At 37.9% G+C, this 57,671-nt stretch carries 57 protein-coding genes (2 of these 57 cut by a window edge); 34 read left to right on the top strand and 23 right to left on the bottom strand.

Annotated features, from left to right (window positions below; translation table 11 throughout):
• From AAFN64_RS11925 to AAFN64_RS11880, 10 genes are all read left to right on the top strand, one after another.
• Nucleotides 1-95, top strand: the end of a protein-coding gene (locus tag AAFN64_RS11925) for a hypothetical protein (protein ID WP_347760603.1). The gene continues 382 nt to the left of window position 1, outside the view; only the last 95 of its 477 coding nucleotides appear in the window; its start codon lies off the left edge, out of view; its stop codon occupies nt 93-95.
• Nucleotides 96-279: 184 nt separating this feature from the next.
• Nucleotides 280-735 (top strand): sterol desaturase family protein, encoded by a 456-nt coding sequence (locus AAFN64_RS11920; protein WP_347760602.1) that lies wholly within the window; start codon nt 280-282, stop codon nt 733-735.
• Entirely contained in the window at nt 735-1,421 is a 687-nt protein-coding gene (locus AAFN64_RS11915; RefSeq protein WP_347760601.1) for a lycopene cyclase domain-containing protein, read from the top strand. The genes AAFN64_RS11920 and AAFN64_RS11915 overlap by 1 nt, the downstream gene beginning before the upstream one ends.
• Before the next feature lie 268 nt (nt 1,422-1,689).
• Entirely contained in the window at nt 1,690-1,947 is a 258-nt protein-coding gene (locus tag AAFN64_RS11910; protein WP_347760600.1) for a hypothetical protein, read from the top strand.
• Nucleotides 1,948-2,235, top strand: coding sequence for a hypothetical protein (locus tag AAFN64_RS11905; RefSeq protein ID WP_347760599.1), 288 nt, complete (start codon nt 1,948-1,950; stop codon nt 2,233-2,235).
• A gap of 787 nt (nt 2,236-3,022) precedes the next feature.
• Nucleotides 3,023-3,568, top strand: a complete 546-nt coding sequence (locus AAFN64_RS11900; protein WP_300492224.1) for an AraC family transcriptional regulator — start codon at nt 3,023-3,025, stop codon at nt 3,566-3,568.
• 135 nt (nt 3,569-3,703) lie between these two features.
• Nucleotides 3,704-4,744 (top strand): pesticidal protein Cry7Aa, encoded by a 1,041-nt coding sequence (locus tag AAFN64_RS11895; RefSeq protein ID WP_347760598.1) that lies wholly within the window; start codon nt 3,704-3,706, stop codon nt 4,742-4,744.
• Nucleotides 4,734-5,756, top strand: a complete 1,023-nt coding sequence (locus AAFN64_RS11890; protein WP_347760597.1) for a glycosyltransferase — start codon at nt 4,734-4,736, stop codon at nt 5,754-5,756. Before AAFN64_RS11895 ends, AAFN64_RS11890 begins: the two co-directional genes overlap by 11 nt.
• Nucleotides 5,711-7,210: a hypothetical protein gene (locus tag AAFN64_RS11885; protein WP_347760596.1), complete on the top strand. Its 1,500-nt coding sequence runs from the start codon at nt 5,711-5,713 to the stop codon at nt 7,208-7,210. The genes AAFN64_RS11890 and AAFN64_RS11885 overlap by 46 nt, the downstream gene beginning before the upstream one ends.
• Nucleotides 7,207-7,743 (top strand): hypothetical protein, encoded by a 537-nt coding sequence (locus tag AAFN64_RS11880; RefSeq protein WP_347760595.1) that lies wholly within the window; start codon nt 7,207-7,209, stop codon nt 7,741-7,743. The genes AAFN64_RS11885 and AAFN64_RS11880 overlap by 4 nt, the downstream gene beginning before the upstream one ends.
• Before the next feature lie 289 nt (nt 7,744-8,032).
• On the opposite strand, the gene AAFN64_RS11875 is transcribed toward AAFN64_RS11880, so the two are convergent.
• The 12 genes from AAFN64_RS11875 to AAFN64_RS11820 all read right to left on the bottom strand — a co-directional run bounded on the left by AAFN64_RS11875 (nt 8,033) and on the right by AAFN64_RS11820 (nt 15,106).
• Nucleotides 8,033-8,899 (bottom strand): cupin-like domain-containing protein, encoded by an 867-nt coding sequence (locus tag AAFN64_RS11875; RefSeq protein WP_347760594.1) that lies wholly within the window; start codon nt 8,897-8,899, stop codon nt 8,033-8,035.
• 19 nt (nt 8,900-8,918) lie between these two features.
• Nucleotides 8,919-9,326: a hypothetical protein gene (locus tag AAFN64_RS11870; protein ID WP_300492231.1), complete on the bottom strand. Its 408-nt coding sequence runs from the start codon at nt 9,324-9,326 to the stop codon at nt 8,919-8,921.
• A gap of 588 nt (nt 9,327-9,914) precedes the next feature.
• Nucleotides 9,915-10,073: a lmo0937 family membrane protein gene (locus AAFN64_RS11865; RefSeq protein WP_300492232.1), complete on the bottom strand. Its 159-nt coding sequence runs from the start codon at nt 10,071-10,073 to the stop codon at nt 9,915-9,917.
• A 77-nt stretch (nt 10,074-10,150) separates the two neighbouring features.
• A complete protein-coding gene (locus tag AAFN64_RS11860; protein ID WP_347760593.1) occupies nt 10,151-10,360 on the bottom strand; it encodes a general stress protein CsbD in 210 nt (69 codons plus the stop codon).
• A gap of 94 nt (nt 10,361-10,454) precedes the next feature.
• The gene (locus tag AAFN64_RS11855) at nt 10,455-10,685 is read right to left on the bottom strand and encodes a hypothetical protein (protein ID WP_300492235.1); all 231 of its coding nucleotides are present in this window, start codon (nt 10,683-10,685) and stop codon (nt 10,455-10,457) included.
• Nucleotides 10,678-11,016 carry a cupin domain-containing protein gene (locus AAFN64_RS11850; RefSeq protein ID WP_300492236.1) on the bottom strand — a complete coding sequence of 113 codons (339 nt, stop codon included), beginning with the start codon at nt 11,014-11,016 and terminating at the stop codon, nt 10,678-10,680. Before AAFN64_RS11850 ends, AAFN64_RS11855 begins: the two co-directional genes overlap by 8 nt.
• 68 nt (nt 11,017-11,084) lie before the next feature.
• The gene (locus AAFN64_RS11845) at nt 11,085-11,570 is read right to left on the bottom strand and encodes a hypothetical protein (protein ID WP_300492238.1); all 486 of its coding nucleotides are present in this window, start codon (nt 11,568-11,570) and stop codon (nt 11,085-11,087) included.
• An 84-nt stretch (nt 11,571-11,654) separates the two neighbouring features.
• Nucleotides 11,655-11,840 (bottom strand): general stress protein CsbD, encoded by a 186-nt coding sequence (locus AAFN64_RS11840; RefSeq protein WP_300492239.1) that lies wholly within the window; start codon nt 11,838-11,840, stop codon nt 11,655-11,657.
• A 154-nt stretch (nt 11,841-11,994) separates the two neighbouring features.
• The gene (locus tag AAFN64_RS11835) at nt 11,995-12,549 is read right to left on the bottom strand and encodes a DUF1003 domain-containing protein (protein WP_347760592.1); all 555 of its coding nucleotides are present in this window, start codon (nt 12,547-12,549) and stop codon (nt 11,995-11,997) included.
• A gap of 138 nt (nt 12,550-12,687) precedes the next feature.
• Nucleotides 12,688-13,248 carry an AraC family transcriptional regulator gene (locus AAFN64_RS11830; protein WP_347760607.1) on the bottom strand — a complete coding sequence of 187 codons (561 nt, stop codon included), beginning with the start codon at nt 13,246-13,248 and terminating at the stop codon, nt 12,688-12,690.
• An 805-nt stretch (nt 13,249-14,053) separates the two neighbouring features.
• Complete coding sequence (locus AAFN64_RS11825) at nt 14,054-14,371, bottom strand: hypothetical protein (RefSeq protein WP_347760591.1); 318 nt, start codon at nt 14,369-14,371, stop codon at nt 14,054-14,056.
• Between the two features lie 42 nt (nt 14,372-14,413).
• Nucleotides 14,414-15,106, bottom strand: a complete 693-nt coding sequence (locus AAFN64_RS11820) for a nucleotidyl transferase AbiEii/AbiGii toxin family protein (protein WP_347760590.1) — start codon at nt 15,104-15,106, stop codon at nt 14,414-14,416.
• 665 nt (nt 15,107-15,771) lie between these two features.
• Here AAFN64_RS11820 and AAFN64_RS11815 point away from each other — a divergent pair.
• Together AAFN64_RS11815 and AAFN64_RS11810 are read left to right on the top strand one after the other, a co-directional pair.
• Nucleotides 15,772-16,059: a helix-turn-helix domain-containing protein gene (locus AAFN64_RS11815; protein ID WP_347760589.1), complete on the top strand. Its 288-nt coding sequence runs from the start codon at nt 15,772-15,774 to the stop codon at nt 16,057-16,059.
• 5 nt (nt 16,060-16,064) lie between these two features.
• A complete protein-coding gene (locus AAFN64_RS11810; protein WP_347760588.1) occupies nt 16,065-16,346 on the top strand; it encodes a helix-turn-helix domain-containing protein in 282 nt (93 codons plus the stop codon).
• Between the two features lie 96 nt (nt 16,347-16,442).
• Here AAFN64_RS11810 and AAFN64_RS11805 read toward each other — a convergent pair whose 3' ends face one another.
• Nucleotides 16,443-17,693: a site-specific integrase gene (locus tag AAFN64_RS11805; protein WP_347760587.1), complete on the bottom strand. Its 1,251-nt coding sequence runs from the start codon at nt 17,691-17,693 to the stop codon at nt 16,443-16,445.
• 1,616 nt (nt 17,694-19,309) lie between these two features.
• Here AAFN64_RS11805 and AAFN64_RS11800 point away from each other — a divergent pair.
• The 4 genes from AAFN64_RS11800 to AAFN64_RS11785 all read left to right on the top strand — a co-directional run bounded on the left by AAFN64_RS11800 (nt 19,310) and on the right by AAFN64_RS11785 (nt 26,184).
• Nucleotides 19,310-20,122 (top strand): universal stress protein, encoded by an 813-nt coding sequence (locus AAFN64_RS11800; RefSeq protein ID WP_347760586.1) that lies wholly within the window; start codon nt 19,310-19,312, stop codon nt 20,120-20,122.
• Between the two features lie 82 nt (nt 20,123-20,204).
• A complete protein-coding gene (locus tag AAFN64_RS11795; RefSeq protein ID WP_347760585.1) occupies nt 20,205-20,585 on the top strand; it encodes a hypothetical protein in 381 nt (126 codons plus the stop codon).
• A 79-nt stretch (nt 20,586-20,664) separates the two neighbouring features.
• The gene (locus AAFN64_RS11790; RefSeq protein ID WP_347760584.1) at nt 20,665-25,044 is read left to right on the top strand and encodes a CusA/CzcA family heavy metal efflux RND transporter; all 4,380 of its coding nucleotides are present in this window, start codon (nt 20,665-20,667) and stop codon (nt 25,042-25,044) included.
• 3 nt (nt 25,045-25,047) lie between these two features.
• Nucleotides 25,048-26,184, top strand: coding sequence for an efflux RND transporter periplasmic adaptor subunit (locus AAFN64_RS11785; RefSeq protein WP_347760583.1), 1,137 nt, complete (start codon nt 25,048-25,050; stop codon nt 26,182-26,184).
• A 130-nt stretch (nt 26,185-26,314) separates the two neighbouring features.
• On the opposite strand, the gene AAFN64_RS11780 is transcribed toward AAFN64_RS11785, so the two are convergent.
• Nucleotides 26,315-27,202, bottom strand: coding sequence for a LysR substrate-binding domain-containing protein (locus AAFN64_RS11780; protein ID WP_347760582.1), 888 nt, complete (start codon nt 27,200-27,202; stop codon nt 26,315-26,317).
• A gap of 95 nt (nt 27,203-27,297) precedes the next feature.
• On the opposite strand from AAFN64_RS11780, the gene AAFN64_RS11775 reads away from it, so the two are divergent.
• The 5 genes from AAFN64_RS11775 (at nt 27,298) to AAFN64_RS11755 (ending at nt 31,313) form a co-directional block, all read left to right on the top strand.
• A complete protein-coding gene (locus tag AAFN64_RS11775; RefSeq protein ID WP_300487035.1) occupies nt 27,298-28,542 on the top strand; it encodes an MFS transporter in 1,245 nt (414 codons plus the stop codon).
• Between the two features lie 2 nt (nt 28,543-28,544).
• Complete coding sequence (locus tag AAFN64_RS11770) at nt 28,545-29,273, top strand: MBL fold metallo-hydrolase (protein ID WP_347760581.1); 729 nt, start codon at nt 28,545-28,547, stop codon at nt 29,271-29,273.
• Nucleotides 29,274-29,419: 146 nt separating this feature from the next.
• Complete coding sequence (locus AAFN64_RS11765) at nt 29,420-29,665, top strand: hypothetical protein (RefSeq protein WP_347760580.1); 246 nt, start codon at nt 29,420-29,422, stop codon at nt 29,663-29,665.
• Nucleotides 29,666-29,809: 144 nt separating this feature from the next.
• Nucleotides 29,810-30,310: a hypothetical protein gene (locus AAFN64_RS11760; RefSeq protein WP_347760579.1), complete on the top strand. Its 501-nt coding sequence runs from the start codon at nt 29,810-29,812 to the stop codon at nt 30,308-30,310.
• Between the two features lie 97 nt (nt 30,311-30,407).
• Nucleotides 30,408-31,313: a helix-turn-helix domain-containing protein gene (locus AAFN64_RS11755; RefSeq protein ID WP_347760578.1), complete on the top strand. Its 906-nt coding sequence runs from the start codon at nt 30,408-30,410 to the stop codon at nt 31,311-31,313.
• A gap of 2 nt (nt 31,314-31,315) precedes the next feature.
• Here the strand turns inward: AAFN64_RS11755 and AAFN64_RS11750 are convergent, their stop codons facing one another.
• Nucleotides 31,316-33,058, bottom strand: coding sequence for a pseudouridine synthase (locus AAFN64_RS11750; protein ID WP_347760577.1), 1,743 nt, complete (start codon nt 33,056-33,058; stop codon nt 31,316-31,318).
• A gap of 177 nt (nt 33,059-33,235) precedes the next feature.
• Here AAFN64_RS11750 and AAFN64_RS11745 point away from each other — a divergent pair, with 177 nt between their 5' ends.
• Nucleotides 33,236-34,384, top strand: coding sequence for a patatin-like phospholipase family protein (locus tag AAFN64_RS11745; RefSeq protein WP_347760576.1), 1,149 nt, complete (start codon nt 33,236-33,238; stop codon nt 34,382-34,384).
• A 36-nt stretch (nt 34,385-34,420) separates the two neighbouring features.
• On the opposite strand, the gene AAFN64_RS11740 is transcribed toward AAFN64_RS11745, so the two are convergent.
• From AAFN64_RS11740 to AAFN64_RS11730, 3 genes are all read right to left on the bottom strand, one after another.
• Complete coding sequence (locus tag AAFN64_RS11740) at nt 34,421-35,359, bottom strand: 2-dehydropantoate 2-reductase (protein WP_347760575.1); 939 nt, start codon at nt 35,357-35,359, stop codon at nt 34,421-34,423.
• A 92-nt stretch (nt 35,360-35,451) separates the two neighbouring features.
• Entirely contained in the window at nt 35,452-36,177 is a 726-nt protein-coding gene (locus tag AAFN64_RS11735; protein ID WP_300489877.1) for a LytTR family DNA-binding domain-containing protein, read from the bottom strand.
• Entirely contained in the window at nt 36,155-37,252 is a 1,098-nt protein-coding gene (locus tag AAFN64_RS11730) for a histidine kinase (RefSeq protein ID WP_347760574.1), read from the bottom strand. Before AAFN64_RS11730 ends, AAFN64_RS11735 begins: the two co-directional genes overlap by 23 nt.
• Nucleotides 37,253-37,513: 261 nt before the next feature.
• Here AAFN64_RS11730 and AAFN64_RS11725 point away from each other — a divergent pair, with 261 nt between their 5' ends.
• The 4 genes from AAFN64_RS11725 to AAFN64_RS11710 all read left to right on the top strand — a co-directional run bounded on the left by AAFN64_RS11725 (nt 37,514) and on the right by AAFN64_RS11710 (nt 40,198).
• Entirely contained in the window at nt 37,514-38,521 is a 1,008-nt protein-coding gene (locus AAFN64_RS11725; protein ID WP_347760573.1) for a hypothetical protein, read from the top strand.
• A gap of 12 nt (nt 38,522-38,533) precedes the next feature.
• The gene (locus AAFN64_RS11720) at nt 38,534-38,743 is read left to right on the top strand and encodes a hypothetical protein (RefSeq protein ID WP_347760572.1); all 210 of its coding nucleotides are present in this window, start codon (nt 38,534-38,536) and stop codon (nt 38,741-38,743) included.
• A gap of 93 nt (nt 38,744-38,836) precedes the next feature.
• Nucleotides 38,837-39,445 carry a hypothetical protein gene (locus AAFN64_RS11715; RefSeq protein WP_347760571.1) on the top strand — a complete coding sequence of 203 codons (609 nt, stop codon included), beginning with the start codon at nt 38,837-38,839 and terminating at the stop codon, nt 39,443-39,445.
• Nucleotides 39,446-39,475: 30 nt separating this feature from the next.
• Nucleotides 39,476-40,198 (top strand): DUF3667 domain-containing protein, encoded by a 723-nt coding sequence (locus AAFN64_RS11710; RefSeq protein WP_347760570.1) that lies wholly within the window; start codon nt 39,476-39,478, stop codon nt 40,196-40,198.
• 31 nt (nt 40,199-40,229) lie between these two features.
• Here AAFN64_RS11710 and AAFN64_RS11705 read toward each other — a convergent pair whose 3' ends face one another.
• Complete coding sequence (locus tag AAFN64_RS11705; protein ID WP_347760569.1) at nt 40,230-41,123, bottom strand: hypothetical protein; 894 nt, start codon at nt 41,121-41,123, stop codon at nt 40,230-40,232.
• A 178-nt stretch (nt 41,124-41,301) separates the two neighbouring features.
• On the opposite strand from AAFN64_RS11705, the gene AAFN64_RS11700 reads away from it, so the two are divergent.
• Entirely contained in the window at nt 41,302-42,216 is a 915-nt protein-coding gene (locus AAFN64_RS11700; protein WP_347760568.1) for a bestrophin family ion channel, read from the top strand.
• A gap of 114 nt (nt 42,217-42,330) precedes the next feature.
• Here AAFN64_RS11700 and AAFN64_RS11695 read toward each other — a convergent pair whose 3' ends face one another.
• Entirely contained in the window at nt 42,331-45,612 is a 3,282-nt protein-coding gene (locus AAFN64_RS11695; RefSeq protein ID WP_347760567.1) for an HBL/NHE enterotoxin family protein, read from the bottom strand.
• 505 nt (nt 45,613-46,117) lie between these two features.
• Here AAFN64_RS11695 and AAFN64_RS11690 point away from each other — a divergent pair.
• From AAFN64_RS11690 to AAFN64_RS11665, 6 genes are all read left to right on the top strand, one after another.
• Nucleotides 46,118-47,188 carry a histidine kinase gene (locus tag AAFN64_RS11690; protein ID WP_347760566.1) on the top strand — a complete coding sequence of 357 codons (1,071 nt, stop codon included), beginning with the start codon at nt 46,118-46,120 and terminating at the stop codon, nt 47,186-47,188.
• The gene (locus AAFN64_RS11685; protein WP_347760565.1) at nt 47,185-47,949 is read left to right on the top strand and encodes a LytTR family DNA-binding domain-containing protein; all 765 of its coding nucleotides are present in this window, start codon (nt 47,185-47,187) and stop codon (nt 47,947-47,949) included. The genes AAFN64_RS11690 and AAFN64_RS11685 overlap by 4 nt, the downstream gene beginning before the upstream one ends.
• A 223-nt stretch (nt 47,950-48,172) precedes the next feature.
• A complete protein-coding gene (locus AAFN64_RS11680) occupies nt 48,173-49,327 on the top strand; it encodes an efflux RND transporter periplasmic adaptor subunit (protein WP_347760564.1) in 1,155 nt (384 codons plus the stop codon).
• Nucleotides 49,328-49,330: 3 nt separating this feature from the next.
• Entirely contained in the window at nt 49,331-52,483 is a 3,153-nt protein-coding gene (locus AAFN64_RS11675) for an efflux RND transporter permease subunit (RefSeq protein ID WP_347760563.1), read from the top strand.
• Nucleotides 52,484-52,491: 8 nt separating this feature from the next.
• Nucleotides 52,492-53,910 carry a TolC family protein gene (locus AAFN64_RS11670; protein ID WP_347760562.1) on the top strand — a complete coding sequence of 473 codons (1,419 nt, stop codon included), beginning with the start codon at nt 52,492-52,494 and terminating at the stop codon, nt 53,908-53,910.
• Between the two features lie 310 nt (nt 53,911-54,220).
• A complete protein-coding gene (locus tag AAFN64_RS11665; RefSeq protein WP_347760561.1) occupies nt 54,221-54,733 on the top strand; it encodes a contractile injection system tape measure protein in 513 nt (170 codons plus the stop codon).
• Nucleotides 54,734-54,736: 3 nt separating this feature from the next.
• Here the strand turns inward: AAFN64_RS11665 and AAFN64_RS11660 are convergent, their stop codons facing one another.
• Nucleotides 54,737-55,444: a CPBP family intramembrane glutamic endopeptidase gene (locus AAFN64_RS11660; protein WP_347760560.1), complete on the bottom strand. Its 708-nt coding sequence runs from the start codon at nt 55,442-55,444 to the stop codon at nt 54,737-54,739.
• Between the two features lie 139 nt (nt 55,445-55,583).
• Nucleotides 55,584-56,366 (bottom strand): hypothetical protein, encoded by a 783-nt coding sequence (locus tag AAFN64_RS11655; RefSeq protein ID WP_347760559.1) that lies wholly within the window; start codon nt 56,364-56,366, stop codon nt 55,584-55,586.
• A 414-nt stretch (nt 56,367-56,780) separates the two neighbouring features.
• Between AAFN64_RS11655 and AAFN64_RS11650 the strand changes: the two genes are divergently transcribed.
• Nucleotides 56,781-57,356 carry a hypothetical protein gene (locus tag AAFN64_RS11650; RefSeq protein ID WP_347760558.1) on the top strand — a complete coding sequence of 192 codons (576 nt, stop codon included), beginning with the start codon at nt 56,781-56,783 and terminating at the stop codon, nt 57,354-57,356.
• A gap of 76 nt (nt 57,357-57,432) precedes the next feature.
• On the opposite strand, the gene AAFN64_RS11645 is transcribed toward AAFN64_RS11650, so the two are convergent.
• Nucleotides 57,433-57,671 carry the 3' end of an SDR family NAD(P)-dependent oxidoreductase gene (locus AAFN64_RS11645; protein ID WP_347760557.1) on the bottom strand. It continues 478 nt past the right edge of the window, so the window shows 239 of its 717 coding nt (coding positions 479-717); its start codon lies beyond the right edge, outside the window; its stop codon occupies nt 57,433-57,435.

Genomic DNA, 57,671 nt, shown 5'->3' with positions numbered 1-57,671 from the left:
AAGATTTGCAATTTATTCACGAAAACAAAAACAGCATAACCTCAACATTACTAAAGAATATGATTGCCAAAGTCGTTAAAAAAGAAATACGATGATATACCGATCTAAAAGAAAACAACCATTACATGTATCAAAACCGCTTTTTTCAATGCGGCTACAATTAGTAATTCGTTGAATTTAGGTGTTTTAACATGTTTTATACCTGTAAAAGACGGGAATATATACTTAACCGGTTTCATTTACACAGGAACTATTGTTTAATTAAACTTTCAAACCGATATGAATTTTAGTATCGTTCTTTTAACATTTATACTAATGGAAGTCGCCACCTGGATTATCCATAAATATGTGATGCATGGATTTTTATGGGTTTTACATCGGGATCATCACGATCACACCAATAAAGGACCACTTGAAAAAAATGATTACTTTTTTGTAATCTTTGCATTACCGGCCATTGCCTTATTATATTTGGGTTCTTTAAACAATTTTGATTACCGGTTTTTCATAGGTTTGGGTATTACCCTATATGGGATAGCTTATTTTTGGGTGCACGATATTTTTATTCACCAACGAATAAAAACATTGCAGAAAACACAAAATCCCTATTTTCTGGCTATCCGAAGAGCACATAAACAACATCATAAACATACCGGTAAGCATAATGGAGAATGTTTCGGTTTTTTATGGGTTCCCTTGAGATATTTCAGAATGTATTTTAACGCTAAACAATAATGAAACCATATACCTATTTATTGGTTAATTTACTTACCGTAATTATTTGCTTTATTTTTTCATTTGACAAAAGGATACAGTTCAATAAACAATTTTCTGCCTTTTTAAAGGCCAGTATATTGGTTGCAATACCATTTATAATATGGGATATCTTTTTTGCAAAAATAGGGGTCTGGTGGTTTAATAAAGCTTATACCCTTGGCATTAGCCTTTTTGGTTTACCACTGGAAGAGTGGTTGTTTTTTATATGCATTCCGTTTTCGTGCCTCTTTACATTTTTCTGTCTCGATAAGTTTTTTAACCTTGACTGGGCTATAGCCTGGAACAATATCATCGTATTTATCAGCGTGATTGTATGTGCCGTATTTGCTTTATTGCATGCGGATAAAATTTATACTTTAGTTACGGCAATTATTACAATGCTAACCTTGATCTTTTTACATTTTATAGCCCGGGTAGATTGGATCGGAAAAGCTTCTCTGGTGTTTTTCATATTAATGCTTGGCTTTTTTCCGGTGAATGGCGTATTAACCGGTACAGGACTGGAGGCACCGATTGTGAATTACAATCCGGAAGAATTTTTGAATATACGATTACTTACCATTCCTATTGAAGACGCTGTTTACGGGTATGCTCAATTTCTTCTGAATCTTTATTTTTTTAAGATGTTCCAAAAACGGGATTAGTGTTTTTTGATGTCCTTATGTAAGTTCTGGATACAGGATATTATAACGTATTGCTATTTAGAACGATTTTATATTTTGTCTGGAGTTCCTATAATTTAATTTGGCGAAACATTTTACTGTAGTTTTGTGTTAAGGATAGTTCGATACTACATGTAAATTAATAAAATTTGTTGGTGTACAATTGATTAATCGGCAAATTCCAGAAGATTAATTCTGAAAATTAAGATGCAATGAAATTGCATAAAATATAAAATCGTGTAGTAGTAAAATGTATCATTTCATCAATTTTATTGAGGGAGTCCCGTTAGTACGCCCATTGAAAGTGAAGGTGCTAAGAGAGAATAATGAATACCTATCCATAGTTCAAGACTTGAATTTGTATGCAAAAAGTGATGATTTAAATGAAACTATCGAAGAGTTAAAAGAGGATCTGAAGAATCTGTATCAGGACTTATTTAATGGTGGTTATATCCCTTCAGGTAACGCAGTCAAGCTCAAAAAAGAATTTGAAAAAATATTAAAGTAAATGGGAAAATTCATAATATTTACTGAAAAAGAAGTAAATGTTGCCATTCGCGAAATAATTCCAACGAAGGATATTTATAAGAATGGCAGGCATGATACTGCAAAAATCATTATAGGAAATAAATATTACGGTATGATAACGTTGCCTTCTTTAAGCGATGAAAAATTTGGAGAAAGCAGAACTAAAATAACTATTAAGCAATTGGGATTAACATCTATTCAGTATAATGAATTTGTAAAAGGTATAATGAGTAAGAAGGAATATAATAGAATCTTAAGTTGTAAGTGATTTACATATTATAAATTTTATAAAACAAAAAGAAGGTCATAAGTATTACAAAAAACTAATTGTACCTACCGTACTTATTACCTATGGTACGTTAAGCCTTATATCCAAAGATATAAAAAACATCAATAGCTACCCACAGTTTGAAGTAAATGAGGATAGTCCTAAGCATAGTTTTTTGATAACTATACACAATATGCAACAGCCGCTGCAGTTTATAGCCTAAATCTTTTGGGTGTAAAGGGAAAGCATAATCTTAGAGATAGAATTATAATTTATTTAACATCTCAACTTCTATCAGCCAGTGTCCATAGTAATGCTTTCAAACTACTTGGTGAAAGAAGAGCGACCGGATAAAACAAATAAATTTTCCTTCCCTTCCAGACATACTACAACAGCGTTTTCATCAGCTCATTTTTTGTTCCGCGAATACCAGGAAGAATCTTTTTGATTAAGTATTGCTGGATGTGTATTTGTATTATTTACAGGCGTTTATATGGTTTTAAACGACAAACATTGCGTTGGAGATGTAGTTGCCGGCGCCGGGATAGGAATATTGTCTACAGAAATTGCCTATTGGCTTTTCTAAAAATTGATACACTATTTAAAGGTAAAAATGAAAAAGTATCTACAATAATTTACCCATATTATGAATATAACCATAATGGTCATTGTGTAAAGTGTGAATTTTACAACTTTATAAAATAATTTAGTAACCAATAGTTAGTTATTAATATTAATTTTAAAATATTGATCAAATTAAACTATTTTGAAACTTTACATCCGATATATGGTAAGTAACCGATGTAAGATTGCGGTTAGAGATGAACTCAAAAAGCTCGGACTGCATATTGTTGCGATCAATTTAGGGGAAGTAGATATTCTAGAAAATATTTCTTTAAAAGACAAACAACAACTTAATAATGGCTTATCTGCTCTAGGTCTAGAATTAATTGATGAAAGGAAAGCTATTTTAATAGAAAGCATAAAAGGTGCTATCGTTGAAATGGTGCATTATTCAGATAAAATAATCAAGATAAATTTTTCGAACTATATAAGCCAAAAACTAAATTATAACTATACTTACCTGGCCAACCTTTTCTCTGAAAGTCTGGGAATCACGATTGAACAGTTTATCATTTCCCACAAAATTGAACGTGCGAAAGAACTAATGTTTTATGGAGAACTGAACATAAGTGAAATTGCTTTAAAATTGCATTATAGCAGTCTGGCGCATTTGTCTACACAATTTAAAAAAGTAACGGGCTTTTCACCTTCACATTTTAAAGAAAAAAAAGAAAACAGACGTTGTCCGATTGAAGAAATCGGCCTGTAAATCTAATAGTATTCTTACATTTCTCAATTTGATAGATATGCAATTGAATATAAAATGTATTTCATAAAAAAGAAAAACATTTTACCTAACCGGAAGAGTCTGATCCTAAAAGCATTAATTATTTAAATGTAGAGTATGATAACTGTAAAAAAAAAGGGGATTATACTCGAGAAAACCAATCTGGATTTTGAAAACGGAGGCGTTTTAAATCCCGCGGTCATTAAAGAAGGAAATAGTGTCCATCTTTTTTACCGGGCTGTGAGTAAAGGTAATTTTTCCAGTATCGGTTATTGTGAATTAGACGGTCCTGTTTTGGTAAAGGAAAGACGCACTACAGCCTTTCTTTCATCAGAGTATAGTTATGAATCACAAGGGTTGGAAGATCCCCGACTTGTAAAAATTGAAGACACTTACTTTTTGACATATACGGCTTATAATGGCGTAAATGCATTAGGGGCACTCGCGCTCTCAAGTGACTTAATTCACTTTAAAAAACAAGGAATCATAGTACCTCAAATTACCTATCAGGAATTTATAAGACTAACAGAGCATGGAGCAGAAAGTAAGACCCGATGCCTGGTTTATAATGAACACAACAGGATTTTTCATAGTGATACAGCAGGTGTTTATTTATGGGATAAAAACCTGATTTTTTTTCCGCGGAAAATTAATGACAAATTATGCTTTTTGCATAGAATAAAGCCCGATATCCAAATTATAGTAGAAGTAAACGATTTAAAGGAATTGACATATGAATTTTGGCAGCATTATTTTTTAAACATTGATGAATCGATTGTTCTTTCTCCAAAATACAAACATGAATCAAGTTATATAGGTGGAGGTTGTCCCCCAATTGAGACCGCATTTGGTTGGTTAATCATATATCATGGTGTTCAGGATTCGGAGCATGGCTATATTTATTCTGCTTGCGCAGCTTTACTGGATTTAAAAAATCCAAGAAATGAAATTGCTCGATTACCCTATGCTTTATTTAAGCCTGATCAGGAATGGGAATTGAAAGGTGAAGTAAATAATGTATGTTTTCCAACCGGGACCAGTTTATTTGACGATACATTATACATCTATTATGGTGCTGCCGACGAACGTATCGCCGTTGCATCAATCAGTATTTCTGAATTATTAAAAGAATTAATGAATATTCATAATGAAAAATAAGATACAACGCGATATTATTCGATTAACCTTAGAACAAAAAAAAGCGGCATCAGAAAACAGAACGTCCGAAATTTTAGTTATATCCAGTTATCCTCCCAGAGAATGTGGAATTGCAACCTATTCTCAGGATTTAATTACAGCACTGAATAATAAATTTCAGAGCTCTTTTTTAATTAAAGTGTGTGCCGTTGAGACATCAAAGTACAAACATTCTTACCCAAAAGAAGTGGCCTATGTCCTTGAAAGTGACAATCAGAAATCGTATATCGATTTAGCGGAAAACATTAATAAAAATGATGCCATACAAATGGTGTTAATTCAACATGAATTTGGATTATTCAGGACAAACGAGACTGATTTTATCACATTGCTGACGATCATTACCAAACCGATTATAATTGTATTCCATACAATATTGCCACAACCGGATGAGCTTTTTAAACGATCGGTTCAAAAACTGATTTCATTTGCTAAAGCAGTTATTGTAATGACTCATTCGTCTAAAAAAATATTAATCGATGATTATTCTGTATCTCCTCACAAAATATCAATTATACCGCACGGAATCCATTTAGTAGCCCATACAGACAAAGATGTTCTAAAACGGAAGTATGGATTATCCGGAAAAAAGGTACTGGCTACTTTCGGATTGTTAAGCTCCGGGAAAAGTATAGAAACGACCCTTGATGCGCTACCGGAGATCATCCAAGAAGTTCCCGATGTTGTATTCTTGATAATAGGCAAAACACATCCTTCTGTGGTTAAGCACGAAGGCGAAGTTTATCGGGCAATGCTTAAAGAAAAAATTAAAAAATCAGGCTTACAACAAAATGTAAAATTCATAAATAAATACCTCCCTCTGGATGAGTTATTAGAATACTTACAACTCACCGATATTTACTTATTTACATCTAAAGATCGCAATCAGGCTGTAAGCGGAACGTTTTCATATGCGATAAGCTGTGGTTGTCCGATTATTTCTACTCCAATTCACATGCTCTGGAAGTATTAGAAAATAATACCGGAATTATTATCGATTTTGAAAATCCAAAACAACTGGCTAAACAGGTGATACACTTATTGAACGATGAGCCTTTGCGAATCAATATCAGTTTAAACGGACTGCATAAAATGGCTCCGAATGCATGGGAAAACTCCGCTATCAGTCATGCGGTTTTAATGGATAAACTGATCCATCATAAACTCTCACTGCACTATAAAATTCCGGACATTAACCTGAATCATCTCAAAAAACTTACGACTGAAATAGGAATCATACAGTTCAGTATCATTAACAAACCGGATAGGACTTCGGGATATACATTAGACGACAATGCAAGAGCATTAATTGCCATGTGTCAACATTTTGAATCAACTAAGGATACAGCCGATATCGAATATCTGGTTTGCTATTTTAACTTTATAAAGTATTGTCTGCAACCGGAAGGTAATTTTTTAAATTATGTAGACGATAATAAGAATTTTACGGCACAAAATAAACTTGTAAACCTGGAGGACGCAAACGGTAGAGCCATTTGGGCATTAGGCTATCTTATTTCTATCGGAGATTTACTACCTGAAACATTTGTTGCGGAAGCTCAGGCAACAATGAAAATAGCCTTGAGAAATAGTACTAAAATTCGTTCGCCTCGTGCCATAGGGTTTATTATAAAAGGCATCTATTACAGTAATTTCAAAATGAAGTCGGATGAAAATATAACAAACGTAAGAAGTTTGGCGAACAGTTTGGTTCAGATGTTTGAAACGGAATCGAATCCCGAATGGCTTTGGTTTGAACGTTATCTGACATATGCCAACAGTGTACTGTCTGAAGCCTTGATTTACGCCTGGCTTTTAACCGAAGATCAGCAGTACAAAAAAACGGCAAAAATAACTTTCAATTTTCTGCTTTCTAAAATATTTAAAAAAACGAAAATAAAAGTAATCTCTAATAATGGCTGGATGCATCATAGGGAAGGGATACTACCTGAAAAAAATGGAGGCGAACAACCCATAGATGTTGCGTATACCATTCTGGCATTGCGTTTATTTTATGAAGTATATAAAGAAAAGGACTATTTAAATAAAATGAGCATTGGTTTCAATTGGTTTTTAGGCAAAAATCATTTGCACCGAATCATCTACAATCCGCTAACCGGAGGTTGTTATGATGGATTAGAGGACAACTATGTAAATCTCAATCAAGGAGCAGAATCAACGGTTAGTTATTTAATGGCCCGATTAGCAATGGAAAAATATTTCCCTGAGCTGACTAAGAAAAATAAAACCACAGGAATTCTCCTTAAAAGAACAAGAAAAACAATGTCCGGAGTAAGATCCTATCCCTTAAGAAAACAAAGTGTAACGTGTTTAAAACATGGGAATTATGAAAACTATAAAAATAATTATAGAAGTATATATGGCTACCTTTATAGTGTATTAATGAATCAAAAAAAGAACTTATGAAAAGTATAGCTATAATGACAGTTGCTTTATTATTTGCATTAAATAGTAAGGCCCAAAATGTAAATGTTCAGGAAACCTCCAAAACGACTGTTACTACAGTGAAAAATTCGGATGGAAACAAAAAATTTACGAAAAATGAAACCGTTAGGGAAGTTCAGAATATTGAGTTGAATGATGTAAAACCCCATACTTTAAATACAGAGATGAAAGAGTCTCCGGTCGTGTCTACTTCTGTAACAAAAATCACAAGTCCGGACGGAAGTTCAAAAACCTTTGAACCGGATAGATCGGCATATTATTTATCAAATGGGAATAAATATAGAATTGCTCCCGATGGTGCGGGTTATGCAATAAAACAAGGAAGTAAAAAATTAGCCTTATTAAGAAAGACATCAACGAACCACTATGTATACATTACCAAGAATAAAACTTCAATAGGATATTTTGATACAAATGGAAATTTGATCATAGAAACATACGATGGTAAATCGGATACGATTCTAACAGAAACGTATTTGGTTACTAAAAATTAACAGCATTTAGTCTTTAAATTCTATTTTGCTATTATTTAGAACTAACCCACGAATATTAAATTAGTATTACAGAATTTTACCCACTTGGTATTTATATGCTTTACTATAGGAATCATAATTTCTGTTTAAGTATTGTGCGCTGGAAAAAGAAACATCGCTTATTAGTAAGGCAATTGTTTTTCTTTTAAAGCTTATATTAAAGTATATAACTATCAGGTTTCATTTATAAAAATAGTAGGCTGATCAATTCAAGCCTTTTTTTATTGCTAAAGAATAGTCTTTCGACATCTTATTTTAATGTGGCATTAGTGCGGCGTATGGATTCTCTATTCTTATAATTTAACCAGGCCTGTCCTTTATACTGTCGCATCCAATTGTCGTAATATTGCATAATGGTCATATTTCGGATTCCTTTAAGCAGGTTTTTGGGTCTGCCGGCTAATGCTTTTAAACGCAATGAAAATCCCGGAGTAGTGTATTTCATGTAATACCACCATCCTTCGGGAATGTATAACATTTCACCGTGTTCAAGATTAGTGATATAGGGCGTTATCATTTCTAAAGCCGGAAATTTTTCAAAATCAGGATTGTCAAAATCAATATTTTCATGACATATCCAGGAATAAGGGAGGCGATATATATATTGTGCTTCATTTGGAGTAACGAGTATGCATTGCTTTTTGCCTTCAAAATGAATATCAAAAATATTAGATAAGTCGATATCGTACTGCATGTATACTTTAGTCCCCTGTCCTCCAAAAAAGATAAACGGAAGAGTTTTTATCAGTTTAATACCCAATTCCGGCCATCTTATATCTGTTTTCAGATCCGGTACATCTTTCATCAGATTATATAAAAAGATTCGTAAGTCTGTTGGTCCTCGCTGTAAGATTTCAATATATTGCGACATCGGAAGAGTTAAATCGGGCTCGTTTAATTTGGGGATACACTCTGCTATTCCACTATTATATAAGGGAACGATTTTATCGCCGGCAATTTCTTTTAAAAATTTAAAACTCCATTTGTGAACCGCTGGCCAATCATCAACTTGATTGGTGATGACCAGAGGTTTTTGAAGGTTGTAATAATTGTCAATAAACGCTTCTTTTGTGAGTTTTTCGACTCTATCGATCTCTATATAGTTAAAAAAAGCCATAGCACTTTTTTTTAGATGTTTAAAAAGAATCTTTTTGAACTAATCTCGAAAAATAACCTTTAACAAAGGCTTCTCTTTGATTCTCCGTCATTTTATCAGTATCCTGAATATCAATTTTTATAGCATCGAAATGGTGATCAGATCTTAAAAAATGGAATAATTCGGTTTTTGCATCTGTTGCTCCAAAAAGAATAACATTTTGATAGTGAATAATTGTTGCTCCCAATTTTTTATAATAGGACAATGTTTTTTGCTGCTCAATGTTATGTACTCTCTTTTCTCTTTTTTTTAGCAAGTGCTGTTTCTCAGGATGTGGAGATGCCGTAGGAAAGCTAATAATCGTTGTATTACCACTGTTGGTATCAAACTTTAATAGATAGGCTTCGGAATGATCCATCCAAATGCCCAGATTTTTTATTGTTTTCATTTCCTTCTTAATTAAAAGTATAGTAAGTAAGCATATAATACTACTAAAATCGGTAACGTTATTTTAGTAGTTGTTTTTCCCTATTGAATAGAGTGATAATCATCATTTTGTTTTCGTATTTATAAAGTGCTGAACAGATAAGAATTGAAGTTAACTTTCTGTGTATATAGTCTTACCGAAAAGAATGTTGTAAAAAATCGCTAAGAACTTTTATTTCCTCAGCGATTTTGTTTTGAATTATTATATTAAAGGACAGTGGTTATTTTGGTAAGTTCTTCTTCAGTCTTACCAGGGTTTATTGGTACGCGATTTAACATCGCTTCTTTTTTTCTTCTTCAAAATGTAAATTAGCATCGATTATGAAAGAGAATTTAGCGTTGAGCTTTCTTTTTTGTTCCCTCAAATTAGAGTTTTTTTTACATTAGTTGTAGTATTAGTATCAGGCATTTTATCAGAATCGCTCATAATGTATCTGTCTTATTTGTAAAGCGTTATTAAACGATAAAGAGTGCCGGAATACGTTTTATATGTTAGACCAACTACATTTATGAGTTACATCATTCACCTATTTAATCGTAAACGAGTCTATCATTTAAAGGCTTTGTCACCCTTAATGAGTCTAATCAATATAACGATTATTGCAATTATCAATAAAATATGGATTATCGGACTGGCACTATAGCCGAAAAAACCAACAGCCCAAAGTATCATTAAAACTATCGCAAGTATATAGAGGAAATTGTTCATGATATTGTTTTTAAATGAATCGAACGTATAAAAAAATCGCTAGGTATTTATTCCCAACGATTTTCCTTTTAAAGATTTTAAAGAGCACTAATTATTTGGGTTAATTCCTCTTTGGATTTGCCTAATTTATTTTGTACTCTGCTTAGCATTTCGTCTTTTTTTCCTTCCTCGAAATGTAAATCAGCATCTGTTAATGATGGGAATTTAGCTTTAAGCTTTCCTTTTTGTACATACCAATTTGACTTTGTCGCATTTGGTGTCACAGGAGTTTTAACGGAATCTTTCATTGTGAATTAGTTTTATTTGTAATGTTGTTATTACACTGTAAAGGTACTTCTGTCTGATACAGAAAGTATTACACAATTTATATGATCCTTTATATCATTCACACATTTGATGTAACAGACGATCTTTTTCAGCAATAGACAATTGCTGTTTAATCGATTCTAAATATTGTTCGAAATCGATTATGGCCATCTGATCCTCACCATAGGATAAAAACAATGGTGTTTCTCCTAAATGCTCATAGAGCTCCGGAAATTCCTTTTGGATGATTACCGTTATGGTAAAGATCTCACGCATAAGTTTCCGGGTGGTTTCAATATTATTCATAGCCGCTTTTTATTACCGTCAGAATCATTTTAAACCGTTCATTAGCTTTGATTAAATTGGGCTTATGAGCCGGAATAATTATCGATTGCCCCGTTTCCAGTAAAAACGAAGTGCCGTCAATTATAATTTCTGCTTTCCCCTCGATAATCTGAGCGAATGTGTCAAATGGAGATGTTTTCTCTGTGAGTCCCTCTCCACTGTCAAATGAAACCACACTGATATTTCCGGTTGATTTTTTTAGAATTGTTTTGATCACCACAGCATTCGGTACATATTCTATAATTTCTACCGTTATATAGACTTTTGCTTTTTCGATATCAGGAACGTTCATGATTTTGATGTTATTAGTTATTCTTACCTGCAAACAGCTAAAAGGCAAATAAATTTTAGTATTTTACATTACTTTTTACTGTTTACAGTCAGGTTTGTAAATGCCAAACCTATTTCATTCAGATCATGGTTGAACTCATTTTTAAAAGTATTCCAGTCCGATTGCTCATCGTTATACGTGTTTATTCGCATTCTTAGTTCCAGATTTCGTTGCTCCAGATTATCAATTTTTCTGGCATAACGGGTATCGTATTTTTTTCCGGGTTTTCTCATTTCTGCTTTTAATTCGGTAATACGTGTCTGGTTGGCATCAATTTTTGCTTCCGATTCGTTTTTAAACACGATCCATTCCTGCTGATGTTCTACTCGTAACGCTTCATCACGGATTCGTTGTTGTTCCGCATTATTTCGGTCTCGTGTAGCCTTCAAGTCTAGTTTTGACTGTTCTATTTTTCGTTGCGATGCTTCTTCTTTTTTAGAATAAGATTGACATGCTACGAGTAAGCTCCCTGCCAACATCATCATGATTGCCAGAGAAAAAATTGCTTTCTTCATTTAATATAAGTTTAGGGATTAAAAATCGGTAACTGTTATAAATACCGGGATTGGCTCAATCCTTACTGTTAGCAGTATTTAGCGTTATAATCTTGAAATAATTTTGTATAGTTCTTCTTTTGTTTTACCGAGTTTGATTTGAAGTCTTTTATACATTTCTTCTTCTTTTCCGGGTTCAAACAGTAAGTCGTTGTCAGTTAGTACGGCGAATTTTTCTTTTAGCCTACTTTTTTGTTGTTTCCAGCTCACATTTACTTCTGAAGGGCACATTGTTATGGTTTTTAATTGTGAAAAAGATTTCACTATACAAAGGTTAGTCAAATTGCCATAGAACACATTACACAATTAAATAGCAGTATTATATGATTCACATATTTACGGCCCTCAACTGTATTTTGTATTCTTAGGAAGAAAATAAGGACTCTTATTTTAGGGCAGAAAGCTTGTCAAGCTTAAACTTTATATCCTTAAGAATCTTAAACTGCTTTTCCTGAGTTTCAAAAAGTGTTTTGATTTGTTCTTCAAGTAGTAAATCCATTTTTTGATGCAAACTTCTGATTTGCATTTCGGTTTTAAGATTGATCAGATAATCATTTTCATTTCGCTTTCTGTCTTTTTCTTCCTGACGATTCTGACTCATCATGATAATAGGAGCCTGTAAAGCTGCAATACAAGAAAGTATAAGATTCATTAAGATAAAGGGATAGGGATCAAACTTGTATAAACCAATGGCAAAAATGTTAAAAACGATCCATATGAAGAGTAATATTCCAAATAAAAGAATAAACTTCCAGCTTCCTCCAAATTGAGCCAATCGATCTGATAATTTTTGTTGATTGGTTAACATTTCTATCGGAGGATGCAAAAGATTTTGAATAATAAGTTCTTCTGCTTTTATTGTGTCCTCAACAATTTTGTGTAGCTTATTGAGATGCTCTTTTTCATCTGATAATAATTTATCAATTTCTTTACTTTCCATAATATATCAGATTATGTAATAGCAAAATGGATAGATAATGATTTAAGGTACCATCTCAATTCAATTTGGAATTATAATCAAAATTCGGATATTTTCAAAAACCGAGCATTATATAATCCATAAAATAAATTATATAATTCACATGTTTTCAAGTCCTTTTCGGTTTTTTTTCTTTAAATTTTTAAAGAAAGAAGGAGTCAGCCCGGTAATTTTTTTAAACTGATTGGATAAGTGAGCCACACTACTATAGTTTAATTTGTATGATATTTCCGTAAGAGAAAGCTCATCATAGAGCAATAGCTCTTTTACCTTTTCTATTTTATGAAGAATAATGTAATGCTCAATTGTAGTTCCTGTCGCTTCCGAAAAAAGATTCGCCAGATAAGTGTAATCGTAACTTAGCTTTTCGCTAATGTAATCGGAGTTTTTTATTTTAGGAAATTCATCTTCATAATGAACCATCTCAATAATAACATTTTTTATTTTTTCAATTAAAATTGCTTTCTTATCATCCATTAACTCCAGGCCTGATAAAAATAAAGCCTCTTTTAATCGATTATGTTGTTCGTCTGATAAAATTTCTTTGACTTCAACTTCTCCTAAATCTATAGCGCCATAATTAATCCCAAGTTTATTTAACTCGTCTTTTACCACCATCTTACAGCGTATACTGACCATATATTTTATATAAATCTTCATCATAATTAATCAAAGAAAATGTATACGCTATCTAAGAAATATTCTGTAGTAAGAATAATCTATTTAATTGTTGTTAGCGATGATTAACTCTCTCAAATTTAGTGATTTAATGCATAGCTGCTTAAGAAATTAAGGAATAGTTAAGGGGTTTCTATGATTACGACGACTGAATTATGTTGGGATTAGAGAAATTGAGTAAGCAGTATTCTGAAAATACTTACATAGCTTATTTGCAAGTATCTATTTTGGACTTGTATTACGCTACTATTAATTCATACTCATTTGTAGATTGTATGCATCATTTTGATTTATATTATATATAACAAGTGCTTGAATAAGCAAGCTTTAAGGGTAAAGTCAAAAACAATAGAAAGGATATTTTAAATTATTGAATAGTAATAATTTATTATTATCTTTGAACTGGGTTGTTTAGGTCAAAAATGTGACAACAACTGCCTAATGATGACAGTAATTTTGTTACCAAATCGATATCATTTTATTTGAAATTCCTGAAGAGCTTGTAAACAGGGCGATACGTGAAGTAGGAGGATACCCTCTTTCTATTGGTATTAGAACTACAAATAGCTTACCAGCCATCCCCATCATATATTTTTCAAAAGAAAAACAGAAAAAAGAAAGTGATTTAAACACATTGGGAGAAGCGGACAAACAAAAGGAAACGCAATAAGTCCCCTTGGGGTGGTTTGTGAGCGTGCGAGCAAACCATTATGGCGTAGTCTTTTGGATTGTTATACGCTTTTCCAATGTACATTTACGGTCTTTTTAATGGTTTAATTTTGAGTATTTATAACCAGTCGTAAGGTTTACCTAGCCTGTTTAGATAGCAGTACATTTCTTCTTTTTTTAATTCCGGAAAAAACTCTATGGCACTATCGATTCCATAGTTTGGTAAAAAATAGATTTCATCGCGAAGTGCTTTTATTACTCTTTCATAACCGTAAAAGCGCACTAATTCATCAGCTTCTTGTTGTGATCCTCGTTCTATAATCCTGCCAATTACCATTTTGTAAGCTTCATCCCAATCCATTTCATCAAAATGATATTCCCAAAAGAATTTTGGATCAAGATTAGGGACATCTTTATTTATGTTTTTGATTTTCATACTTATAAAGTTAAGCAAACTTTTACTATTATCTTATTTATCTTATCTACGAAATCCTTTTGTATTCTTTTTTTTAGGAATTTCTATCGTATTGGTTAGTCTGGTTTCTGTAAAATTTTTAGTGGGCTCAAATACCGCTTCTCTAAAACGTTCCTTCATACTGTTCCAGTTTCTTTCATTACCATTTAATATCTTAACCATCTGTGAAGATGCTATATTTTGGTGATACAGCATAGCGTTCCCTGCAAGTTTTGCATTCCCCTCGTATTTCTGTTCATAGGCATCTAAATACGTTTTTAAGGGATGATGATCCAGTAAAAAGTACATATCTATAAAATCTTTTATTCTACTACCGCTTTGAACAATTGCATGAAGTTTCATTGCTCCAATATCTTCGTTTGAAACCATCCTAATTCCCATTATATCCTCAATGGGTTTTAATAGCGGATATTTATGAGTAATAATATCAACTTTAACTTTTTCAACATAAGCATTTATTGAGTTTTTAGTGCATCTTTTCAAAATAGCATTATAGTTGTTCTGTAAATGGATTGCTAAATTTTCTACATTAAAATCCTTATTTGTAAATAAGTCTATATCAATTGATTCTCGATGTCCTATTTTTAAGGATAGTGCTGTTCCTCCAACTAAAACAAATTCTTTTAGCAATTCATCTTTCATTAGCTTTTGTAGCTGTACCCATAACTCCTCACTTACCGTTTCTCTATATATCATAATCTTATGGTTTAAATATTCTACGATGTTTTGTAATTGATTAATTACTATTGAATAGATAAAACTAATTAATTAGTTTACAGTATGTTGTTTATAAATACGGTGAGTTATGGTGCATTATATAGTAAACCACAACAAATAAAATAATAGCCGGAAAACTATTCGGGGATGAGTATATAGGATTGAAATCAAAAACAATAAAAGCAAAGCAAAATTAGCAGACGCGTGCAACTACGCGCGCATAATGGTGCAGCCAAAAACTGCACCACCCTTTGGGACTTATAGCGCTCCGTTGCCCTTACATCTGCTTTTGAAAAGGCTTTCTTTTTTTCGTTTTTCTTTTGAAAATGATATGAAAGTGATTCCCTTAGTCGGACAAATGATACTTATCAAGGACACAGGACTGTTAAAGTTTCAGAACAGCTATTTATTTTGGATATTGCCTTTGAAAGAAATCAATGATAGTTTATAGGGCAGAACCTGGTGATAACAGGTTCGCATCCTGCTCATATTTTGCTTAGGATGCGTACGCTTTAAATATTTAATTTTATTGTGCTGTAGAATCTTTTAAAATGAAGTGAAGAATAAATGTTAAAGAGTTGGTGGTGGTTCATGCTATTTTTGGTATACCATTACTTATGATGTAGGATTAAAATGAGGGAGATATGGAATTAACAGTTTTGGACATTAAGATTGTGGATGCATTATGTAGGGAAATAAGAGAAGTTTCCGGATTGGTGAGAGAGATTACGGCACCGCACAGGGCATTACAGCAGACAAGTAAGTGGTTGGATCAGCAGGAAGTTTGTCAGTTGCTGGGTGTCAGCAAAAGAACCCTTCAAACCTATAGGGCAAAAGGAATACTCCGTGCAACACAAATCAACCGAAAGAATTTCTTTAAATCGGTTGACGTGGAAAGGTTAATGCAAACCCAGTTACCTTTAAAAAAGTAATGGATATGAAGTCAATCGGAGATTCAAATCAGGATATGCTTGCTTTACTGGAAGTAGTGGTAGGCATTAAAAACGAACTACTTCATATCAGGGAACATTTTCAGCCGCTATTAAGGGGGGAAATTTATCTTAGTGGGGAACAGGTTTGCGCTATGTTACATATCAGCAAACGGACGTTGCAACAGTACAGGGATGATGGCCTTATACCTTATATCAAGTTTGAAAGGAAAATTCTTTTTAGGGAATCCGATATTATTAAAGTACTCGAAGAAAATTATAAACGGTAGCTTGGTAAAAGTGTTTGGTTCTTTCAGGTGAGTAAAAAAAACAGCCCATTGCAAAAACAATGGGCTGATATATTTAATGTGATCGTAACAACCTGTTTACAGGCTCGTCACAAAAGAACTTTCCATCGTTTTAAATTTATTCGCGACCTTCTGCATATCTTTTCCAACTTTTTCATTGAGTATCTTAGCATAAATCTGTGTTGTAGCGATGTTTTTGTGTCCCATCATCTTGCTTAGACTTTCAAGCGGAACGCCTTCGCTTAAAAATAGAGTTCCAAAAGTGTGGCGAGCCAAATGGAAAGTAACCTTTTTTTCGTTAAGACAGGGTATTGCCTGAGATAATCGAAATAGAAAATTATTACATACCCTATTACATGGTACAGGAAATAGTTTTCCGTTTCTCGCTAATCCGGTATATTTTTCAATGATCATTTTTGGCATATCCAGTAACATGACGTTTGAAGACGTGGTTGTTTTCTTTCGTCGGATAATAATCCACTGGTTGCCATCAAAAAATTGTTGAATATGGCTGTGTTCTAAACGCTTTATATCTGAATAGGAAAGCCCAGTAAAACAACTAAACACAAACAAATCTTTAATCAATTTATCAATCCGCCTTTTACATTCATAGCTTATAATTTTTTCTAGTTCACTGCGCAGTAAATAGCCTCGGTCTTTATCCTCTTTGGTGTTTTTGTACTCGGAAAAAGGGTTAAAGCTAAGATACTTTCTACTTATAGCTAAACGGCATACAGTGGTAAAACCGATCATATATACCCAAATACTGTTATGTTGTATGCCTTTATCATCGCGTAAGTAGTAATCAAATTCCTGTACCAAATTGCAGGTAAGATCGTTAAAAGACAGGTCGGAATATCCATATTTTTTGATTGCAAAAGAGCGAAGGTGCCCAAATAGTATTTTATATTTACTCAATGTACCATACTGCCTGATCCCGTTATCTACCTTTTTTTGAAAATCAGTAATATACTGATCAAAAAACTTAAAAAATGTCAGTTCGCCGCTACTTAGCCCAAGATAGGTGTCTTTGAGTTTTGTGCTGTGCACTGTACCCTCATTCTTTAATAGTTTGGTATAGCACTGTTCTAGGCCCAAACGTATCTTGTCCAGTTTTGTATTAAGGGTTTGTGCTTCTTTACTTTTTCCTAAAACCCTACCATATTTCAAATCCCAATTGGATGCAGAAACGTCAAGTTTGGCACTGAATGCCGATTGCTTTCCATTTACTGTGATGCGGCACATAATCGGCACATTTCCGTTCTTCTTTAGTGCATTTTTTTTAAGATAAAACAATACCTTAAACGTTGATCTTTTTGTCGTTTCCATAACTCGCTACGCTTAATGTTAAAATTAAATTTTCGTGAGCTGGAAAACAAGATGAATAATAGTGCAGAATACTGAAAAACAACTGTTTATAGTAGTTTTGTCAAATATAAAATAGGTAACGATTTAGTAACCTAACTTTCGTTTTTCTTTGCTTTTTACTGCTTTCTAATTCATTGCCTACAAATAAGAAAACGGCTGTAAAGCCCTTATTTACAACCGTCTTTAACTATCTTGCTTTTTGAAGCATTTTTAGTAAACTTTTTATTTTAGAAATAGAACGTTTGGTTTGAAAATGTACTATGCGGATATCATTTACCAGGTCATTGGTTAAACAACAGGCGGTTTCTTTTGAATTAAATACACGGTCTTCCATCATAAAGGATATTTTAAATTAAACATGATTTTACTCTAATTGATATCATCTTAGATTTTCTTTTCTGTGTTTTATCAGAAATAAGCATGTCTAAGAGACCAAATAGTATTCAGTTTTTTCGGGTAATATCATAGATGACAATACTGTAAAAATAGGAACGATAAAAAATTATAGTATCATTCAGATTATGACAGCATTATTACTTAATAGATAAAATGAGGTAGATAGGAGCGGACGGATGGATTTTATATGTAATGCATACATTTAATTTTTTTAGTTAATACTAATTTTTCAATCGGTTTGGGAGAATATATAAAGAGAGGAGAAAATGGGTGGTCTTCCTTAACTAGAGGGTAATTGTTCAAAAAGTTTTATGAGACTAATTTTTAGCCCATAAAAATAATTGGGAAGACACTGTTTATTGTGGGAGGATAGTATATTCAGAAATGACAAAACAAGTCATAACGATTTTTACTTAAACAAAAATAGTTAAAAATGTTTTAAAAAAGTAGTTTTTTTGAAAAAAATGTTTGAAAAGTTGCTAAAATGATCTTTTAACCGATTAAATAAGGATAAGTGTTGTTTTGAACTTTATTGCTGTAGCTATACTGTAATAGTGATAAAAGAGCTGTTTATAGCATTAAAATAACAAAAGCTTGTTTTAGTACAAAACATCTATTTTCCTGTAGAAAAGAGTCATTCTTTTTGAGAAAAAATAGAAGTGTTTTTACTTTGTTTAATGAATTTAAGATTTGAAATTATAGAAACAGCGAATGCATTTCAAGACTTCAGATAAATAATTCAAAATTTATAAACCGGTATATATACAGTTTTGATTTTTATACTGGGTAGTTGTACATAAAGAAGTCGGTTTTATTTCTTAGGGAATCTAAAATATAATTAAGATAAACAATATAAAATTATAATAGTTAAATAGTTAATCTGTATGAAAAAAGTTTTGAGTTAGTTAAGTTTTCCATACCATGGAATTTATTTTTTTTCATATTTAATCCAAAAAAATGGATAAAATCATTTTTTTTGCCGGTGTGGTTAGCCGGCTTTTTTATTGATAAAAGAAAAAGTAATATTACTTTTTTGCGGGTTTGGAAATGAAAAGAATTTAACAGGATTTTATAACTTCAAAAGGGATTCATTCGGCTTAGAATCCTTAAATTTAAGAAATTCTAAAAACAGTCGGGATTGCCCAAATTCAGGCTGAATAACTCAAAATCTGCCTATAACTATGAAGACAATTATCATCGCAACTGATTTTTCAGCCGAAGCCATTAATGCTGCAAAATATATTGCAAAAGCGGTTACCGGAAAAGCCTATCGACTTGTACTTTATAATCTGTATAACACTTCTATTCATGCACAAAATGCCCGCTTGTCAGCTATGGAAATCGATAAGATGTTTCAGGCACAAAAAAGTAAGGTGAACGAAAAAGCAATTGCTTTGAACGAAATGTATCGTGTTGAAGTGGTTACACATGTAGTAGCCGGTAATTTTTACGAAGAATTGGTGAAAAGTATACAACAATTTGATGCCGAATTGGTTGTAATGGGAATGGCCGAAAGATCGGTGGAACAGGATTTGTTAGGCAATACGACCACCGCGGCGATCAGTATGCTAAAATTCCCTGTACTGAGTATTCCCTTAGGAGCCGAATATAACGGTATCAAACATATTCTCTTTGCCTGCGATGTCGTGAGAGGTGTACACAAAACGGTACTCGATAGAGTACGGGAAGTAGCGGCCGATTATCATGCTACTGTTGAAGTATTTCATATTCGGGAAAAGTCGGAAGAAATAACGCATCAACAAGACGAAATGCATCCGATGGAAGCAACATTATCCGGAGTGAATCACACCTATAAAAACGTACAGTCGTCTGAAATAATTAAAGCCATTCGGGATGAAATTGTAGCGTCTGAAACCGATTTGTTAATTATGGTTCCGTATAAATATGGTTTTTGGGATTCGATGTTACACAAAAGTAAAACCCGAGCGATGGCATCCGGAAGTAAGGTTCCATTATTATCGCTTCCGCTATAACACAATTTAAACTCTTTTTAAACTATAGGTTAAATTTATGAATTGGCTTGTTTTCCGAAACAGGACTCTCTAATTTTGTCATGTGAAAAAACTGGCCGTATACATACTCGTATTTCTGATTAGCCTGAACAATTGCTTTTTTGTACAATTGTTCAAACTGCCGGTTTTGTTTCAACACTTTGAAGAACACCAAAACGATGATGGGAACCTCGGCTTTGTCGATTTTCTGGCCATGCATTATTGGGGTGACGATATTAACGATTCGGACGACGATCGCGATATGCAGTTGCCTTTTAAAAAAGTGGATCACCATGTGCCGAATTTGGTATTTATTCCGAATCGTATTACCTATACTACGACTATCAATCGTATACCGGACACTTCCTGGTTAAAAATTACCTATAATAGCCACTTACACCCTAATCCGCATTTGGGTGCTTTGTTTCGTCCTCCAATCGTATAACTTCTTTATCGGATTTTAAAAAAATACCAAAGACACAATCGTGTCTGTTGGCGCATTTACTATAAATTCAAATGAAGTTATGCTAACAAAAATCATTCAATTTTCAGTTAAAAATAAACTGGCAATTGGGATATTCATGTTACTATGGGTAGTCTATGGTATCTATGAAGTGACTCGCTTGCCTATTGATGCCGTACCGGACATCACGAACAATCAGGTACAAATTATTACAACGGCACCAGCCTTGGGAGCCGAAGATGTGGAACGCTTAATTACCTTTCCGATTGAACAGGCCATTAGTAACATCCCAAACCTAAAAGAAAGCCGGAGTATTTCCCGCTTTGGTTTGTCGGTGGTTACAGTCGTTTTCGATGAAAAAGCCGATGTTTACTGGGCGCGTCAACAAGTAACCGAACGCCTGCAACAAGTGGCTATCGACGAAAATGCCAACCGACCGGAAATGGCACCGGTAACCACCGGACTGGGAGAAATTTACCAATATGTCCTCAAACCCCAAAAAGGTTTTGAAAGTAAGTATTCGCTGGCCGATTTACGGACCATACAGGACTGGACTGTAAGAAGACAGTTACTTGGAACACCCGGTATTGCCGACGTCGCAACCTTTGGCGGAAAGCTAAAACAATATGAAGTAGCCGTTAATCCCGCCCGACTCAAAGCACACAATCTAACCATTAGCGATGTTTTTACCGCATTAAACCGGAGCAATCAGGATACCGGTGGGGCCTATATCGAAAAAGGACCTACCGTTTCCTATATCCGTAGTGTGGGACTGGCACGGGATATAAAGGATATCGAAAACATTGTGATCAAATCTACTCAGGCCGGAACGCCGGTACTGGTTAAAAACATTGCGGAAGTAAAATTAGCATCCGCCATCCGTTATGGAGCGTTAACCACAGATGATCGCGGGGAAGCCGTAGGCGGAATCGTGATGATGCTAAAAGGAGAAAATGCCAGTAATGTAATCGAAAATGTTAAAAATAAAGTTACCGAAATCGAAAAAATCCTCCCGGAAGGTCTTACGATAGAACCGTTCCTGGATCGTACCAAAATGGTGGATAACGCTATTGGAACCGTAGAAAAGAACCTTATCGAAGGCGCGCTGATTGTCGTTTTGGTACTGGTTCTCTTTTTAGGAAACCTGAGAGCCGGGTTTATTGTCGCTTCGGTAATACCATTGTCCATGCTTTTTGCAATCAGTATGATGAATGCTTTCGGAGTAAGCGGCAATCTGATGAGTCTCGGTGCATTGGATTTCGGACTGATTGTCGACGGAGCGGTGATCATCGTAGAAGCCATATTGCATCATTTGCATTCGGAAAAAAAATACCAACTACAAACCGATATTTCACAACAGGAAATGGATCGGGAAGTAACCGGATCGGCTTCCCGCATGATGAATGCCGCTGTTTTTGGTCAGATTATTATCCTGATCGTTTACCTGCCAATCCTGTCGCTACAGGGAATTGAAGGGAAAATGTTTAAGCCGATGGCGCAAACGGTGGCTTTTGCAATCCTCGGTGCTTTTATCTTGTCACTAACGTATGTACCCATGGTTAGCGCACTGTTTATCAGTAAAAAAGTAAACCACAAACCCAATCTTTCCGACAGGGTAATGGCTCGTTTGGAAACCGGTTATGAAAAACTGCTTTCCAGAGGCTTAAGGTTCCGAAAAGGAATTGTGGCGGTTGCCATCGTGTTGTTTTCGCTGGCAGTATTGTTATTTACCCGAATGGGAGGGGAATTTATCCCACAACTGGAAGAAGGTGATTTTGCAGTCGAAACCCGATTGCTACTCGGTACCAATTTAACCACAACTACCGAAACCATACAGAAAATATCCGTGGCATTAAAGGAACAGTATCCCGAAGTAAACCGGGTCGTATCGCGAATTGGTAGTGCTGAAATACCAACCGATCCGATGCCGATTGAAGGGGGAGACATGATCATTGTACTTAAAGATAAATCGGAGTGGACGAGTGCTTCCTCATTTTCTGAATTGGCCGAAAAAATGGCGGCTACGGTTCAGGAAGTCGCACCAGGGGTCACAACAGGTTTCCAGTTTCCGGTGCAAATGCGTTTTAATGAATTGATGACTGGTGCGAAACAGGATGTGGTTTGTAAAATCTATGGAGAAGATTTGGATAAACTGGCGCAATATGCTGAACAATTGGGAGCAATTAGCCGTAGTGTAAAAGGTACAGCCGATTTATATGTGGAAAAAGTAACCGGTATGCCGCAAATTGTAATCGATTATAACTGGGCCGAAATGGCCAAATATGGCCTATATGTTCAGGATATTAACCGTACGGTGAATGCCGCATTTGCCGGAGCCGTGGCCGGAAATATTTATGAAGGGGAAAAGCGTTTTGATCTGGTCGTACGTGTCGATGCCGCCGGACGAAAAGATATTAACGACGTTCGGAATCTTCTGGTAGCTACGGCTTCCGGAGCGCAGATTCCGTTATATCAGGTAGCGTCGGTTCAGGAAGTGGAAGGACCAAATCAGATTCAGCGGGAAGATACCAAACGCCGGATTATTGTAGGCTTTAATGTACGTGGTCGCGATGTACAGAGTATTGTAAACGAACTGCAACAGAAGGTAAGCGCTCAAATTAAATTTGATCCCGGGTATTATGTGACCTATGGCGGTGCTTTCGAAAACCTGCAACAGGCAAAAAGCCGATTGGGTGTGGCGGTTCCGGTGGCATTACTGTTAATCTTCGGACTATTGTATTTTGCTTTTAGATCGTTTAAGGAAGGAATCATCATTTTTACAGCGATACCGTTATCGGCTATTGGAGGTGTGTTCGCACTGACCTTACGGGATATGCCGTTTAGTATTTCGGCCGGAGTTGGATTTATCGCGCTTTTCGGTGTTGCGGTTCTGAATGGAATTGTACTGATATCGGAATTCAACCGAATCCGAAAACTAGGTGAAATCACCGATCCGTTACAACTGATCATTACCGGTACCAAAAACAGATTGCGCCCGGTATTGATGACGGCGGCTGTAGCTTCTTTAGGATTCCTGCCAATGGCACTGAGTAATGGTGCCGGTGCCGAAGTGCAACGTCCGCTGGCTACCGTGGTTATCGGTGGATTGTTAACCGCTACGTTGCTAACCTTATTTGTATTGCCAGCCATTTATTTAATGACATATGACACGAAATTATTTCAAAAGAAAATGAAAAAGAATAAAAACAGCAACCTGCTGCTACTCCTGTTCGGATTTTTAATTTCCGGAGGATTATGGGCGCAGGAAACGGTTCCGGTTTCACTGGACGGATCGATTGCCATTGCGATCAAAAACAACAAACGAATCCGAGCGGCGCGACATAACGAACAATCGAAAGAATGGTTGCGTCAGTCGGCTTATGATATCCCGAAAACCAATGTAGATGCCGATTATGGACAGTTTAACAGTCAGTTTAAAGATAACCGTTTTGGGATAAGCCAGACGTTTAATTTTCCAACGGTCTATTCCCGACAAAAGAAAGCACTCACGGAAGGGTTTCGGGTAGCTCAGGCACAAACACAACTTACGGAACAGGAGCTAAAAGCACAGGTACGCCAATGGTATTATGAGCTGATCTGGTTACAGCATAAAAAAGCGTTATTGCATTATGCCGACAGTATTTACCGTTTGATGGAAGAGAAGTCGAAGCTGCGGTTTAAAGTCGGCGAAACGAATATATTGGAGAAAAGTGCCTCGCAGTCGGCACGACAGTTTTACACGAATCAATTCAATATGATCACTCAGGATATTGCGATAGCACAACGATCGTTTAATACGGTTTTACAAGATAGCATTAGCTATGTTCCGGAAAATTCGCCCATTAAAATGGATGAAAAAGGTACGCTTGAAAAACCAGCTGCCGAAAATCTTCCGGCGGTAAAATTATCACAGCACGAAGCCGAAAGTGCCCGTTGGCGTTGGAAAACCGAACGTGCCAGAATGCTACCGGATATTACGGTGGGCTATAACAATCTTAGTATTACCGGTTTTCAGACCAATGCGTCGGGACAGGAAGTTTATTACGATAGCAACCAACGATTTAGTTATATAAATGCCGGGATAAGTCTGCCGTTGTTTTTTGGAAGTCAGTCGGCGCGTAGTAAAGCTGCTAAAGCCGAGTGGGACTATTATAAAACACAGGCGGAAGCCATCAAAACGGAGCTTTCGGCACAACAACTAAACGCTGCAAAAGAACTGGAAAAATTCCGGGAAAGTTTACAGTATTATGAATCACAGGGACTGGAAAATGCCAAAACAATCATCGATGCGGCAAACAGCCAGTTAAATAATGGGGATATCGATTACCTGCAATGGGTAATGGTAGTCAATCAGGCCATCACCATCAAAAACGAATACCTCGATACGGTCAATAATTACAATAAGGCTGTGATTCGGGTACAATCTTTAAACAACTTCTAAATCATGAAAAAGTATAGTATCTCCATAGTCGCACTAGTATTTATGATGTTGCTTTCCTGTAGTAAAAAGGAAACCGAGACGTCAAAAGATTCGACATCAACTACGCCGGGTATAGTAAAACTGAGTACCGCACAGGTTCAGAATGCCGGAATAACGGTAGGACAACCTTCGGAAAAAGAACTCAGCGGCGTTCTCACCTTACAGGGAACCGTAACCGTACCGCCGCAAAGCCGCGTGGATGTAACGTTTCCGCTAGGGGGCTATATCCGGAAAACAAACGTAATGCCGGGTATGCATGTTAAAAAAGGACAACTACTGGCGCAAATCGAAGACATGCAATATATCCAGTTACAACAGGATTATCTTACGGCTAAAGAAAAATACAATCTGGCCGTAATGGAATACAACCGTCAGAAAGAATTGAATGCAAAAAAAGCCAGTAGCGACAAACTATTGGAACAAATCACAAGCGAACGCGAAACCCAACGAATTACCATGACTTCATTGGGGCAAAAACTTTCGTTACTGGGAATCAATATCGGACGATTGTCTACCGCTACGATTAGTAAGTCGATTGCCATTGTATCGCCGGTAAACGGACTGGTGTCGAAAGTAAATATCAATATCGGAAAATATGTCGGACCGACAGAAATGTTGTTTGAGTTGGTCGATATGCAGGATGTCGTACTGTCTTTTAATGCTTTTGAAAAAGATATCGCCTATCTGAAAACCGGACAAAAACTGGATGTTTACACGAATGATCAATCAGATCGGAAACACCGTGCAACGATTGCTTATATTAACCATTCTCTAAATGAGGATCGTGCCGCTGAGGTAATTTGTAAATTGGAATCGTACCAACCGGCCTTACTTCCGGGACTCTTTGTAAACGGTACGATTGAGGTGCAATATAAAAAGGCACTTACAGTTCCGGAAAGTAGTGTTGTAGACTGGAAAGGAAAAAAATATGTTTTTGAAGCACAAGCGGAAAATCGTTTTGCAATGATACCGGTGGTGGCAGGAATTGCACAGGATGGATTGCAACAAATTGTATCGGATAAAATCAATTCGGGTTCCAAACTGGTCATTCAAAATGCCTATACATTGCTGATGAAAACGATGAATAGCGGAGACGAGTAGAAAAGAGAAAAGAGAAAAGAGAAAAGAGAAAAGAGAAAAGAGAAAAGAGAAAAGAATTTGGTCGTTAGCAATAATTTGCCCGAAATAGAAAGACCTGTCAGGAATTGTCTCGCCCGACAGGTTTTTTTCGTTATACACCGAAATTGGAAAGCGGTGCCGTGAGCCGTTCCAGAAAATACCGGGCGGCTTTTTTCTGATAAGCATCCTGATGTGTGATGATCATCGCACGTCGGGTCATGTTGATTGTATTGATCGGAATAATAGCCAGTTCTTTGTCGATCGCAACGGTGGTTTTGGCCAGAATCGTATACCATTTTCCGGATTTTACCAGATCGAGTAAAGTCGGAATATCATTGATTTCAGCCGATATTTTTGGATGTATGTTGTGTTTGGCAAAGATATCGCCCACAAACTTACGTGTACTGTAACCGGCTGCCGGTAATACAATAGGCAACTGACTTATTTCAGTCAAATCGATTTCTTTTTTATCCGCCAGCGGACTATTTAATGCGGCAACCAAACACAATGGGGATTCGAATAACAGTGTATATGTCAGATTTTCGTCGGCTATGATTTCTTCAAAAGCCAGAACCAGATCCAAATGCAAACCGATCAGTTTGTCGTGTAATTCTTCCGACGTACCAAAGTACACTTTTACGGTAACACCGGGATAATCGTTTAGAAAAGCAATTAATGCCGGCGTGAGCAGATGGCGTAATCCGTAGGTCACTCCAATAGAAAGAGCACCGGTTTTGAGTTCGCTGAGGTCTTTTAATAAGGTTAGTCCGCTATTGGCTTTGTTAACGGTTTGTTGCGCATAACTGTAAAAAAGATCTCCGGCTTCGGTGAGTGTAATCCGTTTACCGATCCGGTTAAACAAAGGCGTGTCGAGTTCAATTTCCAGTTGTTTAATCTGTTGCGACAACGTACTCTGACTAATATTAAGCGCTTCGGCGGCAGCGGTAAAATTGAGTAATTCCTTGGCCTTTATAAAATATTTGAGTTGACGTAGCTCCATTTTTTAAATCGGTTTTATCGATTGATGATATAGAAAAATAACGTTTTACAAATTTATAAATTATAGGGAACTTTGTAGTGTAAAATGATGTAAAAATGAATATGTTCCGGTCACTTAAGTATAGAAATTTCCAGCTTTTCTTTTATGGACAATCTATTTCTTTAATGGGAACCTGGATGCAAAAAACGGCTGTAAGCTGGTTGGTTTACCGACTTACGGGATCGGCCTTTTTATTAGGGTTGGTCACTTTTGCCAGTCTGATTCCTTCTTTGGTACTATCGCCTTTTGCCGGTAGTTATATCGAAAAACACAATCGCTTTAAAATTATGATGAAAAGCCAGGTTATCTCGATGATACAAGCGGGTACGTTGGCCATAATGATCTATTTTAAATATTATAGTATTCCGGCGCTGATCGGTTTGAGTTTGCTTCAGGGGATCATCAATTCGTTTGATGTAATCTGTCGGCAAACGCTCATGATGGATATGGTGGGTAATAAAGAGGATCTACCCAATGCCATTGCGTTAAATTCGACCATGACCAATCTGGCTCGGATCATCGGTCCGGCTTTGGCAGGATTGGTGTTGGGAACTCTGGGCGAGGATTTCTGTTTTATCGGGAACTTTTTAAGTTATATTCCGGTATTGTATTGTTTGTACCGAATGGACATCCGAATTTCAGAAAATACCGAACCGATTAATAATGTGTGGTACGAGTTAAAAGAAGGGTTTCATTATCTGGTACACGAAAAAGAGCTGATCAGTTTGATTTTATTGCTTTCAATGAACAGCTTGATTGTGATTCCGTTTAATACCCTGATGCCTATTTTTGCCAAAGATATTTTTAGCGGAACGGCCAGTACTTTTAGTTTGTTCGAAAGTGCGATTGGTCTTGGTGCGGTGATCAGTGCCGTTTATCTGGCGAATCTGAAAAAATACGATCATATTATTAAAATCATTATAATAGCCGGTTTTATGCTTGGAAGTAGCGTGATGTTACTGGCGGGTTCCAACCTCATCGCCGTTTCGGTTATCCTATTGGTTGTAGCCGGTATCGGAATGATGGCACAAACATCGGCTATCAATACCTATATCCAAACCCATGCACATCCGAGTATGCGTTCGCGTTCCATTAGTTATTTTATCATGGGATATCAGGGACTAATTCCGGTAGGGAGCCTTTTGGCTGGTGTTGTAGCAGAATCGATCGGTGTGCGTTTAACCGTGGTTTTCCAGGGCGCCATTGGAATCGTAGCCATATTGGTATTCTACCTGTATTGGAAACGAATGAAAGCCAATAGCATTATAAAAGAAGAAGTGTATAGTAACGAACGATCTTAATCATGAAAATCATACCCCTTAGCGAAGGTATATTCTGGGCCAGTAAAACAAAAGAATTTACCTTGGCCGATAGTGCTCCGGTTGGCGAACCGGGCGCGTTAAAAATGGCAATAAGTCCTTTTCTGATCCAACTTCCGGACGATCTGGTTTTGGTTGACGCCGGACTCGGCTTTGAACGCAACGGAAAACCAATTCTGATTTCGTTGTTGCAAGAAGCCGGGTATGAACCGGAGCAAATTACAAAGGTTTTGTTAAGTCATTTGCATAAAGATCACACCGACGGATTGGGCTTTTTTACTAATGATCATTTTGAAACCTATTTCCCGAAAGCAACTTTGTTTTTGCAGCGAAGAGAAATGGACTATGCGCTATCGCAACCGGACAATCCGTCGTTTAATTTGAGAACACTAAAAGCTTTACAGGAACTGCCAAATGTGGTGTATATGGAGACTGATAAAGGTACTATCGGAGCACACATTACTTTTGAAGTTACCGGTGGGCATTCGCCGTTTCATCAGGTATTTTGGTTCCGGGATCAGGATGAAATTGCATTTTATGGCGGTGACAATCTGCCGCAGGAATCCTATCTGAAATACCATATCGCCTATAAAACCGATTATGAAGGAAGAAAAGCAATGGAATTACGTCAAAAATGGGAGCAACAGGCCCGTATGGCAAAGTGGAAAATACTGCTCTACCATGATCTGGAAAAGCCGATTTTGGAATTATAAAAAGGAATTAAATATTTTTAGGGTAAACAGGGCTTTATGGAAACATAGAGCCCTGTTTTGTATTTTAGTTTTTTAAAATAAACAGGAATCAGAATCACTATGTTACAAAACGATTCCATTGTCTGAAGTAAATAATAAACCATCCAATGATAAAAAAAATAGCCGTTTTACTTCTTTTGAGTAGCATTTTTTTCTGTAGTTGCAGCAAGTTTGATCCACAAACTGCAACGGAAGTGATACAAAATTATTATAGTGAAGGAAAGCTGAATGGTGCTGTTTTGATCGTACAAAACATCGGTATCCTGTTACTGGAACAAAAGAAATTGTTGGCATACGACGATCCTGTAAAACGCTATCTGAATGACCGGTTTATAACTTTTTGGAAGAAATAAAAGAAACCCTTGTAAAATAGGGCATTTTACGTTTTTTAAAGCCGAAAAATCAGCACTTTATTTTGTCAATAAAATAGTGGTTTTAAGTAGAATACAGCGGTTTTAAATGGTTATTTTTAATAGATAACACTAAACGCATTAAATATGATTTCAAAATTGAAAAGCTTATTCCTGGTTGCTGTTGTGGCCGGGTTCTCTCAAAGTTTGAGTGCACAGGATATCAGAGTTGGCGTACACGCTGGTTTTCCGATTGGCGATGCTGCTGATGTTTCGTCATTTAATTTAGGAATAGATGGTGCCGTTTACTTTTATAAAGTAAAAGACTTTCTGGATTTGGGTATCGCAACCGGATATACCCGTTTTTTTGGTAAAACGGAAACGGTGGCGGGTATGGATTTTACCTACGACGATTTCGGCTATATTCCTGTGGCGGCTTCGGGTCGTGGAAAATTTGATCACAATATTTTCTACACTGCAGATATCGGGTACGGAATTGGTCTGAATAACGCCGACGGTGGTTTGTATTACCAGGGTAAACTAGGATGGAACAAAGACAATTTCGATCTGTTTGCCTTTTACCGTGGAATATCCGACAACTTTACAGTGTCTGCTATTGGAGTAGGTGTAGCGTATAAACTGCACTAATACTTTTAAAATTTTGTAACTCCTATACGCTACCGCCAAACCGGTAGCGTTTTTTAATTCAATTTGACTACCTTCGACCGAATTGTAGCACTATCGTATGTCTGATTTACCTTTAAAACAGCTGGAAAAAGCCCTGGATTTTATCGAGCAACATTTGGAAGAACCCTTATCGGTAGAAAAAATCGCTACTGTAGCAAATTATTCGCCCTTTCATTTTCAGCGGTTGTTTAAAGCGTATACCGGCGAAAATCTGTTGGAGTTTTACAATAGAAAACGGATCGAAAAGATCGCGGCTTTATTAATCAGGGATACGAAGGAAACGATAGGAACCCTGGCTTTTCAATATGGCTTTTCGGATAATGCGGCACTGACGAAGGCATTTAAAAAGCGCTATTCGGTTAGTCCGACAGCATTCCGAAAACAGCGTAGTAGTCGGTACGACAAAATTAAAAATAGCAGGAATGGACAAATTTTTCAGGGATTTGAAGCCTATATTTGGCGTATTGAAAATCTTAAAAACTGGATAAAAATGAATGCAGTAATAACGGTTCAGGAAATGGTTGCGTTTCCAATGATTTACCAAAATCATATCGGTGTGGAAAATCTGGATGCGACTTTTACAAAAGTGATTGAATTTGCGTTGGAAAATAAACTGACAGATCCCGAAAAGATCGCAGCGATCCGGATTTACCACGATAGTTTTAAAATTACGGCTCCGGAAAAAGTCCGTATGGAAATTGGAGTAGTGGTCGATCGGGATATCCAAACCGAACCGGGTATTTTCTTCAAAAACCTGTCACCCGGAAAATGTATTACCGCCAATTTTGAAATCAACCTTGCCGATCTTGAAAAAGCCTGGTCGTCGTTATATATCTGGATGAATGAAAACGGCTATCGCCCGGCGGAACAATTGCCATTCGAAATTATTCGGAACAATTACAAGGAACATCCACAGCAAAAATGCATGCTTACGTTGTGTATTCCGGTAGTCCGAAAAGAATAATTTTAAAACGATTCGCCTACTTCAAAGCGGAGTGTTTCCCGGGTTATCGGATGTACAAATTCCAGATAAGCCGCATGAAGATGCAAACGGTCGGCACCGGTTCCGTATAAATCGTCTCCTACAATCGGTGCATTCAAACCTAGTTCATGGGCGGCGTGCATTCGCAATTGATGCGTCCGACCGGTAAGTGGCCAGAAATGAATTCGGGTTGTCGCTGTTTGTCGCGCTACGACTTTCCAAAGGGTAACGGCTTTTTTACCGTGGGTATAACAAACCAACTGTCGCGGTCTGTTGTCCAGATCACCTCGTAACGGAAGTCGGATTTCACCTTCTTCTTGTTGGACCAATCCCGATAAAAGGGCGGTATAGCGTTTTATAACCGTACGTTTTAAAAACTGACGCTGGATGTGTTTGTGGGCTTCTTTTGTTTTGGCAACAACCAAAAGCCCTGAGGTGGCCATATCCAAACGATGAATGATCAACGGTTCGATGTTGCCCCAGGTTGTTTTGAGTCGGGTATAAACCGAATCCTGAATTTGTATGCCCGGAACCGAAAGTAATTCAGCCGGTTTGTCTACAACAACCAAGCTGTCGTCTTCGTATATAATTTTAAGAATGGTATTTTCCCCGTGGTTTTGTAATAGCGGATTAGGATCCAGAGGAATGCCTTCCAGCATATGTTTTAATATGGGCTGACATTTACCGGTACAGGCCGGATAAAACTGCCGGTGTTTCCGGATTTCCGATTTAGGGGAGGTCCCCCACCAGAATTCGGCCATGGCCAAAGGTTCATAACCATTCGCAAAAGCATATTGCAATAATTTCGGAGTAGCACATTCTCCAGCCGCTGCGGGTGGTTTACCAAAAACGGTTTCACTAAAAATGGATTGCAGACTTCGGGTTTTTCCGTGTTTATTTAAAAAGGAATAGTGTTCGAAAAGTTGTTGCTGTAAAGCGGCGGATTTTTCTTTGCGTTCTTTTTTTAACGCTTCTATCTGGTCTTCAAATCGGGCTAACTGTAATCGGGTTTCATCCAAGCGTTCTTTCCATTTGTTGGTGAGCACCTGTAATTCCCATTTGTCCCGTAAACTTTGTTTGATCAAATCGGCTTCAAAAACGGCATACTCCGATTCTGTCAGGTTATTTTTTTGCGCTTCACGGCTTTTTTTACGTTCTTCTTTATTCGCTTTTAGCTGTTTTTTAAAAGCAGCAATTTCTTCCTGCGATTGATTTGTAAATTGTTCCAGTTCGGTTGTAAAACGATGGTATTGCGGATCGGCATTTATCGTTTCAATGGCACTGTTAATGCTGTTTAAAATGGTTTCTTCTTTTAGAAAAAAGCTGTTTTCAAGCAACATGTCAAAAACGGGTGGCACAAAGCGCGGATGCTGATTCGTACCGGCCAGTTTTCCGGAAAAAGCGGACAAATATCCTATTTTGCCGTTAGCATCCCCAACAACGAGTACACCAAACATTTTCCCGATAACGATTCCTTCCTGATTTTCGATAAGCCCGAAATTATGTTCCATATCCGTCTGACTTTCCAGGTAGTCCTGTAATTCCGAAGCGGCAATTTGCGTGAGCGGATGCGGTTCATAATAAAACGGAAAGGTAAAGCGTTCCGGTAGCGAAATAGCGTCCAGAATACGATCGTTAAAGTAGGTGATTCTATTTTGGGTGTCGTTGCCCACAGTTGTTGATTTTAGTGCTGCGAAATTAGGGTATTTCGGTTTAACAGCCGCCAAAACAGTTCAATTTTAGCAAGTCGTATTTTTTGTTTAGATAGAAAATCCGGTATTCACAGGTTCCGAATCAAACGTGAAAACAGGTGATTATACGTTTACGGGACTGAGGACTATCGGTTAATTTTAGAAACTTGTTTAAAAACAGGTGCAACCAAATCAATACTAAAAACTAAAGTTATGGGTAAAGTAGTTATTTTAACAGTAGATGGCGGTGGTATAAAAGGAATTATACCGGCCTATTTTCTTAACGAACTGGAAAGCAGATTGAATAAAAGCTGCTATGAACTTTTCGATATGATCGGCGGAACCTCAACCGGAGGTATTATCGCTACAGGACTAACATCGCCAATAAACGGTAACAAACCTTTTACGGCTCAGGAGGTTTTAAACATTTATCAGAACGACGGAAGTAAAATTTTTGTACCACAAGAGTCATTAATACCCGACTGTTATGCGCAATATTATGGCGACGATGGTAATGGTAACGGTATCGAACCGTATTTGCAGCAACAATTCGGGATGGGAACCTTAAGTGCGGCGCAAGCCAATATGAAGACACTTAATGGACGTACCAAACACGTGTTTACAACCAGTTATACGATTAATAGCAGTGGTAATACGATACAGAATCCGGTATTGGGACAGGATTACGGACCGTATTTATTTAATTGGATGGATGCGACCAATGCTGCGGTCGACGATTATATGGTATGGGAAGCAGCCCGTGCAACGAGTGCGGCACCAACCTATTTTCCGGTAGGTAATGTGGGCGGTGGACAGAATTCGAATTCGAATGCGCAGGAACGTTGGGTACTCGATGGAGGTGTGATGTCGAATAACCCGGCCATATGGGCCGTAACGGAAGCATTTCGTACCGGATTGGCAACAAGCCTGAGTGATATTGTACTGATATCCCTGGGAACCGGAACATATGCTTGTGGCGCCGGACTAGTGACTGTTGATCAGGGTGATCCGGATCCGGATAATGGGAACTGGGGGTATATGCCGTGGGTTACCAGTGATCTGGAAGATTTGTCCGGTAACGACAATGGACGTGGCGCCGTTGTGAATATCATTACTGAATCGGTACAGTTGGTGTCGGGACAACAATTACAGGCGTTAACCGCTTCGGGGCTTACGTATTACCGATTGGAACCGCCTATTATTCAGGGGCAAACACATATGGATAATATCGATCCGGGAAATATTGATTCGTTAATCGCTACCGCGTCAGAATATCTGATCGATAACGCTACAGGCGAGAAAACGTTTAATGCGATTGTAGACTTGTTGACTACGTTGCAACCGGTTTCTGTTTCCGTTTAATTCAACTTTTGATCAATATAAAAACCGGTCTTAGTATTATAAGGCCGGTTTCTTTTTGGCTTTTAAAGCCGTATATAATTTTTCGTAAACCGGTGCTGCAACACCATAAATAAGCCCTTCGGAAACTACATAGCCGGTTAAAGCATCCAATTCGGTTTGCTTTTTTTCATTTTTAAAATCACTATGTAACGATGAGGTCGCTGCAAACGGAAGCGTTTCTATATTGGCTAAGGTAGTCGCAACACTATCTTCCGGTAGCGGTATGTGTTTGGCTTTGGCCAATGTGTAAACTTCTGTTAGCAGTGCTAGTAACGTATCGCGTTTGTCCGGATTTTCAAGGATTTCACCAACTGACTGATCATAAAAAGAAGTAGCCGTAGCGATGGCCGATACGAATATAAATTTTTTCCAAACTACCGATAGGATATCCTGAGTTAGGGAGGCCTGAATTTCGGCTTGTTTTAAAAGCGTTTCCAGTTGTAAAAGACATTCGTCCGATGCCTTATCGGAGCCAAAAAACAGACTTTCGATGTTTCCGCTATTGGTTACGATTCCGGGAGCCGACAGACGGGAAACCAGATAGACGCAGCCTTCCAACACTGTTACATTGGGGTAATGACGCTTGATTTTTGGCGTGCTGTCCAGTCCATTTAGTAACGGAAGGATAACGGTTTTTTCGGTGATACAGTCTTGCAATTGTACTAATGTCGACTCCAGATCGTAGGTTTTTGTACACAGAATAATGTAGTCGGCTTTGTCAAGATCGGAAGGCGTATCGCTCGCTTTTTGCGGAAAAACAGTACTACTATCCGAGCCTTTCACAATCGTAAGACCATTGGCGCGAATCGCATCGAGGTTTTTGCCCCGGGCCAGAAATTGCACGGCTACACTAGTATCGTTTTGAAAGGCTTTCGCCAGTAGTCCGCCAAAATAGCCGCCAACACCACCGATTCCTGCAATTAGTATGGTTGTCATCACATTTTATTTTTGTAGAAAGTTAAGCGAAAAAGAAATGGTTATCAAGATATTTTTTAATGCTACCGGTTTCCATAAAATTCCAAATACGATTACGTATCGGGATATAAGGAATCGCCCAAATAGGCCTTAAAAAAATCTTTTTTGTAAACTTCTCCCAAAGGGATTTCATTATCGCCCAAATAGAGACTATGATGATCAAAAGAGTCAATCCGTTTTATATTTACCACATACGATTTGCTCACGCGTAGAAAAAGATCCTGTGGCATTTTCTGATGAATCGTTTTCAGGTTCATTGCGGTAATTAATTTTTGCGAGCCGGTATATAAAACGACATAATCTTTAAGGCCTTCAACATATAAAATATCCGTAAAATGAATCTTATAAAACCGACGGTCAGATTTAATGATCATAAAATCTTCCGTATTCGATTCCCATGTGGTTGTATTGGCTGTATCGGCCAATAGTTTTGTATAGGTTTCCGCTTTCTGAATAGCTCTTTGCAATCTCGATTTTTCGATCGGTTTTAACAGATAGTCGATAGCGTCCAAATCGTAACTTTTTAAAGCATATTGCGGATAGGCCGTGGTAAAAATAAGCAAGGTATTTTTGGGAAGTTGTTCTGCAAACTCCAGTCCGGAAACCATTGGCATTTCGATATCCAGAAAGATAAGATCGACTTTAGTGGTATTTAAAAATTGCTGCGCGGCCGGTGCATTGGCAAACTTTCCGAGTATGGTAAGATTCGACACTTCCTGAATAAGTGCTTCCATTTCGGCTCGGGCAAGAGGTTCATCATCTAATAGAATACAGTTCATAGGGGATTTTTAAGGTAACGTTATACGCCGATTTTGTATGGGCCAGGGTTAAGGTATGGGCTTTTCCGTATAAAAGATCCAATCGGCGTTTGATATTTAATAAACCCAAACCGCCTTTCTTTTTATCGACAGACGGAATATAGTCGGGATCTATCGAATTATAACAGTAAAAACAGAGCATCGTGCCCTCTGTTTCAATCCGGATCGTAATATCGGACTGGGCGCCGCTTATATTAATACTGTGTTTGACGGCATTTTCTACAAAAATGGTAAAAAGACTCGGCGGTAATAGCATATTGTTTATAACCGACGGATCGATCGAACAGGATAAAGTTACCGAAAGATTGTCGCGTCTGATTTTTTCCAGTTCGAGAAAGTTGGATAAAAAGTCAATTTCTGATTTTAGCGGAATTTTCACCTCATTATTTTCATACAACTGGTAGCGCAAAAACTCAGACAGTTGCAGGATCACTGTTGTGGCTTTGTCGACATCGGTTCGAACCAGAGCTTTAATCCCGTTGAGCATATTAAACAAAAAATGGGGATTGATCTGGTTCCGAAGCTCGTTTAGCTCCATAGTGAGCGTAATATTATTTAATTCATTGATGCGTTCCGTATCGATAGTCCAACGCTGAAATAATTTGATCATTGTAGTAACCAGGATAATTGGCATTAAAATGATGGTGCCTTCATAATAGCCGCGCAAATGATTATCATGCTTATGCCGTATAACAAGGTAGTCGGGACTATAGGCACTTAATAAACCACCAATGATCATCAACCAGGCGATAACCAATGCCAATAGAAGTAAAATATACAACAGGTAGCGGCCTTTAAAGAAAAACTGAGAAACAAGAAAGTACATGTTAATATAACTCATTGTGATAATAGAACCGCATATACACGCAAGTCGGTAATAGTTATAAGGTCTTGGATACTCCGTTATTTCGCGGGAAAATGCGATAACGGCCAGAATTCCCGACAAGAGTATGAAGTGGCGTAAAATCCGGTAATCGTTATCAATTATAAATCGAATAATCCAACTATTACGGACTTCCTGTGTATTGTATTCCATGTTTTAAAAAATAACCGGATCAAATGTAGGTCGAAAGTACCATGCTATAAAAAAATTATACAAAAGTCCATTCGTTTTATACAAAACGCAACAAAGTACCCTTTACGTATAAATTGCAAGGCGGTTGGTATAAAAAATAAAATGCAAAAGACCTAATCTTTTCCTTTGCCGGAATTAACAATCGAATTGTAGTCGTTTACCAACTTCCGGAGACTATTTGAGACAATTTGGATTAGAATCTTAAAAAAACGAATGGTAAAAATGAAAAACGTATTTTTTGCAGTGGGACTTTTTTGTTTTACAACGCCGGTGCTTTCTCAGGAAAACGACACAAAAAAACAGGATAGCGTGAGTATGGCTCGACGGGCATTGACTTATGGCGCGAATAAATTTGCAATTGTACGTCCTTTGAATATTGAGTATACGACGGTAGCGCCTTATAAATATACCTCCAAACTCGGAAATACAGCCTTGCCGGAAAGTAAAGTTACCGACTTTTCGCAGCTTAAGGTGAGCACGACTTTTAATTTTATTAAAACACAGAAGTGGATGCTCGGCGCGACCTTAGCCTATAATTATACCCGTACGGGAACTGATTTGGCATTGCCGGAAGAAGGTATTGATGGTGTTCAGAAGGATTACCATTATCATTATGAAACGCTCAACTTTTCGTATTTCTCAAAATTGTTCGGCAAAACAGCGGTGTTTACTTCAAGTTTGATTGTTGATGGGAGTGATCAACATTTTGAAAGGGTAAAAGGATTGGTTTCGGGAACCTTGATTCTAAAAGCAAATGCCAGGACAAAATTGATGGCCGGTATTTTAGTCAATATTGATCCGAGTTCGGAAATTCCGGTAATTCCGATTTTTACATTCGAACATAAATTTAATTCGGGTTTTATGATCGATATGATTATTCCAAAACAGATTTTGCTGCGGAAACAAATGGCAAACAGCTGGCGCTTATCGGTCGGTACAGAATTGGACCGAACCAATTTGTATTTATATGGCGTAAATCCGCAAAATAGATCGCAAAAATATGAATACCGCCAACTCGACCTTAATAATGGGATTGTTTACGAACAGTTGTTGGGCGAACATTTGGTACTAACGGCACGAACCGGATTAAAATGGATCGCGATCAGTCGTATTTTTGAAAAGCAAAATACCTTTAATGATACTGTTTTTGAAGTAACTGCCGATCCGACTTTTTATTTCAATGTCGGGATTTCCTTTAATCCTTTTCTGAAAAAAACAAAGACGAAGTAATTGGAATTTATTATGATCAAGATTTTTAAAACCAGTATAAAAAAGCCTTCGGAAGCCAGAGAAGTGATGCAGATACTTTCCGGTCGGTTTCCCAAATGCAAAGTCAGTTTTGATTTGGAAGATTGTGATAAAATTTTGCGAATCGAAAACGATAGGCTTCAAACTAAGGCAGTTGTCCGAGTACTTGAAAGCCGACAACATTTTTGTGAAGAACTGGAATAAAATAGTATTTGGAATCCTATATTTTCTCTCTGAATTATGAAATTTTAGTTTATTTTGGCATACGAAAATAAGTAACCCAAAAACAAATTAAAATTGAAACGTATTCTACTACTACTGGTATTCCTTACTAACGCAACCTGGGCACAACAAATCGTAAAAGTTAGCAATAACTATGCAACTGAAAATAAAGAAGTTCAGGAATTGATCGATTTTCAAAACATATATATTGAAAAATTGAATTTTGTAGGCGAGGCGCTTAAAGGAAAATATTATGAAGTGAACATACAGGAATTTAAAAACGGTAAACCGTCTCCTAAAGTCACGTTGTTTGATGGAAGTGAATCGGATTATTTTAAGATCAGTTTAGAAAGTCTCTCGCTGAAGTTTTTCTTTAGTATGACCGACGGTAAGCTAAAAACATATATGAAGGGACCTGGTTTCGGTAGTAAAAAAAGCTATTTTAAGTTACATAATGATTCCGAATTATATGCACTAAAAGATTTTTTTGGCTCCAAAGAATTTCTGGAAATCAATATAGCTTCCGAAACGGATATCCCTATTTTTGCGATTATAACGCCTACAATGCATAAAGATGGTTCCGGTTCGTACTGCGAAGTAGTGCAATCGGACATAAAACCCGAAAATTTAGGAACACATTTTAAAATACCGCACTATTTTTTAGTGAGTATACGCTTTAAATAATATTTTTGAGATGTAATTAGAAACTAAAAAATGGATAACTGTAAAAACTGTACCACAACTATAACCGGTAAATATTGCGCTAATTGCGGGCAACCGGCACAACTTAAACGAATTGATGCGCATTATATCGTGCATGAAATTGAGCATGTTTTGCATTTTGAACGGGGTATTTTATATACGATGCGGGAGTTGTTTTTACAACCGGGGAAAAATATCCGGGAATACCTGTCGGACAATCGTAGCCGATTGGTAAAGCCGATTTTATTTATCATTGTAACATCGTTGATTTATTCATTTATCAACCATTACTTCCATATTGAGGAAGCTTATACGGCTCAGCTGTCTCTCCGGAAATCGGCAGTAACAACGATGACGGATTGGGTGCAAAAGCATTATGGCTATGCCAATATTATTATGGGGGTTTTTATTGCGCTATGGGTTAAATTATTTTTTAGAAAATACCAGTACAATCTGTTTGAAATCCTGGTGATGTTGTGTTTTGTGATTGGTATGGGAATGCTGATGTTTTCGGTATCGGCCTTAATAGAGGGACTGACTCAAATCCCGTTATTCCTGTATGTGAGTGTTGTGATCACAGGATATTGCGCCTGGGCTATCGGACAGTTTTTCGACAAAACGAAGCCTGCCAATTTCATAAAAGCATTGATAGCTTATATTCTTGGCAGTATAACGTTTTGGATTTTATTAATGATCTTAGGTATAGTAATTGACCTGATTTATTTAAAAAAGTAAATTAAATTACAGATAGCCCGTTTTTGGGCTACTACTGTTCGGTCATCCATTTCACCAGGCTTCCCTGTTCCACGATATTCCAGGAATGCGGATGCTTGTCGCCATTGGCTCTGTACCCGCGGTTTTGAGTAGCGATATACTCGGTTTGCGTACTACCCAGTTCTCGTAAGGTTTTGGATGCCTGTTCCAGTTTGTAGGCGTTTAAATCTTCGTAGGTTCTGCTTTTTTGCTGCTTTTGCCATTCCAGATCCGGTTCGGAATAAAAACGGGTTTTAATATCTTTTAAATAAGCGATAGTATTGGTTGCTTTACAGGAAACCAGGTATGGCGAGGCATTTTTATAGTTTTCGAGATGATCAGCAGGTTTTCCCAACGTACTTTCCAACAATTCGATTAAATAGTGGCCTTCCGCGACAGCTTCCGCATCTACATTTTTGGCAACCTCTTTTTGAGAATCGTTGTATAAGGCTTCCAGATCGATCGGAGAATCGATTACCATAATGCCTTTGGGTTGAATCGCGTTTTTATTCTTTATCAGATAACTGGACAATAGCATAGCCACATTTCCACCACCGGAAAAACCACCGATATAGAGATTGTCTGTAACAACATTATGCTGGTCCAATATGGTGTTGAGTGTTTTTGCGTATTCCTTTTTTTCGGAATCACTTAAGAAAAGCCTTTGATTGTAATTTAAAAGTAGGGTAGTGATCCCTTGTTTTTCGATATCTTTCAAAAAACCAGCCTCGGCTTTGGTATTGGCAATATCGCAGGGAAAACACGGAAATAATACTAAAACGGCTTTTTGCGGACTGGCAATTTTTAGTTCGTAATCTTTTCCTGTGATCACTTTTACGGCTTCATTTTTGGGAGTACAAGCACCGAATAGCATTACCGTGAAGATAACGAATAGTTTTTTTTTCATCTGGATTTAAAATAGGGTTGGATTGCGAATGTAGGAAAATTTCGTTCCGAAGAGATAAATTTAACCTTATTTTAAACTACTATAATAGGATATATTTCTACAGATATTGCGCCGGTAAGATCGGACTGTTTTTGTAAATTTGTAAGCTTCCGGAAGACAAAAACGCGGGGCTTATCATATGATTATACGAAAAAGAGAACACTGGTTTAGGATGCTTTTTGTATGGCATGGTTCGGTATTACCGGGATTATTACCCCGTTTGTTGTTATTGTTGCTTTTGTCGATAGCCGTTGTTTATTTCCACGGAACGATATTGTCGTTTAAAGTACCGCTCAATACGGCTCCGTTAACATTGTTCGGTTTTGTATTGGCATTGTTTTTGGGTTTTCGGAATAGTGCCAGTTATGATCGTTTTTGGGAAGGACGAAAACTTTGGGGCGCTTTATTGAATGTTACGCGCGCGCTGACACGTCAGGCGTTAACACTCGGAACGCAAGCCGATAAAAATTCGGTTTATGCGTTTGTACAGTTGTTAAGTGCGTTTACACACGCTTTAAAACACCAGTTACGCCATACGGATCCGTATGCGGACCTCGAAAAACGATTAAATACGACACAACTGGAAGTAGTAGGGAAGGCAAATTATAAACCGGCTATTATTCTGAATCTTTTGGGAGAATGGGTACAAACGGCCAAAAATTCCAACCGGATCGATTCCATTCAGCAAAGCCGCTTTGATGAAAACCTGGATAAATTGGCCGATATTCTGGGCGGATGCGAAAGAATTCAGTCAACACCGATTCCGTATAGCTATCGGGTACTATTACACCGTACGGTATATTTATATTGTTTTTTACTGCCTTTTGCTTTGGTCGATAGTTTGGGCTGGTTTACACCGTTTATCGTTGTATTTATAGCTTATACTTTTGTTGCTTTTGAAGCTATTGCCGATGAAATCGAAGAACCTTTTGGAATGGAAGCCAACGATTTGGCACTTAGTGCCATGTGTCAGATGATCGATACTACCATTTTCGAACAGATTGGCGTGACGATCGAGACGCTACCCGAAACAGCAAAAAATATAATTGATTAACACGGCGCATTCAGATCATTTGTCATCCGTATTTGATGATTGTATAGCATGGGTAATCGGATAAATAAAAAAGGGAGTACTATTGGTACTCCCTTTTGCTTTTACGGTTTTTAATTATTCCGAAAATTCATATTCACCTACACTGGCGATAAAACTTCTTTCAAGTGCATCCGAAAGTTTCGAAATGTCCGACCATTGTTGCAGAAGTGCTTTAACAATGTTTTCCGCTTCTTTAAAATTGGAAGCGCGTAAGGTGTATTTAGCGATATTCAAACTATCGATCTCGTCGATGATTAGTTCGCGTATCTTATTGATTGTGGTTATTATAGCAATAGTGTTTTCGTCGAGTATTGCGGTATCATTTGTAAGTACCTTTAAGACTGCGATATCTGCTTTTAATTTGGAAATGGATTCCAGATTTTTGGCTCTGTCACTAATCGTAACTTCAACCTTGTCGCCTTTGCTCTGGATCTTTTTAATTTCCTGTTGTATTTTTGAAGCTCCGGATTTACTGGCCTGTTTAATGGCAATATTGGCTCCTTTTTTTATCAGGTACATCAGCGTTGGTCCTTGTACCGCGGCAAACTGAATCTGCCCAGCTGCAACGGTAAGCGCCATAATAACACCATAGGCTAAATATTCGGTTACCATTCGGGTTGAGTTGTTTACAATCTCTTCCATTTGCTGATTAATAGCAAGGGTGTAACTCTCTTCGCGAAGTTCCATTTGAAGTAGTTCGCCATCGTCGCCTTTCAGATCATTTTTGATCACACTTTCGACGAATGTAAAGGCAGCCTGATCATTTTTGATATTGTTATGAAACAACTGAAGCGCAATTTTATCTCTAAATAGGCGTCCTTCTTTATTAGCACTGCCAATATACGGTACAAACGAATCTTTTAGCGCTTCTATTCCTGCTTCTGCGTTTTTAGCATCACCTTTTTGGATAAACGAGAGTACATCATCGCCTAAAATTTCAATGCTGTTCCCAATGGCCCGTAGTGCGGATAACTGACTTAATACGTTGTTCGACACACTCATGGTCCATTCCATTGTATGGCTTCGTAAAATGGCCTGATCCTGTTTTAAAAGATTTTCTACATAAACCAGTTTTGGTTGTTTGTTGATCAGCTGCGCGGAGTTCTGAATTAAAATCGCCTTAGAAAACAGGTTTTGCAAACAAAGGCTAATACTGTGTTCTTCGGTTACGGTTTCATTAATTCGGGCAAAAAGCAATTGCGAGCTTTTTTGAAGACGTACTGTAGACACACCTTCAAGCTGACTGGCAAGGGCATTGATATGCGCGCGGACAATAAACGGTGTTGTACTGGACGTATTCTGAATGGATTCAATTGTGGACAGGATAACCTGAATGGCTTTTAATCCACCGTCGATACTTTTCCCCAGAGCCGCCGCATTTAGGGTAAGGGCTGTCGTCTTGTTAATGCTGTTCATTAACTGGCGGAGTTGCGCATCATCGGCGGCAATCTTATTGGTAAAAGCATCGATTTCCGACTGAGCATTACTTACCCGGATAGCAACTTCGATGGCTACTACAGCACAAACAGCAACGCCCAACAAACAAAACCAAAAGTCATTTTTAATCGCGTCTTTATCGGACTGAGCCTTATTTCGTAATCGAATGGCATCCTGTAATTTCTGACTGTCGGCGGTATGCGAGGCCTTCATACTTAGAAGCCATTTGTTCAAGGCTCCGTCTATAGTATCGATCGCTTCATCCAATTTATAAACGCGTTCTGCTGCTATTTGACCTGTTGTTGTGCCTTTTTGAACAAGTTGCATCAGATCGGGTAACGTAGCATACGTCGCATCAAGAATATGATCATCGTCCAGTCTGGCGATTTCACGAAGGACGCTTGCTTTTTGAGACAGTAATTCATTTACCGCCAAAAAAGATTCTGTGGCTTCAAAAGCCGGATTAGACACCCGAATTAAATTTTCTTTAGCTTCCAGAATTTCTTTTGGAGACGCTTTTCCGCCGGTTAAACCCGACAAGTCACTTTGAAATGCGAGTAAGGTCTGTGCGGTATTCTCTATCCAGGGACGGTAACCGCTGTTGCTTATAACCGTATCTGAGCTAAGAGAATTGGCAGGAGATTTAGCCAGCGTAAGGGCCGGCGCTGCCAATGTCATTTTTTGCATGTTTATCCCCCGGCCTGCTGTTTTGGGTAATTCCTTTGGAACATTAGGGAAGGAAGGTGTTTTTCCATCCGAATTGTTTACGGCAGAATTATCAACCTGCATAGGAGCAAGAAGATTTTGTTTGATCGTTTTGGCGTCTTTCTGAAGGGTTTCCCATTGTACTTTCGAAGTTCTAAGGTTTGCCTGAACGACAAAAGCTAAAGGTTCGGTATCTTCGGCATGCCCTTGTGTATTGATCAATGAATCAATGACGTTTTCATAATCCCGATCCAATTGATCCCAGGCACCCGATAATTTATCCAAGGCTGAACTCGCAATGTTTAATTGGTTGATCAAAGTTGTAACGGATCCTTTTAGCGCCGTTACCACTGCGATTTCCGAATTAATAAGAGAGATTTCCTGTAAGGCTGATGCTTTTCTCTCGGATGATTTATTATAATCGACAATACCAATTACCGCGGCGGTTGTTCCGGCGGCAATAATTCCGATACCAATAAGGATGACCGGTGTACTTCCTCCGGCCGATTCGATCCACATGGCGACACCTACCGCAACGGTAAGTACTCCTACGACAACGCCTCCGGCTCCGGCTCCAATAATGGCCAGATCCTTGTTCATGGTGCTTTCGTAGTTGGTTACCAGTTTTTTAAGGTCTTCCAGTTTACCTTTATCACCGGTATATTTGGCTTCGATAAGGATATAATCTTTTTTCAGATTTGCTTCGTTTTCAAGCATTGAATTTTGTAAATCCTTGATTTGTTTCGAAGCGTCTTCAACTTTTTCTTTTTGTTTTTTGATTACTTTTTGAAGCGCTTTTAAACCCTGAATCAGATTTAATTGTGCCTGTTTACATTTGTCCGGATTGTTTAACTCACCGGCAAAATCGTATAACGGATTGTAAAGGGAATCGAATTCGGTTCCGAAATTAATAATCGCATCATTTACTTTAAATAGCGTAGGTCTAACCGTTGTACGCCATTTTTTAGCATCTTCCTTACTGGATTCCTGGTGCTTTTTTAGCTCCGGAACGCCCTTTAAATCGGTAAAGGTAGGTTGAGCCGAAATTGCAGCCGTTGCAATGTCTAAGATTGCGACAGCACTTGTAGCAATAGTTTGCTGGGTTTTAAATTCTTCTTTTGGAGCTAAACTTACCGTGTTGTCGGAGGCATTTTTTAAATCGGCCAAAATTTTGTCGATTTGTTCTTCTTTTAGTTCATACTCGATTGTCTTCATAATGTACTTTGTTTGGGTTCAATTTTGAGGTTCAAAAGTTTAAAAATCAATAGTTTTAAGGTCTTTTTTAAAGATATTTAAGGTTCTATCAGATCATTAAGTCTTTGTTTTTAGTAGGTTTTATTGAAATAATATTTTTTTGCGACAGCAAATTATAGATAAACTTCAGCCCCATAGTAGGTATTTTTACCTGTTATAGGGCTTTTAGAAAAGAGGTGCACGCCTGTAAACAAACGGGCATTTTTACAAGAAGACTTAGCGTTCGTTTGGTATGGAATCTTTTCTGCTACGATAAAATAGGAATTGGTTTTCCTTTTCACCAATAGCGTTTTGTCGTTTCAAAGGCTTTTTTATACGCTTTACCTATAAAGCGTATAATCCGCACAGACCAAGATGTACCTTGCATTCAAAAAACGAGAGTACTGTATGCACGATAGTTATAATGTATTCATGACGGTGTCGTATTTGTTATCTTTGCAATCGAAGCGTCAAATCAGACAGAACCATGATCACCAGTAAAGGAAAAAGAGCGTTACTAATCCTATTTGCTTTTATAGGATCGTATCTGATTTCCTATATGATGGATCCGTATTCGTCGTATTGGACCGATTTTTTTACAAGGTCGCTTTCAGACATTGTAGAAGAATTTGTAGTTTCCATTATTTTCTGTGCCGTTATTTCGGAGCTTAGTTTGTTTCTCGACCGCTGGTTTAACCGGAAAATGCCCTGGACAGTCGATCCTATAAAAAGACTTGTTGTACAAAGTTTTGTACAGATTATCGGCGTATTGTTAGTGACGTTGATTACCCATTTTATTTTCGTATTCATACTGGAAGAAAACGACGTCGAAGCAACCATAAGTGAAGTTAAAGGATATTGGCAATGGATAATCGCGACGGTGTTGACAGCATTAATGATCAGTGCTATAAACACGGGTAATTTTCTGATTACCAATTGGAAAATAACAGCAATGGATGCGGTGGCACATAAAATTAAAGCCGCCGAACACAAACAAGCTGCTGCCGAAGCCGAACTACAGGCACTTAAATTACAATTGGACCCTCATTTTGTGTTTAATAATCTCAGCGTGCTTTCGGAGCTTATCCTCGAAAACCAGCAATTGGGATATGAATATGCCGAAAATCTGGCCAAAGTATACCGCTATTTACTGGTAAATTCCCGGAAAAAACTCATTCCACTTGGAGAAGAATTAAAATTTCTGAATGCCTATCTGTTCCTGATCGAAAAGAGAATGGGACAAGGTGTGACTTTTGAAATAATCGTAAGTCAGGAACATCTAAGATTGCAAATTCCGCCGCTGACATTGCAGTTACTGATCGAAAATGCGTTAAAACACAATCGGACAACCAAAGACCGACCACTGGAAATAACGATACAATCCGATGCAGAGTACCTGACGGTTTCCAATACCTTGTTACCGCTGGTTTCCAAAGCCGATTCTGCCGGTATAGGGCTTGCAAATATCCTGAGTCGTTATTCTTTGTTATCCGCTAAAAAGCCGATTGTGGAAGAAGATACGTTTGTATTCACCGTTAAAGTACCCTTACTCCCATGAAAATTAAAAAAATAGTAATCATCGAAGATGAAAAACCAAATGCGGATCGGTTAAAAAGGTTATTACTGGACATACGACCCGATGCGGAAATTCTGGCGATTCTGGACAGTGTAAAAGAATCGGTAGCCTGGTTGGCATTGCATGAAAAACCGGATATTATCATGATGGATGTACGCCTGGCAGACGGATTAAGTTTCGAAATATTTAATCATATCGAAGTTAAATGTCCGGTAATTTTTACAACGGCCTACGATGAATATGCGGTACGGGCATTTAAATATAATAGCATCGATTATCTGTTAAAACCGATTGAAAAAGAGGAATTGGAAACCGCCTTAAACAGCTATGAACTACATATTCAAGAAGTACAGACGTTAAATCCAATCATCGAAAATCTGCTCACTCAAATACAACCAAAGGAATTCCGAAACCGTTTCCTGTTGCCCTACCGTGATGGCTATAAAACCGTAATGGTGAGCGAGGTTGCCTTCTTTTTTTCGGAACTGAATACAACACAGGCCCATCTTTTTAACGGTGATTTTGAAATCGTAACACAACCCCTGGAAAAATTGGAACAGCAGTTGGATCCAAAACACTTTTTTAGAGCCAACCGACAGTATATTATCAATATGGATTCGGTGGCACTGGTACAAAACTATTTTAACGGAAAACTAAAAATTGTCCTTAAAAAATACCCCGATCGGGAAGTAATTATCAGTCGCGAAAAAGCGCCACAATTTAAAAACTGGATGGATTACTAATGGATCCAAAAATAAAAGAATAACCTCCAAACCATTCGGCTATACAAACTCGAAACGATCCGTATAGTCCGCTGAATTGCCTTTTTCAAAAAACTGGCATTCGATTCAATTCCCTTTAAAAACGGTTCACCGGCAAATTTTTCCGCTTCGTTTAAATAAAAAAGAATCTTCTTTAGAACCGGTTTTTCTTTGTATCAAATTCTCAAAATAATTTCGATACAATATGAAAAAACAAATAACAAAATGGCTTCCAACCGGAAAGGTTGTCTCCCTTTTTTCAGTGCTACTATTTATGGCATCCTGTGGTGGAAAAGGAGAAGAAGGTATGGGCGAAATGGGGCCGCTGGAAACCGATTTTATCCGGTTAACGGCCGGAGAAGCAAACGTTACCAATACCTATCCCGGAAGTATAGAAGGAAGTGTAAACGTTGATATAAAAGCACAGGTAACCGGTTATCTTGAAACGGTTTACGTTAAAGAAGGCGATTATGTAGAAAAAGGACAGCGTTTATTCCGAATAAAAGACGAGGTGTTTCAGGAACAGGTTGCTAATAGCGATGCCGGACTTAAAGCGGCAGTGGCAGCTCAGGCATCGGCCAAAATTGAATTGGAAAAACTAAAACCGTTGGTTGACGGAAAAGTGGTTTCGGATATACAGCTTAAAGAAGCACAGGCCCGATATAGTGCCGCGACAGCTCAGGTGGCGCAGGCGAAAGCTACTTTGGGTTCCTCAAAAATTAATGCCGATTTTACATTGATCAAAGCGCCGGTAAGCGGTTTTATAGGCCGGATTCCAAACCGTATCGGAAACCTGGTTACACCGGCTGATGCGACACCATTAACCACCTTGTCGGAAATCAATACCGTTAGTGTCTACTTTTCGATGAGTGAATCCGATTATATCGCCTATAAAAAAGAGACACATCCAAAGGAAAGCGTTAGCCTGATACTGGCGGATGGCTCAACTTACGAACACAAAGGAAAACTGGAAACCGCCAGTGGTAATATCGACCGTACAACCGGTAGTATGCCTATGAAAGCCCTGTTTGTCAATCCGGATAAACTCTTGCGTTCCGGCGGAACAGGGCGTGTTGTTATTGATCATACAAAAAACAGTGTGATACAGATTCCCCGTACCAGTGTAAAAGATATACAGGATAAGTTTTTTGTATTCAAACTGGCCGACAGTAATAAGGTTGTAATGCTACCCATTCAAATTTCGGGTAATTCCAGTGACTCCTTTTTGGTAAAATCGGGAGTACAAACGGGCGATAAAATTGCCATCAACCGGATTGATGCCTTAACAGAAGGGATGGCAGTTATCCCTAAAATCATAAAAACAAGCAACACGACGCAACAATCGGATAATAAAAAATAGATCATGTTACAAAAAATAATAGACAGACCGGTACTTGCCACGGTAATTTCCATTGTTATCGTCATATTAGGGGTCATGGGACTTACGCGACTTTCGGTGACGCGATTTCCGGATATTTCGCCACCAACCGTTTCGGTTTCCGGTTCCTATCCGGGCGGTAACAGCCAAACGGTAATCCGTTCGGTAGTAACGCCGCTGGAAGAACAAATCAATGGAGTGGAAGACATGCAGTATATTAAATCGACTGCCAGTAACGACGGAAGTTTTTCGATTTCCATTGTCTTTAAACAAGGGACAAATCCCGATCAGGCGGCTGTAAATGTTCAAAATCGCGTACAACAGGCGACACCGATTTTACCTGCCGAAGTAGTGCGAATGGGATTGACCACTTCCAAACAGCAGAATAGTATGATCATGATTTTCAACCTGTATACGGAAGACAATGAAAAATACGACGAAACCTTTTTACAAAACTATGCGAATATCAATCTGATTCCGCAAATGAAAAGGGTTCCGGGAGTGGGACAAACCCAGATATTCGGAAGTAAGGAATATTCCATGCGGGTTTGGCTGGATCCGCGTAAAATGGCCGGATACGGATTGGAACCTGCCGATGTAACGGCTGCCATTGCCGACCAAAGTCTCGAATCGGCTCCCGGAAAACTGGGAGAAGAATCCGATGCCGTGCTGGAATATGTGATGCGTTATAAAGGAAAGAAAAACGTCCCGGACGATTATGACAATATCGTTGTTAAAAATAACGGAACAAACCTGATACGCCTTAAAGATATAGCCCGTGTCGAATTCGGTTCCATATCCTATGGCGGGAATAATACCTCAAACAGCCGAAATGCCGTAACGATTGCGATAATTCAAACCACAGGATCGAACGCAAATGCCATCGAAATCGGTATTGATAAAGAATTGGAAAAACTGTCCAAGTCGTTTCCACCGGGTATTAAATACGCCAAACTGGTTAGTACCAAAGAAAAGCTGGATGCCGCTACGGGTCAGGTAAAATCGACTTTAATAGAGGCTTTTTTACTGGTTTTTGTGGTTGTATTTCTTTTCCTGCAGGATTTTCGTTCCACATTAATACCGGCCATTGCGGTTCCGGTAGCGATTGTAGGTACTTTTTTCTTCCTGTTGATCTTTGGTTTTACGATTAATGTACTGACCCTTTTTGCGTTGGTATTGGCCATTGGTATTGTGGTCGATGATGCCATTGTTGTTGTAGAAGCGGTCCATAGTAAGATGGAAGGAAGTTCCATGACCGGAAGAGAGGCTACACATAGCGCAATGAGCGAAATTACCGGTGCCGTTATTTCGATTACCCTTGTGATGTCGGCTGTATTTATTCCAATTGGATTTATGCAGGGATCGGCTGGGATTTTCTATAAACAGTTCGCCTATACGCTGGCGATAGCCATTATTATTTCGGCTGTAAATGCCTTAACATTGACTCCGGCACTTTGTGCACTTTTATTAAAAAATACCCATGCGGGACAACACGAAGGAGAAGAAGTACCTAAAAAAGACGGATTTGGAAAACGGTTCTTTACCGCCTTTAATGCAGGATTTTCGAATCTAACCGGACGCTATATTAAAACGATTAGCTTTTTGGCTGCAAGAAAATGGTTGGCCGCGGGTTCTATTATTGCACTGTTTGTTGTCGCAACCTGGTCCATTACGAGTACGCCCAAAAGTTTTGTTCCAATGGAAGACGACGGAATGTTTATGTATTCGCTTGCCATGCCACCGGGTACGGCACTCGGGCCTACAACCGAAGTGATGAAAAAAATCGATACGTTGCTTTCGCAAGTGGAAGCCGTAGAAGACAATACCGCCATTACAGGATTTAATATATTAAGTAATAGTTCCGGACCGTCTTACGGGGTGGGTTTTGTAAAGTTTAAACCAACCGAACAACGCGGAGCCGTTAAGGATATCGATGCATTAATGGGCATAGTCAATGAAAAGCTGAGTCATATAAAAGAAGGTTCGCTAATGGCCATGCGATTGCCGCCGGTAGATGGTTATGGAATGACAAGTGGAGCCGAAATTGTACTTCAGGATCGAATGGCCAGAGGACCGGAGGCTTTAAAAAGCAAGACCGATGAGGTGATCGGGCAGTTGATGCAGGTTCCCGGGGTTCAGTTTGCCTATACTACGTTTCGCGCGGATTATCCGCAGTTGGAATTGAATGTAGACGAAGATAAAGCCAAACAACTGGGTGTTAGTGTAAGCGGTATGCTTAATGTAATCCAGTCGTATTTTTCCGGAGATCAGTCACTGAATTTCTCCCGATTTGGAAAGTTTTACCGCGTCAATATCAAAGCCGACGGTGTATTCCGAATGGATGAACAGGCTTTTAATGAGATTTTTGTCCGCAACAATCAGGGGCAAATGGTACCGGTAAAAACGATGGTAACACTGGAAAAAGTCTACGGACCGGAATCGGTGAGTCGCTATAATCTTTACAATGCCGTAACGATTAACGTCAATGCCATGCCGGGTGTGAGTAACGGAGAATTAATGACCCGTATGGAACATGTACTCGATAACTTGCCTTCGGATTACAGCTACGAATGGACCGGTTTAAGTTTGGAAGAAAATGAAGCCGGTAACCAAACCATGATGATTTTAGGACTTTGTTTGTTGTTTGTTTATTTCCTTCTGGCGGCACAATATGAGAGTTACCTGTTACCGTTGGCGGTGTTGTTATCGATCCCAACCGGTATTTTGGGAGCCTATTTGGGAATTAAAGCAATCGGACTGGATAATAATATTTATGTCCAGGTTGGACTTATTATGCTTATCGGATTACTGGCTAAAAATGCAATTCTTATCGTGGAGTTTGCCGTACAACGCAGAAGAAGCGGGTTGTCCATTAAAGAATCGGCTTTTGAAGGAGCCCGTGCCCGACTACGGCCTATTATTATGACCTCGTTGGCATTTATTGTGGGGATGATACCGCTAATGTTGGCTACCGGTGGTACGGCTACCGGAAACCGCTCCATCAGTACAAGTGCGGCGATGGGAATGTTAAGCGGAGTGGCTTTGGGTGTTTTTGTGATCCCATTATTATATATGCTGTTTCAATATCTGCAGGAAAAACTCTCCGGACAAAAACAGGGTTTCGATACAATTAAATAAAAAGAAAAATGACACAATCATTGATTATAAAAAAACTGGTTCCGGGATTTCTGATGCTACTACTGGTTTCGTCTTGTGTGGTTGGAAAAAAATACAAACAGCCGGCACTCGACCTGCCAGAAAAATACCGGACGGAATTACAACTCACCGCCGATACGATTCAGTTACCGTGGAGAACATTTTTTAAGGATAAACAATTGATCACTCTGATCGAGAATGCCTTACAAAAAAACAATGAAATAGCGGTTGCTTTAAAAAGCGTCGAACAACTGGATCTGGCTTTTAAACAAGCAAAACTGGAATGGTTGCCTACACTTGAGTTAAGCGGAAGTGCCAACCGTACCTGGCAGTCTAAAAACAGTATGAACGGCTCGCTGATGGGACAGTTTGTAAGTACGCCATATATCGACGATTACACGTCCGGCTTACGTCTGAACTGGGAAATGGATATCTGGGGGAAAACTTCGATGATGAAAGCCGCAACCCGGGCCGATTATTTCGCACAGCGGGAAAACGTATCGGCTTTAAAAACCCGAATCATCGTTCAGGTGGCTCAGGCCTATTATAATTTGTTGGCTTTGGACGAACAGATAAAGATCGCAAGATCGAATATAGAATTGAGCGATCGTACGTTACAGATTATGCAATTGCAATATGACGCGGGACAAATTAATTCTCTGGCCGTACAACAAGCCGAAGCACAAAAGAAAACGGCCGAAATGTTACTGCCGTTAGCAATGCAGCAAATCGCCGTACAGGAAAATGCCCTGAGTATCATATGCGGTTCCTATCCGGATAGTATTGCCAGAGCGGAAAGTCTGAAAAAGGCTATTCCGGAAGAGCTTGCAACAACCGGAGTTCCGGCCGCTTTGTTAAGTCGGAGACCGGATGTAAAAGCAGCCGAATATGCCGTGATGGTCAGTAATGCCAAAGCAGGTCTTGCCAACGCTGCGATGTATCCCAGTTTGAGTCTTGCGCCGCAAATAGGTACCAATGCGATGCAATTTAAAGATTGGTTTGACTTACCGGGATCGTTTACCAAAAATATAGCGGCGAATCTTACACAACCGTTGTTTCAGAAAAAAATGCTGCGAACGGCCTATAAAACCGCACTGATCGAACAGGAAAAAACAGCGATTCAGTTTAAGCAAACGGTGCTTCAGGCGGTAGGCGAAGTTTCCGATGCGATGGCAAGATCAAAGGGAGCGTCGCAACGATTGTTATTGGTGGAAGAAAAAGGAATTGCGCTGAATAAAGCAACAAACGATGCGCTGAAGTTGTATGCAAATGGGATGGCCAATTACCTGGAAGTGATTACGGCACAGAATAACAAATTGCAAAATGATCTGGAAACGATTGCGATTCATCTGGAAAAATACAATGCTATAACCGACCTGTATCGCGCTTTGGGCGGTGGTGTCGAATAATCAGTTAAAAAACAATAAAAAATACATGGGGATGGAAAAATAAGTTTGTTTTTTTGATTGATTTTTATTGGGAATTATTCCCGCCGAAAAGTGGTAAAGGACTCGAAATGTCCTTTGCCACTTTTATTTTTTAGACCTTGAAAAATAGAAACCAACGGAAGGTTTTATCGGTAAAAGGATTCCATTCACAATATATTGATTGTGTCGGATTGCGATCGGATAGCACCATCAAAACAGGTGATTTTACGTAACGATACGCGAATGGTTGCTACTACTTTTGAAAACTTTTGACCCCTAAAATTAAAACATAATGTCAACAACTACATTACCTACAAATAATGCCGGAATGGTTTTAATAAATGCCTATTTTCCGATGCTTTTAGATCGATTAGGACTTATCAAAAATAAGGCGTTTACCTCGGAAGAAAATCGCGAAAAAGCGGTACTTTATCTCAACTATCTGGCAACCGGCCGTCAAAATGCTGATGATCATCAGTTGTCTTTAAATAAAATACTTTGTGGTATTGCTCCGGATACCGTTATAACACAAACGATTGAAGTAACCGATCAGGAGGAGCAGCTTATGAATGGATTGCTTAAGACTATGATCAATTATTGGCCCGCTATCGGTTCGAGTTCGATTGCCGGTTTCCGCGGAAATTGGCTGATTCGAGATGGAATGCTAACCGATAAAAGCGAACGTTGGGAGTTAAAGGTTGAAAAAAGAGCCTATGACATACTGATTAATAGAGCTTCTTTTTCTTTTTCAATAATTAAATATCCCTGGATGATCAAACCGGTATATGTGGAGTGGAATTATTAGTGTTTAGGTTGTACGTTTAAAAGTTTTGTTCCAGGTAATTAACAACAGCATAAAGGTAACAAAGCAGATCACAGCGGCCATATTGGTCTGAATAATAAAAGCATGTAGGGTCGCGGCAACCAGTATCGATTGGGTGCGCCTAACGGCAAATGTCAGTATAAAAGCAAAAACAATACAGAAAGCCAGAAAAATCCAAAATCCGCCATACTGATCAAAATTATTAAAAATTAAGAGATGCCATATTGCCCAAAATATACCCGAAATAAGACTTTTTAAAACATAATGCATATTTCCCAGACTTTCGATCAGGTAACCACGCCAGGCATATTCTTCCATCAGGTTGTAAACAAGCGCAAACGAACAAATTAATAAAGCCCATATATGTTTGTCGATACCGTTACTATTACTAATTCCAAATCCGGCATAGCATAGTAATAATATAAATGGAAATAGCAGACTTTTGATTTTATGGTTTCCCAATAGGGTGATTTCCTGCTTTACGCCGCTAAATTTATAAAATAACAAAGCCGTTAGCAGGGTGACAATTCCATGATTGTAATTAAAAGTAAAAGGAATGTCGGTAATACGGGTTAGAATCAGGTTCAATACGTTCGGAAGTTTTCGCGCAAAATAAGTGCCCACCAGTATAATTCCGTAGAATAATAATATTCGTAGCCAGTTTATTTTTTTGAGTTGTTCCAGGACTGTCATAGTAATGTCGTTTTTTACAAATATATCCCTTAATAGAGAAAAAACAAGTTTTTATTTGATACGATTATTGTCCGGATTTTATATTGGGAAAATCCGGACAATAGTATCGTGAAAATTGTTATAATTCTGATTTTAAAAATTAAAAACAAAGACTTATTGCGGTATTTTTAGGAGAAGAATTACTTTTAATCCATTCGTTTACAGTAGTTTTTGGAAGTCTGGATAGAGGTTGTGCAACTCGTTGTAAGTTACTGGTTGGCAGATTATAAATAGTATAAGCTAAAGTATAATCCTGATTTCCTTTTATATGAGGTTGACCTGCACTGATTTCCATATCAAAAGAAGTACTGTAAAAACAGATGTCGGCATTCTGGTTGGTTTTATTCCGGATTATTATTAATACGAATTTGTTTTTATACGTATTCGTTTCGGCATTGAACGATTGCGTCTGAATCAGTTCCCGGACAGAATTCCGGATTTTTATTTTATCCTCATTACTATAATCCGAAAAGAGTGTCATAAAATCATCAATAATTTTTTGATAGTTTTTATTGACAAAATCTTTCTGAATGGAGTTACCGTCCATTAGGTTCAAAAAAGGTGCCGTGTATAAGTGGTGCGAGTAAGGTTCGATAGCTTTGAATAAAGCATTGGCATTTTGAGTATCCGGGTAAAAATCGGATCTCGTTTGAATCAGTTTTAGAATCGTTGCAACGGCTACCGGAAGATTTTTAGGATTGCTAAATATTTCTGTTCCGGAAGCGTTCGGATCACTATCATCCGATCCTAGGAAAAGGGCTTTACAACACGCTCGTTCGGTTCCCGAAGCTTGTGCTTTTAGCATTGAAGGAGCCGAAAGATTCGCTTCGATCCATTCCGCTATGCTTGTCTCTGTTACTGTAAGTTCTGTTTGATCGTTCATATTTGGGTGTATTAAATTTATAAGTTATTGGATTCAGACTACTGTTTAAAACAGTATAGTATATGCAGAACAAAGGATCATTTTTTTTCAGAACCAGGTTAGGATGTAATTACCTGTTTTTAAATTGACTTGGTATAACAAAAGACCATCCGTAGATGATCTTCTTGCTTTTTTTATTGCCGGTTTTGTAGCTATCGCTAAACGCAAACAGAATCAACCGTAAGCCAGAGTGACACCCAATCAAAACGACTGCTCGGTGTTTTTTTAAGTAACGTAATTCATATTTATAATGTTGATACGGTACACAACAGTATTTTATGGACTATCGATAGATAATAGTAGTCTTTTACGGATAATTTTTCCGATAATTCTTTAAATATATTTAAGTTTGCCGGCTAAAATTTTAAGCCAGTAATGAAACGATTGTATTTTGCGATTAGTCTTTTTTTATTTTCCGGAGTGGTATTGCATCCGGTATTTGCACAACCCAATAAAGGGGAATTTATTAATGCTTCTGTAGGACTTGGTATCGTATCGCCATACGATACAGAGACTAGTATGAATGGTACGGGATTTTATGCTCAGGGTGAATATGTTTGGTGTCCGCGGAGCTGGTTTGGAGTGATTCCTTATGCCGGAGTGGTAATTGCTTCGGCCGAGTCGGAAGAAAAAGATGCGAATCAGGAAGTATATAGCCTTAAAGCCAATGCTGCTTTATTGGGAACAAAGATTCGGCTTGCAGCACCCATTCCTTATGTAGCACCTTTTATTGAAGTTGGAGTAGGTGTGTCTGTGGGTTCTTTTTATACGTATACCAAAGAGGATTATTACCGTAAAAACGGATTACTAATGCACGTTCCTTTTTCATTAGGATTGGCATTAGGGCGTAAGCATAATGTCGAAGTAAAATTTGCGTATTATTACCATGAATCGGTAAGGCAAACTTCGGGTGCAGCTGCAATTGGAATTTCCTTTCCACTAGAAGATTAATCAATATTTCAGGACTTTTTATAGAAGATTTTCCAAATGGAATTACCATATAAAGTCCTGAATATACAATCAATAATCACATCTTTTTATAAAGACTTCGCGGTAGTGCTTTTAGCAGTATTGCGATTAGGCGCCATCTTTTTGTGATATAAACCACCTCTTTTTTTCGATTTATCGCACTATAGATTTGTTTTGCGGCTTTTTCGGGACTGGAAACCCAAAACTGACCGTCGCCTTTGGCCATGGCAGTATCCACAAAGCCCGGTCGGATGTCTGTGATACTAATTTTATGTTTGCTTTTGTTGGCTTTTTGGC

Origin of the sequence: Flavobacterium sp. CAU 1735 (assembly GCF_039888695.1) — a bacterium.
Lineage (GTDB): Bacteria > Bacteroidota > Bacteroidia > Flavobacteriales > Flavobacteriaceae > Flavobacterium.
This window is presented reverse-complemented; position numbering and strand designations above follow the sequence as displayed.

What these genes read in the sequence shown, in the direction of transcription:
- AAFN64_RS11920 (WP_347760602.1), top strand. Translation starts at nt 280, where the DNA reads ATGAATTTTAGTATCGTTCTTTTAACATTTATACTAATGGAAGTCGCC.
- AAFN64_RS11915 (WP_347760601.1), top strand. Translation starts at nt 735, where the DNA reads ATGAAACCATATACCTATTTATTGGTTAATTTACTTACCGTAATTATT.
- AAFN64_RS11910 (WP_347760600.1), top strand. Translation starts at nt 1,690, where the DNA reads ATGTATCATTTCATCAATTTTATTGAGGGAGTCCCGTTAGTACGCCCA.
- AAFN64_RS11905 (WP_347760599.1), top strand. Translation starts at nt 1,948, where the DNA reads ATGGGAAAATTCATAATATTTACTGAAAAAGAAGTAAATGTTGCCATT.
- AAFN64_RS11900 (WP_300492224.1), top strand. Translation starts at nt 3,023, where the DNA reads ATGGTAAGTAACCGATGTAAGATTGCGGTTAGAGATGAACTCAAAAAG.
- AAFN64_RS11895 (WP_347760598.1), top strand. Translation starts at nt 3,704, where the DNA reads ATGATAACTGTAAAAAAAAAGGGGATTATACTCGAGAAAACCAATCTG.
- AAFN64_RS11890 (WP_347760597.1), top strand. Translation starts at nt 4,734, where the DNA reads ATGAAAAATAAGATACAACGCGATATTATTCGATTAACCTTAGAACAA.
- AAFN64_RS11880 (WP_347760595.1), top strand. Translation starts at nt 7,207, where the DNA reads ATGAAAAGTATAGCTATAATGACAGTTGCTTTATTATTTGCATTAAAT.
- AAFN64_RS11875 (WP_347760594.1), bottom strand. Translation starts at nt 8,899, where the DNA reads ATGGCTTTTTTTAACTATATAGAGATCGATAGAGTCGAAAAACTCACA.
- AAFN64_RS11870 (WP_300492231.1), bottom strand. Translation starts at nt 9,326, where the DNA reads ATGAAAACAATAAAAAATCTGGGCATTTGGATGGATCATTCCGAAGCC.
- AAFN64_RS11865 (WP_300492232.1), bottom strand. Translation starts at nt 10,073, where the DNA reads ATGAACAATTTCCTCTATATACTTGCGATAGTTTTAATGATACTTTGG.
- AAFN64_RS11860 (WP_347760593.1), bottom strand. Translation starts at nt 10,360, where the DNA reads ATGAAAGATTCCGTTAAAACTCCTGTGACACCAAATGCGACAAAGTCA.
- AAFN64_RS11855 (WP_300492235.1), bottom strand. Translation starts at nt 10,685, where the DNA reads ATGAATAATATTGAAACCACCCGGAAACTTATGCGTGAGATCTTTACC.
- AAFN64_RS11850 (WP_300492236.1), bottom strand. Translation starts at nt 11,016, where the DNA reads ATGAACGTTCCTGATATCGAAAAAGCAAAAGTCTATATAACGGTAGAA.
- AAFN64_RS11845 (WP_300492238.1), bottom strand. Translation starts at nt 11,570, where the DNA reads ATGAAGAAAGCAATTTTTTCTCTGGCAATCATGATGATGTTGGCAGGG.
- AAFN64_RS11840 (WP_300492239.1), bottom strand. Translation starts at nt 11,840, where the DNA reads ATGTGCCCTTCAGAAGTAAATGTGAGCTGGAAACAACAAAAAAGTAGG.
- AAFN64_RS11835 (WP_347760592.1), bottom strand. Translation starts at nt 12,549, where the DNA reads ATGGAAAGTAAAGAAATTGATAAATTATTATCAGATGAAAAAGAGCAT.
- AAFN64_RS11830 (WP_347760607.1), bottom strand. Translation starts at nt 13,248, where the DNA reads ATGAAGATTTATATAAAATATATGGTCAGTATACGCTGTAAGATGGTG.
- AAFN64_RS11825 (WP_347760591.1), bottom strand. Translation starts at nt 14,371, where the DNA reads ATGAAAATCAAAAACATAAATAAAGATGTCCCTAATCTTGATCCAAAA.
- AAFN64_RS11820 (WP_347760590.1), bottom strand. Translation starts at nt 15,106, where the DNA reads ATGATATATAGAGAAACGGTAAGTGAGGAGTTATGGGTACAGCTACAA.
- AAFN64_RS11815 (WP_347760589.1), top strand. Translation starts at nt 15,772, where the DNA reads ATGGAATTAACAGTTTTGGACATTAAGATTGTGGATGCATTATGTAGG.
- AAFN64_RS11810 (WP_347760588.1), top strand. Translation starts at nt 16,065, where the DNA reads ATGAAGTCAATCGGAGATTCAAATCAGGATATGCTTGCTTTACTGGAA.
- AAFN64_RS11805 (WP_347760587.1), bottom strand. Translation starts at nt 17,693, where the DNA reads ATGGAAACGACAAAAAGATCAACGTTTAAGGTATTGTTTTATCTTAAA.
- AAFN64_RS11800 (WP_347760586.1), top strand. Translation starts at nt 19,310, where the DNA reads ATGAAGACAATTATCATCGCAACTGATTTTTCAGCCGAAGCCATTAAT.
- AAFN64_RS11790 (WP_347760584.1), top strand. Translation starts at nt 20,665, where the DNA reads ATGCTAACAAAAATCATTCAATTTTCAGTTAAAAATAAACTGGCAATT.
- AAFN64_RS11785 (WP_347760583.1), top strand. Translation starts at nt 25,048, where the DNA reads ATGAAAAAGTATAGTATCTCCATAGTCGCACTAGTATTTATGATGTTG.
- AAFN64_RS11780 (WP_347760582.1), bottom strand. Translation starts at nt 27,202, where the DNA reads ATGGAGCTACGTCAACTCAAATATTTTATAAAGGCCAAGGAATTACTC.
- AAFN64_RS11775 (WP_300487035.1), top strand. Translation starts at nt 27,298, where the DNA reads ATGAATATGTTCCGGTCACTTAAGTATAGAAATTTCCAGCTTTTCTTT.
- AAFN64_RS11770 (WP_347760581.1), top strand. Translation starts at nt 28,545, where the DNA reads ATGAAAATCATACCCCTTAGCGAAGGTATATTCTGGGCCAGTAAAACA.
- AAFN64_RS11765 (WP_347760580.1), top strand. Translation starts at nt 29,420, where the DNA reads ATGATAAAAAAAATAGCCGTTTTACTTCTTTTGAGTAGCATTTTTTTC.
- AAFN64_RS11760 (WP_347760579.1), top strand. Translation starts at nt 29,810, where the DNA reads ATGATTTCAAAATTGAAAAGCTTATTCCTGGTTGCTGTTGTGGCCGGG.
- AAFN64_RS11755 (WP_347760578.1), top strand. Translation starts at nt 30,408, where the DNA reads ATGTCTGATTTACCTTTAAAACAGCTGGAAAAAGCCCTGGATTTTATC.
- AAFN64_RS11745 (WP_347760576.1), top strand. Translation starts at nt 33,236, where the DNA reads ATGGGTAAAGTAGTTATTTTAACAGTAGATGGCGGTGGTATAAAAGGA.
- AAFN64_RS11740 (WP_347760575.1), bottom strand. Translation starts at nt 35,359, where the DNA reads ATGACAACCATACTAATTGCAGGAATCGGTGGTGTTGGCGGCTATTTT.
- AAFN64_RS11735 (WP_300489877.1), bottom strand. Translation starts at nt 36,177, where the DNA reads ATGAACTGTATTCTATTAGATGATGAACCTCTTGCCCGAGCCGAAATG.
- AAFN64_RS11730 (WP_347760574.1), bottom strand. Translation starts at nt 37,252, where the DNA reads ATGGAATACAATACACAGGAAGTCCGTAATAGTTGGATTATTCGATTT.
- AAFN64_RS11725 (WP_347760573.1), top strand. Translation starts at nt 37,514, where the DNA reads ATGAAAAACGTATTTTTTGCAGTGGGACTTTTTTGTTTTACAACGCCG.
- AAFN64_RS11720 (WP_347760572.1), top strand. Translation starts at nt 38,534, where the DNA reads ATGATCAAGATTTTTAAAACCAGTATAAAAAAGCCTTCGGAAGCCAGA.
- AAFN64_RS11710 (WP_347760570.1), top strand. Translation starts at nt 39,476, where the DNA reads ATGGATAACTGTAAAAACTGTACCACAACTATAACCGGTAAATATTGC.
- AAFN64_RS11705 (WP_347760569.1), bottom strand. Translation starts at nt 41,123, where the DNA reads ATGAAAAAAAAACTATTCGTTATCTTCACGGTAATGCTATTCGGTGCT.
- AAFN64_RS11700 (WP_347760568.1), top strand. Translation starts at nt 41,302, where the DNA reads ATGATTATACGAAAAAGAGAACACTGGTTTAGGATGCTTTTTGTATGG.
- AAFN64_RS11695 (WP_347760567.1), bottom strand. Translation starts at nt 45,612, where the DNA reads ATGAAGACAATCGAGTATGAACTAAAAGAAGAACAAATCGACAAAATT.
- AAFN64_RS11690 (WP_347760566.1), top strand. Translation starts at nt 46,118, where the DNA reads ATGATCACCAGTAAAGGAAAAAGAGCGTTACTAATCCTATTTGCTTTT.
- AAFN64_RS11685 (WP_347760565.1), top strand. Translation starts at nt 47,185, where the DNA reads ATGAAAATTAAAAAAATAGTAATCATCGAAGATGAAAAACCAAATGCG.
- AAFN64_RS11680 (WP_347760564.1), top strand. Translation starts at nt 48,173, where the DNA reads ATGAAAAAACAAATAACAAAATGGCTTCCAACCGGAAAGGTTGTCTCC.
- AAFN64_RS11675 (WP_347760563.1), top strand. Translation starts at nt 49,331, where the DNA reads ATGTTACAAAAAATAATAGACAGACCGGTACTTGCCACGGTAATTTCC.
- AAFN64_RS11670 (WP_347760562.1), top strand. Translation starts at nt 52,492, where the DNA reads ATGACACAATCATTGATTATAAAAAAACTGGTTCCGGGATTTCTGATG.
- AAFN64_RS11665 (WP_347760561.1), top strand. Translation starts at nt 54,221, where the DNA reads ATGTCAACAACTACATTACCTACAAATAATGCCGGAATGGTTTTAATA.
- AAFN64_RS11660 (WP_347760560.1), bottom strand. Translation starts at nt 55,444, where the DNA reads ATGACAGTCCTGGAACAACTCAAAAAAATAAACTGGCTACGAATATTA.
- AAFN64_RS11655 (WP_347760559.1), bottom strand. Translation starts at nt 56,366, where the DNA reads ATGAACGATCAAACAGAACTTACAGTAACAGAGACAAGCATAGCGGAA.
- AAFN64_RS11650 (WP_347760558.1), top strand. Translation starts at nt 56,781, where the DNA reads ATGAAACGATTGTATTTTGCGATTAGTCTTTTTTTATTTTCCGGAGTG.